Here is a 56391-nt window from a genome sequence, read left to right as displayed (position 1 = left end):
ATCACCGGGCTCATCGCGTAGCACCCGGCTTCTCAACCTCGACCCAGACGAACTTGCCCGGGTCCAGGCGGGTTTCCTGGTCCAGCCGGTAGGCCACCAACTTGCCGTACATCACCGCGCTGTAATCCAGGCAGGCGATGTTGGGGCTGATCGGCGCTGGCGTGCCGCGACGCCAGTAGTGGCCGACGAACAGCGGCGGCTGCTCGGCGCCATAGGTCAGCAGCTGCGCCTTGTCTTCTTCGCTGAGCGGCAGGCAGGCCACCTCTTCGGGCAGCGGGTCGGGCTGAAATTGCACATCGCCGTAGGTCAGCGGGTTGCCGGCCCAGAACTTGGTGCGAAAGAACGAACGGGTGAAGCCGTCGCTGCTGGTCATCGTCAATCCGCCCGGCAAACGCATATCGGTACCGCGCAGCAAGCGGTCGAGCACCGTGCAGGCGTAGCTGCCGGGCACGGCCGAGGCCTGCAGGAAATGTTCGTCGATGCAGCCATCTGGGAACTGACCGCGCAGCGAGGCGATCATGCCCTCGTCCCAGCAGGCGTGCACCACACGGAAATGACCGGCATCGAGAAACAACGGCAGCTCATAGAACCAGGCCAGCATGTCGCGCCATTCGTCCGGGTAGGCCTCGAACTGCTTCAGGGTCTCGCCGATCAGCCGCTCGTGCCGCGCGGTGTGCTCGCGCACGAAAGCGCGCCCGCTACCCGGCGGCGCCGGCGTCATCCAGCCGAGGGCGTTGAACTCGTGATTGCCCATGATGCACAGCGCCTCGCCGGCGCGAACCATGTCGTGCACCAGGTGCACGGACTCGCGAATGCGCGGGCCGCGGTCGATCAGGTCGCCCAGGAAGATCGCCATGCGCTGAGGGTGGCGCCAGACTCCGCTCTGGCGGCGATAACCCATGCGTTCGAGCAGGCGCACCAGGGTATTGGCGCAGCCGTGCACATCACCGATCAGGTCATAACCGCGGGACGGATCGAGCTGCATCAGTCGCCTCCGCCGAGTCGGCTACCCCAACCCAGCTTGGTACGGCAGACCTCGTAGTAGTTGTGATCCAGCGGATGGATCAGGCACAGCTTCTGGGATTTCTTGCGCACGGTAATGGTGTCGCCCGGTGCGCAGGTGAAATGGTTCTGACCGTCGCACGACACCTGCGGATAGAGCTGCAGGTCCTTGGAGACGACGATCTTCAACTCGCTGTTGCCATCGACCACAATCGGCCGGCTGGACAGCGTGTGCGGGTACATCGGCACCACGACTATGGCATCGAGTTTGGGATGCATGATTGGCCCGCCCGCCGACAGCGCGTAGGCCGTCGAGCCGGTTGGCGTGGCGACGATCAGCCCGTCGGCCTTCTGGCTGCAGACGAACTGGCCATCGATATACAGCTCGAACTCAATCATTCGGTTGGACTTGCCCGGGTGCAGCACCACATCGTTGAGCGCGTCGCCCTGACCGATCGCTTCGGAATGACGACGTACCTCGGTCTCGAGCAGAAAGCGGTTTTCGGTGAGGTAGTTGCCTTCCAGCACCTCGGCGACCTTGGACTCCAGCTCGTCCGGGCGAATATCGGTGAGGAACCCGAGATTGCCGCGGTTGATGCCAAGTACCGGCACCTTGTGGCGGGCCAGGGCGCGACCGGCACCGAGCATACTGCCGTCGCCGCCGACCACGATCACCAGGTCACAGAACTCGCCCAGGTGCTTGCGCGCCGACGTCTGCAGGCCATGGCCCGGCAGCACTTCGGCAATGGTGTCGTCGAGAATCACGTGCAATTGGCGCTCGAGCAAAAACTTCTTCAGGCGGCGGATGGTGTCGAGCACCTGGGTACTGCCCAGACGGCCGATGATGCCGATATTACGAAACTGCTCCATGGGGCTCCCGCGAGGCTTTGGCTCTGATGGCCTGGATTATGACGCCAGCAAACCCTGACGTCGACGGCCCTGGCAGGCCGTTGAAAAACGTAGGCGAGGCAGCCAGTGCAAGGCCGATGGCGGCCCCGCAAAAACAGCCGAAACGTAGCGCAGCGGAGTAACAACCGAAGGCTGGCCCGCAGGGCGAACGAAGTGAGTCAAAAGCGGAGTGTACGAGTTGTACATGAGCATGACTCGCTTCGCTCGCCCTTCGGGCCGCACTGAAGTGCGTTAGCTGCGAGCAGCTTGTTGAGGCTGCTTTTAACGCAGCAATGGCAACGTAGGTAGTTTTTCAATGGCTTGCCAAACGCCTATGCTGCAACGATGAACCCCTTCACCGCACTTGCCGACCTGCCCCGCCATCTCAGCGAACCTGCCGTGCGCGATCTGGCCTGGACGCTGTTGTCACCGCCGCTGCTCGCCCACACGCCCTGGCCGCAGCGCCACCCGCTGGCCGACTCAGGCTGGGTCGCAGAACCGGGCCTGCTGGCCGACTGGTTGCAACGGCAGGATGAAAACCCACAAGCCCTGCACGAATGGCTGTCGCGCAGTTCGGTACGCCGCCTAGGCCTCTACTACGAGCGTTTGTGGCAGTTCGCCCTGCAGGCTGCGCCGGACATCGAAGTGCTGGCCACCAACCTGCCGATTCGTCAGGGCGGCCACACCCTCGGCGAACTGGACCTGCTGCTGCGTGATGCTAGCGGTGTGCATCATGTGGAGCTGGCGATCAAACTCTATCTGGGCCAGCCGCCTCTGGCGCCGAACCACTGGATCGGCCCGGGCGGTCGCGACCGGCTGGATCTGAAACTCGAACATCTCGCAGGCCATCAGTTGCCGCTGTCGGCCTCGGCAGAGGCGCAACAGACACTGCAGGCGTTGACCCGTGCGCCGATTCAGGCATCGATGTGGCTGGCCGGTTACCTGTTCTATCCCTATGAGCTGCCTTGCGCGCCGCCGGCAGAGGTTGAACCGGCGCACCTGCGCGGCGCCTGGCTGCACCGCCACCAATGGCCGGCGCTACAAGCCGAGTACCCGGATGCACACTGGCAACCACTGCCCCGCGGCGCCTGGCTGGCACCAGCGAAAATGCCGGTAGCGCAAGGGTGGTCTAGCACGCAACTGCTGGAATGGCTGGGTGGATTGGCTGCAGATGCCGGCGCACAGCTATTGGTCGATCTGCAGCCCGATGGCAACGACTCGCTTGCCGAGCGCCAGCGGATCTTTCTGGTAGCCGACGCCTGGCCTACGGGCGGCACAGAGCCAGGTGCAGCGCCGCCCTCAGGGCCTGTTCATGATCTTCCTGGCGGGTTTTACCTATGTTGACTACGACGGGGAAGCAGCCGTTCGCGTTCTCGTGGGAGGGGCTTCAGCCGCGAGCTCTTTACGCCTAGCCAGGAAAAATCGAGCCTAACGCCTCTCCCACAAAGCTATGCTCACCGGCTACTTTTACCTTGAAGTTGCCCATACGCACCCCCAGAAAGATCGTAAACAAGTGCTCAGAACTCTGAAGCGGCAACGGACGCTGCACGGCGACCCTGCAAGCCGCCGGTGTGCATAAAGATCAGCCGTGTACCGGCGCAGATCTCGCCTCGCTCGATAGCTTCACGCAGCGCCAGCAACGCCTTGGCGGTGTACAGCGGCTCGAGTGGCAAGCCACTTTGCGCTTCGCTCTGCGTCATAAAGGCCAACAGCTCGGCATCCTGACGCGCAAAACCGCCGCGGCAAGCATCGACCAATCGATAGCCAGCGTCTCGCACAGCTGCCTCGCTCAACAGCCCACGCACCTGCTCAGCCACACCGTGATCGGGCGGCACGGCTAAGGCGCCGTGCACGGTGCGCTGCCCACCCTCGCCAATCACCAGCCCGGCCAGCGTGGTGCCAGTTCCGGCAGCCAGCCACCAACCGTGGTAATCGCCCCAGCCGAGTGCCGGCAGTTGTGCGGCGACCATCGCCGGCAAGCCGGCACAGCCCAGAGCGCCCGGCAGCCCGCCGCCGCCCTCGGGAACCGGCAGAAAATCCGGGTAATGCACCTGCCAGGGTGCCCAGAATTCGGCGCGATGCCGCTCGCGATAGCCGCCGTAACCCAGCCAGTGCAACTGCATGCCGAAACGCTGCAGATCGGCAACGGTGGGCGTTTCCTGCGGATGGCCGCGCAGCAGGCCGACGGTGGCGAAGGAAAAACGCTGACCGGCAGCGGCCAGCGCATGCAGGTGATTGGAATGGGCGCCGCCCAGGCTGATGATGCCGCGCGCGCCCTGTTCAGCGGCGCGATGCAGATGCGGGGCGAGCTTGAACCACTTGTTGCCGCTGATCAGCGGATCGATCAGGTCCAGACGCAGTACCGCCAGTTCGACACCTGCCAGCCAGTCGAAATGCAGACGCTGCAGCGGCGCCTGAGGACGCCAGGCGCTGATGGCGGAGAGTGGAATTGAGGTCATGAACAGGCGGCCCGGAAAAGGCCGTGAGTTTAACCCACGGTACGCAGCCGGGCGGCCTTGTGCAGCATGCAGCAGCTGGACTCACCAGCCACGAAACGGCCAGGTGTCTCGACCCGCTCGAGCGCAACATCGCAGCGCTGGCCATCAGCTTGCAAACCTTCGCAGCGGGGCCGCTGATAGTGCTCGAGCCACTGGCGATATTGGCTTTCCGGCACGAAACACTTGCTCGCGGCATAGGCCAGCGGGCTGGCCAGGTAACGGTCGACATCCTGCAGCGGCACGGTCAGGTGCCCGGCGCCCGGATGGAACACCACGAACACCACACCTTGCGCGGCGAGGCGCTCGAGCACCTGGCTGGCACCACGCTGGGCGGCTTCGCCTTCGCGTCGGCGGGTCTGCTCTTCGCCAGCGGCCTGGGTGGCAGCGATTCGCGCACGCAGCTCTTCATCGAACTGTTCACGCAAAATCTCCCGTTCGGTGCGTGCATGGCGCTCGGCAGCACGTACACGCACGGCCATTTCCTCGCGCTCGCTCTGCTGCACGACAAGTTGCTCGGCAAGCTGGGATTTCAGGCTCTGGTTGAGCCCTTCCTGTTGCCTGAGGGCCTGGCGGAGCACACGGATCTGCTCCTGCAGCTCGGCCAGCTGGCTATCGCTCTGCGCGGCAGCACGAGCCAGTTCGGCCTGATGCTCACGAGCCAGACCAGCCAGGCGCTCACGCTGTTGCCTGACCAACTGCGCGGCCTTTTGCCGGTAATCATGGGATAGCCGCTCGGCCAGCTTTTCGGCCAGATCGCGGGATGGATCGACGGCGTACCACTGATCTTCCGGCGCCACCTGCAGGCGATCAGGCGCCACCGCTGGAGCCTCTTCTTCCTGCATGAGAATACCCAGGGCATTGATGCGCACGCTGTCGCGCAAGGTCGCCAGGTCGTTATTGCCGGGCACCAGGCTGGGATCCCAGAGGTGCATCTGATGCCAGGAAACAGGGCACTGGCTGCGGCAGGCCAGACGGATCGGCCCGGCGCCCAGATCAGGGCCGCGGCCGGCACGTTCGGCCATCTGCTGCAGGGGAATGTTCCAGCCGGCGTCGGGCGCGCCGTCTTCGTCGAAATCCAGATAGAAGAACACAGCGGAGCGAATCTGCAGGCGGCCGCTGATTACCACATAAACCGCCCGCACCTGCTCGTCGGCAAAGACCGGCATCTTCACCAAGCCGTCGAGCAACGTCTCGAACTCGGCATAGAACATCTGCTTGCTGACGCTGCCGTCCGGCGCGAAGAACATCACGGCCTCGGTCAGTTGCGGCTTGCTCATCGATGTTCTCCAGGCAAATAGCGGATCTCGGTCCATTGAGCTGCCGCAGTAAAGCGGCAGCTCGGCAAGTCTAGGCGAGAACCCGTTACAGCCTGTGTGAACCGGTTGGCAGTCATTGGGCTGCGTGACGAATGGCGCTGCTGAACTGTGACCTGCTCGGTAGAGGCCTGGCGAAAGTGCAAAAATTAGAGCCTGTCCACGATCTTTCGGCTCGAATTCAGCGCTTTGACTGCAAAGTGGCGCAAGCGGCCTTTTGTGGGGTGGACGACGCTTCACCCGTCCACCGCTCTGCGATCGTAATGGTGGATGAAAAGAGCGTCATCCACCCTACGTAGCTGTCCACGATCTTTCGGCTCGAATTCAGCGCTTTGACTGCAGGGTGGCGGAAGCGGCCGTTCGCGTAACTCGTAGGAGGGGCTTTAGCCCCGAGCTCTTTGCAGCCTAATAAAGCTCGGGGCTAAAGCCCCTCCTACATGCTCACCAGTCGCTTTTGCCTTGCAGCAACCTCTCCAATATCGCCCCAAAAGATCGTGGACCGGTTCTTAAAGTCCTGCTGCCAACCGCGAGCCTTGATTGATCGCGCGCTTGGCATCTAGCTCGGCGGCCACATCAGCGCCGCCGATCAGGTGCACCGACGCGCCGCCGGCAACCAGTTCGTCCTGCAGTTCGCGCAGCGGGTCCTGGCCGGCGCAGAGAATCACCGTATCCACCGGCAATACCTGGGGCTCGCCCTCGGCCACCCTGATGTGCAGGCCCTCGTCGTCGATCTGCAGGTATTCAACGGCATTGATCATCTGCACCCTCTTGTTCTTCAGGCCCGCGCGATGAATCCAGCCGGTGGTCTTGCCCAGGCCGTCGCCGACCTTGCTCTTCTTGCGCTGAAGTAGGAACACCTGGCGCGCAGCCGGCTCGACCTGAGGCTGCACACCGGCGACGCCGCCACGGGCCTGCAGCTCAGGGTCGATGCCCCACTCTTTCCAGAACGCCTCGCGGTCCAGGCTGGTAGCCGGGCCGGCGTGGGTGATGAATTCGCTGACGTCGAAGCCGATGCCGCCGGCACCTATAACCGCAACGCGCTGGCCCACCGGCTTGCGCCCCAGGATGGCGTCCAGGTAGCTGATCACCTTGCCATGCTCGACGCCAGGGATGGCCGGCGTGCGCGGCACGATGCCAGTGGCCAGGATGATTTCGTCGAAGCCGCCAGCCAGCAGCTCGCTCGCGCTTACGCGGGTGCCCAGACGCAGCTCGACCCCGGTGGTTTCCAGCTTGCGCTTGAAGTAGCGCAGGGTCTCGAAGAACTCCTCCTTGCCCGGCACGCGCTTGGCCACGTTGAACTGGCCACCGATTTCCCCCGCTGCATCGAACAGGGCCACGCGGTGCCCGCGTTCGGCGGCCACGGTAGCGGCGGCGAGCCCGGCAGGCCCGGCGCCGACCACGGCAATCGATTTCACCGTGGTGGTGGGGATGTAGTTCAGCTCGGTTTCGTAGCAGGCACGCGGGTTGACCAGGCATGTGGTCAGCTTGCCGCCAAAAGTGTGGTCGAGGCACGCCTGGTTGCAGCCGATGCAGGTGTTGATCTCGTCCGCGCGGCCTGCCGCTGCCTTGTTGACGAACTGTGGGTCGGCCAGGAATGGGCGCGCCATCGACACCATGTCGGCATCGCCCTCGGCCAGCACCTGCTCAGCCACTTCCGGGGTGTTGATGCGGTTGGTGGTGACCAGCGGAATCTGCACCTCACCGCGCAGCTTGGCGGTGACCTTGGTGAACGCCGCACGCGGCACCTTGGTGGCGATGGTCGGGATACGCGCCTCGTGCCAGCCGATGCCGGTATTGATCAATGTGGCGCCCGCTGCCTCGATGGCCTTGGCCAGCAGCACGATTTCGTCCCAGCTGCTGCCACCCTCGACCAGATCGAGCATCGACAGGCGATAGATGATGATGAAGTCGCTGCCCACGGCCTCACGCACGCGGCGCACGATTTCCACCGGCAGGCGCATGCGATTGGCGTAACTGCCGCCCCAGCGATCGGTGCGCTGGTTGGTATGGGCGACCAGGAACTGGTTGATGAAGTAGCCTTCGGAACCCATGATTTCCACGCCGTCATAACCGGCCTGCTGAGCCAGCACCGAGCAATTGACGAAGTCGGCGATCTGCTTCTCGATGCCCGCCTCGTCCAGCTCCTGCGGTTTGAACGGATTGATCGGCGCCTGGATGGCGCTCGGCGCCACCTGTTTAGGGCTGTAGGCGTAGCGCCCGGCGTGCAGGATCTGCATGCAGATCAGCCCATCGGCGGCGTGCACCGCGTCGGTGACGATCCGATGCTTGTCCGCTTCTGCAGGCGTACTCAGCTTGGCCGCGCCGGCGTATACGCCACCCTCTTCGTTCGGCGCGATGCCGCCGGTGACCATCAGGCCTACGCCGCCGCGAGCGCGCTCGGCGAAGTACGCCGCCATGCGCTCGAAGCCGCCCGGCTTCTCTTCCAGGCCGGTGTGCATGGAGCCCATCAGGGTGCGGTTCTTCAGGGTCACGAAACCCAGATCCAGGGGAGCGAGCAGGTGCGGGTAGGCGGTCATGGTCAGATCCATCGGCGTCGATCACGGAATTGCCGCAGCCTGCGCGGGCAGCGGTCGTATGGCACAGACGATAGTGAAGCAGATGTCCTCGCTCAATGATCGTAAATGACAAATTACTGATCAAAAGTGACAGCGAAGTTGGCGTTGCCAACGTCACCGGGCTACGCTGGCAAACCTTCACTTATGCGACACCTCGCCATGAAACCTGCCGCCATCCGCCTGGGCGATCTTTCCGTCGGCTACCTGCACAGCCTGGCCGACGCCGTCGACCACCTGGGCCATGCTTCGCAGCCGTTGCTCGAGCACTATGGTTTCGATGCCGCGCGCCTCGCCGAACCCCGTGCTCGGTTGTCGATTCCGCGCTACATGCACCTGGGTCACGCGGCCATCGCGCTGACCGGCGAACCAGCGCTCGGCCTGCTGATGGGCCGTTTCGCCTACCTGCATCGCCTGGGTCTTGCCGGCATCGCTGCCACCCAGGCGCCCACGGTGCGGGAGGCCGCGCGCACGCTGATCCGCTTCGAGGCGCTGTACGCCTCGAACTACCGCGGCCGCTCCAGCCTGCAGGAAGACAGCGGCGGAGCCTGGCTGCGCTTTCACTCCATCGGCCCCTACAACGCCTATAACCGTTTTGTGGTCGATACCGTGCTGGCAACCTGGCTACGGCAATTGGGCGCCCTCGCCCAGACGCCGCTGACGGCCCAGGCGCTGCAGCTGGAGTTCATGGCCCCCGATTACGCCGAGCGCTACCGACTGGAATTGGGCTGCCCGCCCACCTTCGAAGCCGGCTTCAACGGCCTCAGGCTCGACCAGCACGCGCTGAACCTGCGCAATCCGCTGCACTGCCCCGGCACCTGGAATGAATTGTTACAACTCTGCGAGGGGGAACTGCAGCGCCTGACGCGCCCGCAAAACATGCGTGACCGGGTCATCCAGTTGCTCGGCCCGCGCCTGCATGGCCGCGAACCGGACATGGACGACATCGCGCGCCAGCTGCAGCTACCGGCCTGGACGCTGCGCCGGCGATTGACCGAAGAAGGCACCCGTTTCAGCGCCATCGTCAATGAAACCCGCCGTGATCTGGCGCTCGCCTATGTACGCGACACCGAGCTGTCCTTCGGTGAAATCGCCTACCTGCTCGGCTTCGCGTCCGCCGAAGCCTTCCAGCGCGCCTTCAAGCGCTGGCTCAAGCAGCCGCCGGGAGAAATGCGCCGCAGCTATCGGCAAACCGGCAACAGCATATCTGAATCTATAAAATAACTATTTTCATTTGCGGCTGCGGGTTTTAGGCTTCTCACTCGTCTTAGTAGATAGCGGATCCATTTGTGCGCGATTGCGGTCGCGTCTCACGGGTTCCTCACCTCGCTGCCCGCAAGGCTGGCGAGGTTTCGTTCGTACCTAAATCGCCCTTTTCACTCGCCGTGCGAGGGCTCAGACAAGACTGATATTCCATGTCCAAGAAGTCGCGCTCGAAAATCTGGTTTCTGGTTCACAGCTGGCTCGCCCTGCCGATCTGGTTTTTCGTATTGATCGTTTGCGTCACCGGCACCCTGGCGGTGGTCAGCCAGGAAATCGTCTGGTTGGCCAACCCGGATGTACGCGCCAGCAAGCCGTCCGACGACGCCGAGCTGCTGACCTTCGGCCAGGTGCTGGCCGAGATCAGGAAAGCCGAGCCGGAGCTGGTGGTGGAGTCCATCACCCGCCCGGACGAATCGCACTTCGCCCTCACCGCGGAGGTCAGCTACCCCGACGGCAGCAACCCGACCCTCTATGTCAACCCTTACACCGGCGCCATCCAGGGCGTGAGCCCACAATTCGATTTCCGTCAGTTCACCCGCGCCCTGCATGGCTGGTGGCTGGTGCCGTTCACCAATGGTTTCAGCTGGGGCTGGTACCTGGTGTCGATGATGGGCATCCCGATGCTGCTGTCGCTGATCACCGGTCTGGTGGTCTACAAGAAATTCTGGAAAGGTTTCTTCAAGCCGCGCCTGCGCTTCAACCAGGGTGCGCGAATCTTCTGGGGCGACTTCCACCGCCTGAGCGGCATCTGGTCGATCTGGTTCATTGCCGTGGTGTCGATCACCGGCATCTGGTTCCTGATCCAGGCGATCCTGTTCGACAACCAGATTTCCATCTCCACCGAAGGCGTACCTGCCGTGGTGCCCCGCGAAGACGTGCCGATCGTGCGGCCTGGCGAGCCGATCCCGACGCTCGACATCGACGAAGCCGCGCGTATCGCCATCAGCAAGGTGCCGAGCCTGGACGTCAGCTTCACGCGCCTGCCCAGCAACGCCTATGACCATATCGCCGTCGGCGGCCGCGGCTGGTACCCACTGATGATGCAGAGCGCCTCGATCAACCCTTACACCGGTGAAGTGGCCCAGCAGCGCCTGCTCGAGGATCGCTCCAAGCTGGAGTTCGTCACCGAGTCCATGCGCCCGCTGCACACCGGCGATTTCGGCGGCCTGTGGGTGAAGATGATCTGGTTCTTCTTCGGCCTGGTGCTGAGCATGATGGTGCTCAGCGGCCTGCTGATCTGGACCAAACGTACCGCCCAGGCTACCGCCAAGGTGATCAAGCGCCCGGCGCGTGCGCGAACCGCAGAAGCCCTAGGCGACAACTCGGAGGTCAAGGCATGAGCAAGGCCATGGCAGCGCAACCCACCTCGCCCCTGAGCCGCCTTTGGTACAAGTGGCGCTTCCACATCAATATCCTGCTGGTGATCATCCCGCTGGCGTTCATGCCCAAGTACTTTGCCGATATGGCGCTGTTTCGCGGCACCAGCGGCCTGGGCGAGCGCACGATCGGCGAAGTGCCGGTGGGCCCCTGGTCGATCACCCTGGCCGAATTTCGCGCCGCGCCGCCGGAGCTCGACGGGCCGGCCGGCTACATGAAGATCTTCACCGGCGCGCTGTGCAAGGAATGCATCGGCCAGGTCAAGGCCACCTACCTGCGCATCGGCAAGCCGCGCAGCCTGCGCGCCGCCGGCGGCATTTTCTTCGGCAGCGCCTACCGCATGGGCGCCACCGTGCCGCTGCCGACCCGCACCAAAGCGGACGCCGAACTGTGGATCACCATGGAGGGCTGGGACGGCTCCGTCCATCAGGCCGCCGTGCCGCTCGACCAGGCATCCCCATCCACCGTCGCGTGGCTGCAGAAACAACAAGGAGGCAAACCATGATCAAGCCCAACGTCCTGCGCATGGCCGCAGGCATCGCGCTGCTGTCACTCAGTGGCCTGGCCCTGGCCCACAATCCGATGTGCCAGTGCGAAGAAGTCGATGCCGAGAACATTCGCTGCACCGGCGGTTTTTCCGATGGCAGCGGCGCCGCCGGCGTGACCCTGGATGTGATCGGCTATGACGAAAGCATTCTGGTACCCGGCAAGCTCGCGGAGGACTCGACCCTGACCTTCAAGAAGCCCGAAGGCGAGTTCTACGTGCTGTTCGACGCCGGCCCCGGCCATATCGTCGAAATCGACCACACGGAAATCGAGGCCCCATGACGGTTCAGGTCGTACGCCCCGCCGGTGCCGGACATGAAACCCTCTACGTGCTCCTGCTGTGCCTGGTCATCGTGCTGGCGGCCGCTTGCGTGGTCGCCTGGCATGGCGAGACGGAGAGCGAAACCCGCATCGAAAGCCACCAGATCGACGCCCGCCGTGACCTGACGGCCGCTGAACAAGGCCTCTATGCCGATCTGCGTGTGGCCGCCGACGAGATCCGTATCCGCTTCGCCGAAGAGCAAGCGCTGCTGACGCCTGCAGAACTCGCCGAAGAAGGCTTCCCGCCCTTCACCGCCGATGCCAGCACGACCAGCCGTGGCAGCCACCAGTGGCAATTGCTGCCCGGCGACGGGCCGGCCTACTTCGGCGCCAGCCAGGCGCTGGAGGTTGCCGGCTCGCTGCTGATGCTGCTCGACACCGCGCATGAGCAGGCCGACGTATGGCTCAACCGCAAAGGCGCCAGCGCGCCCGACAAGCTGGACGCGCAAAGCCTGATCACTGCCGGCTGGCAGCAGATCGCCTCGCAGTACGACGCAGGCGTCACCCGGCAACATCGCCACTGACCGCCTCCGACTCATCTGACAGAAGACCACCCGCCCATGCCCATTTCCCGCCCTTCCCGCGCACGTCACTTGCTGCTACGCCTGAGCATCGGCCTGGCCGCCCTGCTCCTGCTCGGCGCCGCCAGCGCCGCCGATGCCAAGCTGCGTATCGGCATCACCCTGCACCCCTACTACAGCTATGTGGCCAATATCGTCGGCGACAAGGCCGAGGTGGTGCCGCTGATTCCGGCCGGGTTCAACCCGCACGCCTACGAGCCGCGGGCCGAAGACATCAAGCGCATCGGCTCGCTGGACGTGGTGGTGCTCAACGGCGTGGGCCATGACGACTTCGCCGACCGCATGATCGCTGCCAGCGAAAAGCCGGATATCGAAGTGATCGAAGCCAACGCCAATGTGCCCCTGCTGGCGGCCACCGGCATCGCTGCCCGCGGCGCTGGCAAGGTGGTCAACCCGCATACCTTCCTGTCGATCAGCGCCTCCATCGCCCAGGTCAACAACATCGCCCGCGAGCTCGGCAAGCTCGACCCGGACAACGCCAAGACCTACACCCAGAACGCCCGCGCCTATGGCAAACGCCTGCGCAAACTGCGCGCCGACGCCCTCGCCCAACTGACCGAAGCGCCCAACGCCGACCTGCGCGTGGCCACCGTGCACGCCGCTTACGATTACCTGCTGCGCGAGTTCGGCCTGGAGGTTACTGCGGTGGTGGAACCAGCCCACGGTATCGAGCCGAGCCCGAGCCAGCTGAAAAAGACCATCGATCAGCTGCGCGAGCTGGACGTGAAAGTGATCTTCTCCGAACTGGACTTCCCGTCCACCTACGTTGAAACCATCCAGCGCGAGTCCGGCGTCAAGCTCTACCCGCTGTCGCACATTTCCTACGGCGAATACAGCGCCGAGAAGTACGAGAAGGAAATGACAAACAACATGAACACCGTGGTGCGCGCCATTCAGGAAGCCGGCAAATGACCGCGGCAGAAAACCTCAGCGTGGCGGCTGTCGGCCCGACCATCGACTTTCAGCAGGTCAGCCTGGTGCTGGGCCGCACGCAGATTCTCGACAACGTCAGCTTCAGGGTTCAGCCAGGCAGCGTGCATGCCTTGGTCGGCCCCAACGGCGGCGGCAAGAGCTCGCTGATCAAGACCCTGCTCGGCCAGATGCCCCATCAGGGCAAGCTCAGCCTGGAATGGCCCGGTGCTGCCGGCACCATCGGTTACGTGCCTCAGGCCCTGGAGTTTGATCGCGGCCTACCCATGACCGTGGACGACTTCATGGCCGCCATGTGCCAGCGCCGCCCGGCCTTTCTTGGTGTGTCGAAGCATTACGCCAAGGCTATCGACGATGCGCTGGCCCGCGTCGGCATGCTGGAGAAGCGCAAACGGCGCATGGGCGCGTTGTCTGGCGGTGAACGCCAGCGCGTGCTGCTCGCCCAGGGGCTGATCCCCGCACCACAATTGCTGGTACTCGACGAGCCGATGTCGGCCCTCGACGAAGCCGGCATCCAAGTGTTCGAGCGTCTGCTCGGCGACTGGCGTCGCGCCGGCATCACGGTGCTGTGGATCGAGCACGACCTGGAAGCGGTCAAGCGCCTGGCCGACCGCGTCACCGGCCTGAGCCGCCGCGTGCTGTTCGATGCACCGCCGGCCGAGGCCCTGACCCCGGAGCGCCTGCTCGGCCTGTTCTCCACCCATGTACGTGCGGTGGAGGCCGTTCAACCATGATCGACTATGAACAATTTCGCCTGCTGATCCAGGGCTGGGCCTCCTCCGGCTACCTGCCCGCCGCGCTGGCCTATGGCTTCGTGGTCAATGCGTTGCTCGCCGGCCTGCTGATCGGCCCGGTGCTCGGCGGCCTCGGCACCCTGGTGGTGGTCAAGCGCTTCGCGTTCTTCTCCGAGGCGGTCGGCCACGCCGCGCTGACCGGCGTGGCCATCGGCATCCTGCTCGGCGAGCCCTACACCGGCCCCTATGGCGCCCTGTTCGGCTATGCCCTGCTGTTCGGCATCCTGCTCAACTACCTGCGCAATCGCACGGGCCTGGCACCGGACACGCTGATCGGCGTGTTCCTGTCGGTGTCCCTGGCCGTGGGCGCCAGCCTGCTGCTGGTCCTGGCCGGGCGCATCAACGTACATATTCTCGAGAACGTGCTGTTCGGCTCGGTGCTCACCGTCAACGGCACCGACCTGCTGGTGCTGCTGGTGGTCGGTGGCCTGGTCATGGGCCTGGCGCTGCCGCTGTACAACCGCATCATGCTGGCCAGCTTCAACCCGCAACTGGCGGCGGTGCGCGGCGTTGCCGTGAAGACCCTGGATTACCTGTTCGTGATCCTGGTGACGTTGATCACCGTCGCTGCGGTCAAGGTCATCGGCGCCATTCTGGTCGGCGCCCTGCTGGTGATTCCGGCGGCCGCCGCGCGTCTGCTCAGCCAGTCGCTGAAAGGCTTCTTCTGGCTCTCGGTGCTGATCGCCACCGTCAGCACGTTGCTGGGTATCCTGCTGCCCATCGTGCTGGATCTGCCGATCCCCTCCGGCGCCGCGATCATCATGATCGCCGGTATCGCCTTCGCCCTCGCCGCCATCGCCCGCGGCGTCGTACCAAGCTTGAAAGGTAACCTGGGATGACCCATCGACTTCACCAACTGGGCCTCGCCCTGCTCCTCAGCCTGCCCGGCCTAGCCCTGGCAAAGGACGTGACCGTCCTCGTCTCGCAGCCGATCACCTTTGGCCTGGCGACTGATCTGCTCGACGGCACCAAAGTGCATATCGAACGCGCCGCCCCCGCCAACCTACCGGCCAGCCGCCAGGTGTCGTACTTCGCCGGGCGCGGCGCCGCGGCGCTGCAAAAGGTCGCCGTTGATGCCGACGCAGCCATCGCCCTACGCTCGCTATGGGCCGAAGACCCGCTTTACCCCATGGCTCGGCGCAGCAATATCCGTATCGTCGAGATCGACGCCGCGCGCCCGGTAGACGGCGCCCTGCCCGGCATCGCTACCCAGGCAGAGAGCAGTGGTGACAATGACCTGGCCAGTTATCCGTGGCTGGCGATCAACAACATGGGCCGCATGGCCGACGTGATGGCCGCCGACCTGGTGCGCCTGGCACCGGACGCCAAGGGCAAAGTCGAGCAGAATCTGGCGGCCCTCAAGCAGCGCCTGCTCAAGCTCAATGCCCACAGCGAGCGCGAACTGGCCAAGGCCGACAACCTGTCCGTCTACAGCCTCAGTGATCGCCTGGATTACCTGATCAGCGGCCTCAATCTGGATCTGGTCAGCAGCGACAGCCGTGATGACCGCGACTGGGATGCCGAAGCCCTGCAGTCTCTGACCGCAGCGCTGAAAGCGGACGACGTGGCCTTGGTGCTGCACCACCGCGCACCGCCAAAAGCGGTTGCCGATGCGATCAAGGCCGCCGGCGTACCCCTGCTGGTGCTGGAAACCGAGAAAGACGATCCGGTGACCGAACTGGAAGGCAATGTCGAAAGCCTGGTCAAGGCGCTCACCCAGTAAGCGTGGGACTTGCAAGACTGCAACGAAAAGGCCCGGTGCATATGCCCCGGGCCTTTTTTGATTCTGGGCTAAAGGCTGAAGCGGACTAACCGCTCACCTCTCGCCAGTTACCGAGCGCTCAGAGCTCGGTTGCATCTTCAGCGAACTCGGGTACGTCCTGCTCCACGGCGCGGGACTCGAGCAGCTCTTCCTGATAATCGTCCATTTCTTTCTCCTTTCTCTCTCTTTGGTCTCGAACCGAGTCTATGAAATCTGCGTGTCTGTTATATGACACAAATCAAACGCGCCTGGTTCAGCAGCCGCTTCGCTCGGCACTGGCCTGAGACACATTACTACCCGGCTCTACGCTGCGGGTAAGCCAGACGTTACCGCCGATTACTGAGCCTTTGCCAATGGTGATGCGCCCCAAAATCGTCGCACCGGCGTAGATCACCACATTGTCTTCGACGATCGGGTGGCGCGGCTGGCCCTTGTGCAACTGACCGCTTTCATCGCTGGTGAAGCGCTTGGCGCCCAGGGTCACCGCCTGGTAGATACGCACGTGGTTGCCGATGATCGCCGTCTCGCCGATCACCACGCCGGTGCCATGGTCGATAAAGAAGCTGTGGCCGATCTGCGCGCCCGGGTGGATATCGATACCGGTCGCGCCATGGGCGGTCTCCGCGGCAATGCGCGCCAGCAACGGCAGGCCAGCGCGATACAGATGATGGGCCAGGCGGTGGTAGATCACCGCCAGCACGCCCGGGTAGCAAAGCAGCACTTCGTCCACGCTACGCGCCGCCGGGTCGCCATTGAAGGCCGCCACCACATCCTGATCGAGCAACCGGCGCAGGGCCGGCAACGCTGCAGCGAACTCGCGGACGATGGCCACGGCCTGGCAATCCACATCACCGGCGCTGTCGCCTCGCTGACGTGCCGCATAACGCAGCTCCATACGCACCTGAGCTACCAACGCGTTCAGCGCACGATCCAGGGTATGGCCAACGTAATAATCTTCACTTTCTTCGCGCAGCTCGGCAGGCCCAAGGCGCATAGGGAACAACGCACCACACAGCCCGGTGAGAATTGCCGCCATAGCTTGACGCGACGGCAGCTCACGGCCGCCCAACTCGGGGTTGCGCCCGGAATGGTTGCGCCATTCGGCGCGCGCGGCACGCAGACCGGCGACGGTCTGCTCCAGCTCCCAGTTGATCGGGCGGGATGAATACTCAGCCTCGGCGCCATCCTCGGTGCGGATGGCAAACTCGCCGTTCATTGAAACCTCAACTCGACATGCGGCCAGCGCCATCGGCCAGCCTGAACAGAGACAATACGGCGCGCCCGCAGGCGCGCTCAACTACCCGACGGTTATAAGCTCAGCGCACAGAGGCATATCACCTAGCCGTCCATGGGCGCAATACCTGGCGCCATGCTGGCGATGCGTAGCGCGAGTCCCTCATAAGGTTCGAGCTGGATGCGCAGCTCGCCCTCGGCAGACAGGTCGCCCAACAGCCGCTCGTGGATGATGTCCACCACCGGGCCCGGCTCCACGTGCTCCAGAATGATCACTTCGCTGATCGGCTCGGCACCGAAATTCAGCGCGGTGACCTGAATGCCGCGGCCCGCCGGCAGCTCATGCACCATGATCAGCAGCGCCGGATGTTGCGTGACCGGCACGGCGATCTGCCGGCTGGATGCCACACCATGGGAGCGCCGCGCCGCGAACATCCGGCGCGCCTGGGAGGCGAAGGACTGCGGATCCTGCAGCTGCTCGGCGAGGCTGCCATACAACTGTCGAGAACGCGGCAGGCCTTCGGCAGACAACAGCGCTTCGGGGTCGAGGTCGACCAGGTCATAACCACCACGGTTGATCCAACGCGTGTCGCCCTCGGCGATCAAGTCGGCAACCTGCTCGACTTCCAATGGCAGCGCGCCAACCAGATCCCAGCCCGACAGCGCCACCACGCCAGGCTGCATGGCATTGAACATCAGCAGCAGCAGGTGCACGCGGCGGATCTGCTCGATATCGGCTTCGCTGATCGTGCTCAGGTCACGAATGCCCAGCGCCGCGGTGATGATACTCACCGTGGTACAGGCCACGCCGTTGGTGACGAACTTCAGGTTGTAAGGCGCGTGCTCGCCGGTCAGGCGCTCGTACATCTCGCCACGAATATGCTCGCGCAGGATGCTGCCAGGCAGGCTCTGGCCGCGGAACACGTAGGTGTCATTGGCGTGCAGGGTCCAGAAATGCACCAGCTCAAGGGTCAGCTCGTCGTGGTTCTGCAGCGCGTGGATCAGCGACGCCGGGTCGATGCCGAAGTCATGCATCTGCAGCATCATCAGGCGCAGGAACTCCACGTCACCGGTCAACAGCGCGTGTTGATAGGCCGGCCGAGTGATGAAGTCATAGGACAGATCAGCGCCACCCTGGGACATCGAGGCGATGTCATCGAGCGTCAGATTGAGCTCCTGAAAACTGAAGGCGCCGGCCTTGCGGATCATCCCGGCGAGCAGCTGGTTGCCGGTCAGCGACAGCGGATGGCTCTCCGACCAGGCATTGCCCTGGCTGCGCCGCTCGACGCCGAGAAAACCGTTGGCATCCAGGCGCAGCACCCGCGAGCCGATCACGTCGATGGCGTGCAACGACTCACCGGTGACCAGTTGCTGGGCGGCAAAGGTCGGATCCAGCCAGTTCAGTGACGGCTGGCCTTCCTTGAAATAATGCAGATACACCCAGCGCCGCACCTTGCCGTCGACGCCGGTGATTTCGCCAGTGGCGCTCCAGTCGGTTTCCTTGACGCCGGGTTCGAAGAAGATCACCCGCTGCAGCTGGCCGACGATGTAGTGCTTGTCGCGCAGTGCATCGACCGCAGCTGGCGACAGGTTCACAGAGTCGCGGCCTTCGGGCAGTGGCGGCAGCAGCTCCCAGTCGGCCTCGGCGATCTCCACCATGTGGTAAAGACCGGGATAGTCGCCGTAGGCCATTTCCGCCAGGCGGAAATCCGCGCCCTTGCCGGTGTGCGAGGGGATCGAGTCGTCGATGGTCACCGCATTGTGCGCGGCTGCTACACGGCTCAGGTGCACCAGTTCTTCCTCGCTGCCAAAGCGCGGGTCGATCTCCAGGCTGATGCGGTCGAAGTTGCCGTCGACAGTGGGCGTGTACTCGCGCCCCTGCAAACCGCCCGAGCGCCGCAGCGGCCCGGTGTGGATGCCCTGCACACCGAGTTCGGAGAGCGCCGACCATAAGCGTTCGTCGCCAAGCGCCTGCAGCACCGAGCCATCGGGCGAGGTAATGATCGAGGCCGGGTAGACGGCCAGCCACACCGAGGCTACCGCGGTAACGCTGCGCGGCCGGGCCAATGCGTAGGGTTGCTGCCACAAACGGGCCTGGCCCGAATACAGGCGCGTGCGCTGGCGGGCGGCGTGCAGCATGGACTGCTCGACCAACCAGTTGATCTGTTGTTCATCTGCCATAGCGATCCCGGGGTTCGAAGGGAAGGATCGCGAACGGCCAGGCCGTCCGCCGGTTCTAGTGTTTCAGAACCAGCGGCGAGTGCTTCGTTCAGATTGATTGCCGAGCGAGCAAGGGCTCGGTCAATGATCCTGCTGGGCTTTCAGGTAGAGCAGCAGGCTGTCGATCTTCTCCTGATCGCCAATGCCCCAGAAGCGCATCTTGTTGCCGGGCACCACGCTGTCGGAATCCTTGATGAAGGCGCTGAGCGTGTCGTGATCCCACACCAGATCCGCCTGCTGCATGGCCGGCGAATAGTTGTAGCCAGGGGTGGCGCCGGCATGCCGGCCGAAAATGCCGTTCAGCTGTGGCCCGAAGGCCGCGCGGGCACCCCGCCCGACGTTGTGGCAATTGCCGCAAACGCGCTTGAATAGCGCCTCACCAGCGGCGATATCCGCCTCGGCATAGGTCGCGCCAGCGAACAGTGCGGCGGCGATGAGCAGACCGTGGCGGATAAAGCGCCTGTACGGCAATTGGTTCGAAAGAAAAGCGGTCATTGGCACGCGAGCGGTTGCTACAAAGGGGTCGCCAGTATGCCCCAGCGCACTGGCCGATTCATTGATCTGCGCGGACCTTTCCGAAAAGTCTCCGAGCGAAGGTCAGGCGAGGCAAAAATCGATGAGGAACGGACTGGGCTCGCATTCGAGTTTACAAGCTGTAAATCGCTTCGCTCACCCTACAGGCCGCGCTAAAGCGCGTTAGCCGCAAGCGGCTTGCCGAATCGGTTTTTAACGAAGCATCATCGATGCGTAGGTAGTTTTCGATAGGGCCTAGCGAAAGATCAGAGATTGATGAGCCCCCGTCCCTGCCCGAGCGCCAGTGCCGACTGCGAGCGCCACCGAGCCGGTGGCCAGGGCGGCATCGCCGCAGGCGAATACGCCGGGCACGCTGGTTTCCTGGGTTTCCGAGGTTTGCAGATACAGCCCCATCGGCCCTTCGACCAGCGCGCAGCCGAGCTGCTCTACCAACGGGCTGTTCTGATGAGTACGCGGCATCACGAACAACCCGTCCAGCGCCACGCTACGGCTATCGGCCAGGTTGATATCGACGCGCTCACCGCTGATCGACAGCACGCGGTCCGGCTCCACCACCACACCGCGGCGCGCCAACTGGGCGAGCTGTTCGGCATCCGGCGCGAACACGCCATTGGTGAAGAAGGTGGTGCTGCCCCAATCCGGCAGCATCAGGGCGTGATGGATCGACATCGGCGACACGGCCAGCACGCCGATGCGCCCCTGATCCAGCTCGTAACCATGGCAATACGGGCAATGAAACACATGGCGCCCCCAGCGCTCGGCGAGCCCTTCGATGGCGGGCAGTTCATCGCGCACGCCACCGGCCAGGATCAGCCGACGGGCGGCCAGTACATTGCCATCGCGTAGCGTCACCAGGAAACCTTCGCCGTCACGCTGCACCGAAGTGGCCTCGCCTACCTGCCAGGTGACGTTCGGGTAGTCCATCAATTCGGCGCGGCCATCGGCGGCGATGTCATCGGGCGCCCGCCCGTCCTGGCCGAGAAAACCGTGAGAGTGGCTGGCAAAGCGGTTGCGTCGTATACCGGCGTCGATCACCAGCACGCGCCGTCGTGCACGGGCCAGCTGCAGGCCAGCGGAAAGACCGGCATAACTGCCGCCGACGATGATTGCGTCATGACTCATGGCGTTACTCCTCCATGGGGGCTTGGGCGAATACCAAGCCATCACGAAACACCATAAGTTACGTTAAGGAAACGCGTCAACCTCTCGTAACTTTATTCATTACGAATCATACTCGCGGCGACTGCCTCTGCCCTGAGACGCCAAAATGAGAAACGACACCCGCCTGTCGCGCATGCTGCACGTGCTGATTCATATGGATCGCCACGAACAGCGCACCACCTCGGAGACCATCGCCCGCATGCTGGAAACCAATCCGGTGGTGGTGCGACGCACCATGGGCCTGCTGCGTGACAAGGGCTATGTCACCTCGGACAAGGGCCACAATGGCGGCTGGGCGCTGGCCAAACCGCTTACCGAGATCACCCTGCTGGACATTCATCAAGCGCTGGGTTCGCAGTCGATCTTCAGCATAGGCCTGGCGACCGATCACCCCACCTGCCTGGTCGAGCAGGCCGTCAATCAGGCCCTCGAAAATGCATTCGATGAGGCTCAGCAATTGTTGCTGCAGCGACTGGGTTCGATCACCGTGGCGTCGCTCGCCGATGATTTCGATGCGCGCTATCAGGCGCTGGAGTCGCCCTGCAAGACGCTCTGAGTCTTGCGGCGTGATAATTACAGATCGCGGAACAGGTCGTTGGCATTGAGCAGTGCGTAGGCGATTTCCGGGCGCCGCTCCAGGCCACGACGAATGGCTGCGGGTATCGCCTGCCGGGTCTTGCGGCACAAGCCGGGGAAGGTTTTCACCTCGATGGCGATGCCGCGCATGCTGCGCACTTCGTTGAAACCCGGCGCCACCTCGACGCGAATGCCGAGCTGCTCGAACATGCGCTGCTGCATACGCTCAAGATCCTCGAGGCTGGCGAGGTTCTCCAACCGTTCGAGCAGGCGTTTTTCCTCTGCCTTGGTCAGCAGCAGGATGCGTTGATCGCCAGCTGCGGTTTCCAGCAACTGCTCACGCTCGCAGTCGCAAGCGCCCGGTGGGCAGGGATGACGGATCGGTACGGACGAATTCATGGCCTGCATCATAGACAGGCAAACGGCTCATTGACCATGGTCAACGAGCCGTCAGTCGCCCTCGCCTGTCAGGCACTGAGTTTGAAGCGCCCTACCAAGGTGTTCAGCCCTTGTGCCAGGTGCGCCAGCTCGCTGCAGGCTGCGGCGGTCTGATTGGCACCCGAGGCGCTCTGGATCGACAGGTCGCGAATGCTCACCAGGTTACGATCCACTTCGCGAGCCACATGGGCCTGCTCTTCCGAGGCAGTAGCGATTTGCAGGTTGCGTTCGTTGATCATGCCGATGGATTCGACGATTTGCTCCAGGGCAACACGCGCCTCATCGGCGACCTCCAAGGTATTGGTCGCTTCCTGGCTGCTGCCGCGCATCGCCTGCACGGCCTTTTCGGTACCGGCCTGGATCGCACCGATCATCTGCTCGATTTCTTGAGTCGACGCCGAGGTGCGGTGCGCCAGGGCACGCACCTCATCGGCCACCACCGCAAAACCACGGCCATGATCGCCTGCACGGGCCGCCTCGATGGCGGCGTTGAGCGCCAGCAGGTTGGTCTGCTCGGCCACGTTGCGAATCACGTCGAGCACTTTGCTGATATCGCGCGCCTGGTCTGCCAGCCCTTGCACCTGATCGGAGGCCTGCTCCACGTTGCTCGACAGGTTGCGGATCGCCGACACGGTACGTGCAACGTGCTGGTTGCCGGCATTGGCCGAAACGGTCGACTCACGGGACGCATCCGATGCACCGTTGGCATTGCGCGATACTTCCTCGACTGCCGAACTCATCTGCGTGACCGCCGTGGCTGCCTGGTCGATTTCGGCGTTCTGGCTTTGCAGGTTGCGAGTGCTCTCCTCGGTGACCGAGGCCATTTCCTCAGAGGCTGCTGCCAACTGGATAGACGATTCACTGATCTGGCGAAGGGCCCCGTTGAGGTTCTTCTGCATGGTCGCCTGGGCGGCCAACAGGCGCGAGGCTTCGTCATTGCCGGTAACCAGAACGGTACGAGTCAAGTCGCCGGAGGCAATGGTTTCGGCGCTCTGCAGCGCTTCTCGGATCGGCGTAGCGATGGAGCGGGTCAACAACATCGCCAACAGAATGGTCAGCAGCACCGCGACGCCAATGGTGATCAGCACACCGTTGCGCCCATGTTCGAAGATGCCGTGAGCGTTGACGCCGGCCTGCTTGGCACCCTGCATGTTGTAGTCGGTTAGCTCATCGAGTTGCTGCTGCAACGCATTGCCGGCATCGCGCACCTGGCCGTTGGCCAACTCCAGCGCCGGCGGCAGCTGCTTCTGATGGAGGAAGTCGACGATCTGCTGTTGCCCGGTGAGGTAGGTCTGGGCACTGGCGCTGACGCGGCTGAACATCGCGCGCTCGGCATCGGTGGACACCATGTGCCGATCATACTGCTCGAGCACCTGCTGCAGAGCGCCGCGATATTTCTGCGCGGCGCTTTCGTCGATGGTCTGCTGCGTGGTGTTCTCGACCACAGCCAGCATGCGCAGAGTTTCCAGGCGAACGTTGAGCAGATCCTTCTGCATTTCGCCAGTGGCCTGGATGCTGGCCATCCAGTTGGTCTCGATGTCCTGCTCGGCCTCATAGAGGTCACCGAGTTTGAATAATGAAAATACGCCCAGCACCATAACCAGCAAGGTAATGAGTGCGAAGCAGAAAGTGGCCCGAGGGGCGATATTGAAGCTACGAAGGTTCATGGTGGCACCATATGAAGGGCGTGTTACCAACCATTCCCTGTCGGCTCAGCAGACGCGCTACCGATGTTTTGGCAGGCACAGCCAAACAGTATCAAAGTGCCACCAAATAACACGTCAATTAAATCTATCGGCGCCCCACAAAAGTCCGCATAACTGCAATGGATCCTGACCAACCGGCCAGTAATCTACTACTGGCGCTTTATTCTGCAATCTTTATCATCCGCGACCATGAGTATGGGGAACTCCAGACCACTGCCGTGGTGTCGAACCCCGAGTCCGATGCCTCGTGCTGCGCCAGCCGCCAGGCCCCTCTACCCCATCAAAGGAACGATTGATGAGCATCCACAGCACCGCGGGACGTCTTCCCGACGAGCACAGCCTGACCAACCTGCCGCGCCTGGTATCGCGTTACTACAGCGAACGCCCAGACCCTAGCGATCCCGCGCAGCAAGTGGCATTCGGCACCTCGGGCCACCGTGGCTCGTCACTCAAGAGCAGCTTCAACGAATGGCACATCCTCGCCGTGACCCAGGCGATCTGCGATTACCGCCGCGGCCAGGGCATCGACGGGCCGCTGTTCATCGGCATGGACACCCACGCGCTGTCCGAACCGGCCTTCGTGTCCGCGCTGGAAGTGCTGGCCGCCAACCGCATCGAGACCCGTATCGATGCCGGCTGCAGCGAGACCCGCGGCGAGCCGGGCTACACGCCGACACCGGCAATCTCCAAGGCGATTCTCGATTACAACAAAGGCCGCAGCAGCGGCCTGGCCGACGGCATCGTCATCACCCCGTCGCACAACCCGCCTGCCGATGGCGGCTTCAAGTACAACGCCACCAATGGCGGCCCGGCAGACACTGGCGTCACCAAGTGGATTCAGGAGCGCGCCAACGAATTGCTGGTAGCGGGCCTGAACGGCGTGCAGCGCATCGACTACGCCAGCGCCCTGAAAGCACCGACGACTCAGCGTCACGATTTCATCGAACAGTACGTCGGCGATCTCGAGCAGGTACTCGACCTGCAGGCAATCCGCGGTTCGGGCCTGAAGTTCGCGGTCGACCCGCTCGGCGGCGCCGGTGTGCATTACTGGACGCGCATCACCGAGCTCTACGATCTGCCGCTGGAGGTCTTGTCGACCCGCATTGACCCGACCTTCCGTTTCATGCGCGTCGACTGGGACGGCAAGATCCGCATGGACTGCAGCTCGCCCCATGCCATGGCCGGTTTGATCGAAAACAAGGACCGCTTCGATGTGTCCTTCGCCTGTGACACTGACCACGACCGCCACGGTATCGTCGCCCGCTCGGTAGGCCTGCTCAATCCCAACCATTACCTGGCCGTGGCCATCGAGTATCTGTTCACCCATCGTCCGCAATGGGCTGCACAAGCTGCCATCGGCAAGACCCTGGTGTCCTCCTCGATGATCGACCGCGTGGCCAAGGGCATCGGCCGCGAGGTGGTCGAAGTGCCGGTGGGCTTCAAGTGGTTCGTCGACGGGCTGATCGAAGGCCGTTTCGGCTTTGGCGGTGAAGAGTCCGCCGGTGCCTCGTTCCTGCGCAAAGACGGCAGCGCCTGGTCCACCGACAAGGACGGCATCATCCTCGGCTTACTGGCCGCGGAAATTACCGCCGTGACCGGCAAGGATCCGGGCGAGCGCTACCAGGCACTCACCGAGCGCTTTGGCGCGCCGGTTTACCAGCGTATCGACGCCCCGGCAGACCGCGAGCAGAAAGCGCGCCTGAGCAAACTCTCGGCGTCCCAGGTAACCGCCAGCGAGCTCGCCGGCCAGCCGATCACCGCGATTCTCACCGAGGCGCCAGGCAACGGCGCGGCCATCGGCGGGCTCAAGGTGGTGACCGACAACGGCTGGTTCGCCGCCCGCCCATCGGGCACCGAGGATGTCTACAAGATCTACGCAGAAAGCTTCGAGGGCGACGCCCACCTCAAGCGCATTCAGGACGAAGCCAAGGCGCTGGTCGACAGCGTGCTGGCAGGCTGAGCACTAGACTAAAGAAAACGCCCGGCATCAGCCGGGCGTTTTTTTAGATCGGGTTGAAGAGCCTGAACTCAGGACGAATAAACCTCCGTCCCCCGCACAACTTTGGGCCGGCGTACCGCTTGCTGCCGACTCATCTGCCGTTGCACCTGCGCCACGGCGCCCAGCACCTGCTGCGCCCATTGCTGATCATCAGGGCGCACCACCACTACGCGAAAGCCATGATGCTGGCCTTCAATCTGCACGCCCTCGGAATCATCGACATGCAGGTCGATATCAAACGCCGACGGCAACTTCGAGGGCGCATGCGAGAGCCCGCGCGCGGTCAACGCATGCTTATGGCGCACGCTGTTCACCACACCATCGACATGAATGCCGTGGAGCATCAGCCAGCGGCGGATATAGGCAGGCGTGCGCCCGGACGAGGTGTAGACCCACACGCTGCAGTTTTGCCGACGCAGCTCGCGAATCAGCGAGCGGGTACCAATGCGCAGCGGCTCGCCGAGCCAGCGATGGATGAACGCCGGCAGCCTGCTAGGCTCGGCATCGCTATGCAGGGCCTGGCAAGCCAGGGTGTCGTCGATGTCGAAGGAGATACGCAGGCGCTGACGCTTGAGCGAAACCAGTGGCACCAGACCTTTGAAGGTCTGCAATGTCGGCAGGTCAGTGAGGCGAGAAAGACGAGCTGCAAAACGCTTGTTCATCACGCCTCCCACTGCTGTGCGGCTGCGAGCTTTTTCTCGCTGAGGAAGAATTTCTTGCGCTCAGGCGACTGGTCTTCCAGAAAGGCTGCGTATTTCTTCTTGATCTTGGGCAGTTCGTACAAGGCCTTGACACCGTGTTTGGCGGAATTGCGGATCACCGACGAAGGATTGAAGTAGCCCTCGGCATTTTTCAGGGTCAGCACGAAAGGCGGCTGGCCGTCGCGCATCAGCAGGTAGCTGACGATCAGCGAGCCAGTGCGGTTGTTGCCTTCGATAAACAGCTGCGGTTTGCTGAGAATCCGCACATAGACGCCAGCGGCACGCTTCCAGACCGATTCGCTGCGGTGTGCGCAATACCAGTTGAACACGTCTTTGATCCCGCCTTCGATATTGTTGAAGAAGTGCGCTTCCGTCGCCGCCAGGTGCTGGGCAAATTCCTGGCGACCCGCTGGGTTTTGACCACACAAGACGGTGGCATTGAGCTCCAGCATCAGGTTCAGATTCTGCAACTCGAACAGATCGATACCGCGGGCGACATAATCGTCAATCAGCGCATAGCCCTCAAGCACATTTTCCAGCACTTCATCGGTCAACGGATCACGCGGCTCGGTGAAGCGCCGGCTGAGCTCGGCAAAGCGGCTCTGCACCTCACGCAGTGCGTGCTCCACCGCAGGTAAATCAAGGCGACGCTTGGCAGGCATTGGCACTCCTGAAAAGTTTTGAAACGGCAAAACGGCCGGATAGCCGCTGGAGCCTTTTGGGCTCGTGACGGTATTCGGCCTGCAACGAGCCTCGGCAGTTAGCTGAACTTGCCGCTGATGTAGTCCTCGGTCATTTTTTCGCGGGGGTTGCCGAAGATCTGCTCCGTCGCGCCCATCTCGACCAGGTAACCGGTTCGGGTGCCCTGGGAGATATCTACCGAGAAGAACGCCGTGGTATCGGCCACACGAATAGCCTGCTGCATGTTGTGGGTCACCAGGGCGATGGTGTAATCCTTTTTCAGCTCGACCATCAGCTCTTCGACGCGACGCGTGGCGATCGGGTCGAGCGCCGAGCAGGGTTCGTCGAGCAGCAACACTTCCGGCTCGGTAGCGATGGCACGGGCGATACACAGGCGTTGCTGCTGGCCGCCGGACAGCGACAGGCCGCTGACCTTGAGCTTGTCCTTGACCTCATCCCACAGCGCAGCGCCTTGCAGGGCGTGCTTGACGCGATCACCGAGGTCGCCCTTGTAGCGATTGAGGCGCAGGCCGAACGCGACATTGTCGAAGATGCTCATCGAAAACGGGTTGGGCTGCTGGAACACCATGCCGATGTAACGGCGCACCACCACCGGATCGACGCCCTTACCATAAACGTCTTGGCCGAGGAAGTGCACGTGGCCCTCGAAGCGGAAGCCTTTGACCAGGTCGTTCATGCGGTTGAGGCTGCGCAGCACGGTACTCTTGCCGCAACCGGACGGGCCGATGAAACCGGTGATCTTGTTCTTCTCGATCGGCACATGGCTGTCGCGCACAGCAAGGAAGTTGCCATAGAAGATTTTGTCCAGCTTGCAGTCCATGACCACGGGTGCGTGGGTCTCGAACGGGGCGGCTATTTGTGCAGATAACTGGTTCACTATCAGAGTGCTCCCATTCTCAATACTTGGGCTTGCCGAAAATACGGCTGATGACATTCACCATGAGCACGATCAACACCAGCACCAGCGAGGCGGCCCAGGCGAGTTCAAGCTGGTTGTCGAATGGCATGCCGGAGAAGTTGTAAATGAGTACGGCAAGCGATGCCGTGGGATTCATCACGGCCAGTTCGCCGTCGTGATAGATCCAGTAATTGCTGAACAGCGCGGTGAACAGCAGCGGCGCGGTTTCGCCAGCAGCGCGAGCTACAGCCAGCATCACGCCGGTCAGAATCGCCGGCAGGCCGGTCGGCAGAATGATCTTCCAGATCACCTGAGAACGGGTGCAGCCCATACCGTAGGCGGCGTCCTTCATGACCTTGGGCACCATCTTCATCGCCTCTTCGGCGGTCAGCACGACGATGGGCAGCATCAGTACCGCCAGCGCCACACCACCGGCCGGGGCCGAGTAAGTACCCGTGGTAACAACCACCAGCGCGTAGGCGAACACACCGGCGAGAATCGATGGCAAGCCGGTGAGCATCTTGGCAGCGAAGCGTGCGGCGTTGGCGAGCTTGCTGTGCGGCCCCAGCTCGGCCAGGAAAATCGCCGCCAGGATGCCGACCGGTACGGCGATGGCAGCGGCGATGCCGACCATTACGAAGGTACCGGCCATGGCGTTACCAAAGCCGCCGCCAGTCTCGAAACCGGTAGGTGGCAGTTCGGTGAACACTTCCAGGCTGAGGCGCGCGCCGCCGCGGGTGATCAGCATGTAGAGCACGGAGAGCAGCGGCACGCTGGCCAGCAAGGCAACGAGCCAGACCACGCTGGTCAACATCAGGCTGCGCAGCGCGCGGCCTTCGAAGCGGCGCTGTAGGCTCGGCATTTCGACGGCAGGAGCATTCAGGTTAGTCATTGTTTGTTCCCCCGCTGGGCGTAGACCATCAACATCGAACCGATGATGTTGACGATCAGGGTGATTAGCATCAGCACCAGCGCGGCGTACATCAGCACCTCGACCTCGCGCGGCCCCGCTTCCGGGAAGTTCAGGGCCAGCAGCGCTGCCAGGGTATTAGCCGGGGCGAACAGCGACAGGGAAATGCTGTTGGCGTTACCGACCAGCATGGCCAGTGCCATGGTTTCACCCAGTGCGCGGCCAAGGCCCAGCACCAGAGAGCCAAAGATGCCGGTCGCAGCGGACGGCACCATCACCTTGAGAATCGCTTCCCAGTGAGTGGTGCCCATGCCGTAGGCGGCCTGCTTGGTCTTCATCGGCACACTGGAAAGTGCGTCCTGAGATACAGCCGCGATGGTCGGCAGAATCATGATCGCCAGCACCAGTGCGGCAGGCAGCAGGCCCGGGCCGCTCAGCGAGGTGCCGAAAAAAGGGATCCAGCTAAGTTCGGTGTGCAGCCAGGTGGTCAGCGGCCGGATGGCCGGGATCACCACATAGATACCCCACAGGCCGTAAACGACGCTGGGGATGGCCGCCAGCAGCTCGACGATGGTGCGAAACACCGCAGCGAGCTTGGCAGGCAAAAAATCCTGGGTCAGGAAGATGGCCATGCTGATGCCGAAGAACCCGGCGATCAACAAGGCGATAAAGGCGCTGTAAAGCGTGCCCCAAATGGCCGGCAAGATGCCGTACTTGTTCTGATTGACATCCCAGACGGTACCGAACAGTACGTCGAAACCATACGCCTGCATGCCGGGCAATGCCTTGCGCCCGACCTCGAAAATCAGGGCGAAGACCACCGCCAGAATCAGAACCACGCCCACTCGGGAGAGTGCGCGGAAGGTGCGGTCAACCAGAAAATCCTTCGTGGAAGGAGGCTGACACGCAGAATCAGGATTGTCTGGAACAACGAAAGGGCTGGTCATTGGCTAATTCCGACGCAATTGCAGGCCCCTTGCGGCGTGCACCGCAAGGGGCCTGGCGAGCATTACTGGATGTTGGCAGACGCTTTGCGAACCTGATCGACGACCGATTGCGGCAGCGGGATGTAGCCCATCGAGTCGGCGATTTTCTGACCTTCGGTCAGGCTGTACTCGACCATCTCACGCAGGGCTTTGGCCTTGGCCGGGTTGCCGTTGTCCTTGCGGAAGATCATCCAGGTGTAGGTGGTGATCGGGTAGGACTTGGCACCGTCCGGGTCCGGCAGCCAGGCCACCAGGTTTTCCGGCATATTCACTGCGGCGAGCGCTTCGGCACCGCTTTCAGCGTTCGGCACTACATATTGACCGGCCTTGTTCTGCAGCGCGGCGAAGTCGACCTTGGCCAGTTTGGCGAAGCCATATTCGATGTAGCCGATGGAGCCCGGGGTCTGGCGAACGGTAGCGGTCACGCCATCGTTTTTCGGCGACTTGATGAACTTGTCGCTGCCAGGCCAGTTGACCGTGTTGCCCTCACCCAGCTCTTTCTTGAACTCGGCGTTGATGGCCGACAGGTGCTTGGTGAATACCGCAGTGGTGCCGCTGGAGTCAGCGCGCACGACGACGGTGATCGGCAGATCAGGCAGTTTCAGCTCAGGGTTGGCAGCCACGATTTGCGGGTCGTTCCACTTGGTGATCTTGCCCAGGAAGATATTCGAGTAAACGTCGCGCGGCAGCTTAACGCCCTTCGGGTTGCCTGGCAGGTTGTAGGCCAGAACGATTTCGCCCGCCGTCATCGGCAGCAGCTGTACGCCTTCGGCGACCTTGGCGATATCTGCGTCCGACATTGCCGAGTCGCTAGCTGCGAAGTCGACGGTCTTGTTCAGAAAATCCTGTACACCGGCACCGCTACCCTTGGATTGGTAGTCAACGGTGACGCCGGGGGTGTTCTTGCTGAAATCCTTGAACCAAGTCAGGTAAATCGGTGCTGGGAAGCTGGCACCAGAACCGGTCAAGCGCACATTTTCCGCGGCGAAGGAGACCGAACTGGCACAAAGAGAAACCGTGACGGCGATGGCGGCAGACTTGATTAGCTTTTTCATTAGGGACTCCTTGTGAGCGGGAGCCAGCACTTTGCATCAATCCTATGAAGCTTTTGTGACAAGTACTGGCTGATCGCCCACGCGTTGCTTTTTAGAGCGTTAAAAAGCCGCCAGAGAGGGAGCTCGCCGCTATTCGGCCGGCCCGCGCGGTGACGCCAGCGCTTGTAATGGCCGCGTAACAAATTGCGGCTATCACTTGCCACGCATTCATCACGTGAGCCGCCGCCATGTCCTTCACCGCAGACAGCCTGATACAGCGCATCCACCGCGAGTTGCTCGACCACAGTGACGAAGAGCTGGAACTGGCGCTGGCCGAAGATGGCGATAACTTCAATGCGCTGTTCGATGAGCAGAGCCATGGAGGCAGTGAACAGGACGCCAGGCGCCAGTACTTCACAGAGCTTTTTCGCCTGCAGGGTGAGCTGGTGAAGCTGCAAAGCTGGGTGGTCAAAACCGGGCACAAGGTGGTGATCCTTTTTGAAGGCCGCGACGCCGCCGGTAAAGGTGGCGTGATCAAGCGCATTACCCAGCGCCTCAACCCGCGAGTTTGCCGAGTCGCCGCCCTGCCCGCGCCCAACGACCGCGAACGCACTCAATGGTACTTCCAGCGTTACGTGTCACACCTGCCGGCAGCCGGTGAAATCGTTCTGTTCGACCGCAGCTGGTACAACCGCGCCGGTGTCGAGCAGGTCATGGGGTTCTGCAACGCCGATCAGTACGAAGAGTTTTTCCGCACCGTGCCCGAGTTCGAAAGAATGCTCGCGCGCTCCGGCATTCAGTTGATCAAGTACTGGTTCTCGATTTCCGATCAGGAACAGCACCTGCGCTTTCTCAGCCGCATTCACGACCCGCTCAAGCAATGGAAGCTCAGCCCCATGGACCTCGAGTCGCGGCGGCGCTGGGAGGCCTACACCAAGGCCAAGGAAGTGATGCTCGAGCGCACCCATATCGCCGAGGCACCCTGGTGGGTGGTGCAGGCGGACGACAAGAAGAAGGCGCGCCTGAACTGCATTCACCACCTGCTGGGCCAGATGCCCTACGAGGATGTCGAACACCCGACCATCGAGCTGCCGCAACGGGTGCGCCGCGAAGACTATTCGCGCATCCCGACGCCGCCAGAGCTGATCGTGCCGCAGGTGTATTGAGCGCAGAACCTGTCACACCAGCACGAAAAAGCCCCGCCTAGGCGGGGCTTCTTTTTGAGCCGTTGAATCAGATCAGGCAGTGGCGCGGTAGCTACCGTCACGATTGCGGCGCGACCACATTAGCTTGGCAGCTGTCGGATTGATCGGTGCACCAGTAAAGGTTGGCAGTGTGCGATCGATCCACTGAGCACCCTGGCCTTTCCAGTTGATCTCGCCGCTGATCAGCTTACTGTCACGCATGATCTCGTGCAGCAGCGCTTCAACGCGGGTTTCACAAAATACGGTCTGACGATCAATGGCCTTCACGAAGACCACTTCATCGTCTTTGCGCAACGTCATCAGCAACATCCCGTCCGGGCGTTTTTTGAAATCGACTACGTGATCCGGGAGATTCTCGATCAGATGCTGGATGGCGTATTGCATGGCTCGTACCCTCTGAGTGGTGTTCCTTATGAGAGGGATATTGCAGAGTGCATGCCAGCTATTGAGAAAAACTAAATCCTTGATTTAAAAGGACTATTTATATAAAAAAAAGAATTGAACTATGCATCCTGCACGGTAGCCAGATTCTGGTCGTGCAAGATGCAATACTGAGGAGAGATGGGGATTAACCCTATAGATAGAGAACCACTCCAGAAGTGCCCTTCCACCCGATATAAGGCATTGCCATGACCCAGCCCACCCTGATCATCATCGACATGCAGCGCGGCATGCTCGAGCCAGCAGCCGGTGATCGCAACAATCCCGATGCCCCGGCACGCATCGGCGAACTCCTGAAGGAATGGCGGGTGGCTGGCGCCCCAGTGGTGCATGTACGCCATATCTCCCGGTCAACGGGCTCGCTGTTCGCACCGGGCCAGCCCAGCGCGGAATTTCAGCCGGCTCTGCTGCCTCTGCCAAATGAGCATGTGGTCGAGAAAAACGTGCCGGATGCCTTTATCAATTCCGGGCTGGAGCGCTGGCTGCATGTGCGGGATATCCAGTCGCTGGTGATCGTCGGCGTCAGCACCAACAACTCCGTGGAGGCAACCGCACGCACGGCGGGCAATCTGGGCTTCAGCACCTACGTGGTCGCCGATGGCTGCTTTACCTTTGCCAAGAGCGACTATAACGGCGTGCTGCGCAGCGCCGATGACGTACACGCCATGGCACTGGCCAACTTGCACGAGGAATACGCACAGGTGATTAACAGCCGTGAAGCCCACGACTTGCTCATGAAGCACTGACACCTGCACGCGCCCTACAACACTTACCGACCAACCGCAGAGCACCTACAAGGATCGATCATGCTCAAGACAACATTGCTATTCACTTCACTGTTTGTCGCCACCACCCTGCAGGCCCAGGAGCTGCCGCGCCCGTCACCAGAGCAAGCGACCCAAGCCATTCTGGAGATGATGCAGATGGCTGATGAGCTCGCCGGGCAGGCCAGCGTCAAGCTGGGAACCTGTATCCCCGCGCTCGAGGCTGAGCACGAAGGGCAGATCGCCTGCACCGTAGCAGTGATGATGGGCGCCGGCAGCAGTGAGACACAGGCGGACTTTTACCGCCAGGGCGAAAAATGGGTCGCCCAACCCAGCGTTTCGCAGGATCAATTGCCGTTCCCGGACCCTGCCCTGTGAAACAGGCAGCCATCTCATTGCTAGCGGGGTTCAGCATGTCAGTATCTGCAGCGGGGAACTTTCAAGAAGGCCAGGTCTGGAATTACCAGACCCGTGCGGGCGAAGAGTCTTCACGGCTCTATATCGTGCAGATAGACCCGCACGAAAAACTCGGGCCGATTTATCACATTGCCTTGGACGGCCTGAAACTCAGGAACCCACATATTGAAGGCGGCTTGCAGATCGACCTGCCCCACCTACCCATCAGCGAGGCGGCGCTGCAGAGCAGCGTGACGCAGCTGATCGATTCAGGCGCGCCAATGCCGGATATTTCCGAAGGCTACGGCCACTGGAAAGCCGCGTTCGACGCGGACGAAGGTGGCATTTTCACCATCCCCGTCGCGCAAGCGGTGGAGTACATCGAAAAAGCCGTGAACCAGTAGCAGACGCGCATGGCTTCAAGGCAGAAGCCATGCGCCCGTCAAATCAGAAGCGCGGCTTGAGCGCTTTCCAGCTCGGGTCGTACTTCTGCATCTGAGTCACGTCGTTGCGCGAGCGGATGCCGCAGGTCAGATACTGATCATTGAGTTTGGCGAGTTGGTCGTAATCCAGCTCTACGCCCAGGCCAGGAGTACGAGAGACCTTCACGCAGCCATCGACGATGGGCAGCTTGCCGCCCTTGATCACTTCCTCATCCGGTTCCTGCCACGGGTAGTGGGTATCGCAGGCGTAAGACAGATTCGGCACCGCGGCTGCCACATGGGTCATGGCCATCAGGCTGATGCCCAGGTGCGAGTTGGAGTGCATCGACACGCCAAGGCCGAAAGTGTCGCACATACGCGCCAGAATCTGCGTGTCACGCAGGCCGCCCCAGTAATGGTGGTCGGCCAGCACGATCTGCACACTGTTTAGCGCCACGCTGCGGCGGAACTCGTCGAAATCGGTGACCACCATGTTGGTCGCCAGCGGAATACCGGTGCGCTTGTGCACCTCGGCCATGCCTTCCAGACCAGGGCACGGGTCTTCGTAATACTGCAGGTCATCCCCCATCAGCTCGGCCATGCGCAGGGAGGTTTCCACCGACCAGTTGCCGTTCGGGTCGATGCGCAGTGGCGTGCCCGGGAAAGCCTGGCGCAGCGCCTTGATGCAGGCCACTTCGTGTTCCGGGCCAAGCAAGGTGCCGGCCTTGAGCTTGATGCTCTTAAAGCCGTTCTCCTCGATCATGGTGCGCGCCTGGGCGACGATCTGCTCGGGGCTGATGCCCTCCCCCCAGCGATCCGGCTTGTAGGGCGAACCCACGTGCTCGGCGTATTTGAGGAACAGGTAGGCGCTGAACGGCACTTCGTCACGCACTGCACCACCGAGCAGATCCACCAGCGGCATACCCAGCGAACGCGCCTGCAAATCGAGAAATGCTACCTCGAACGCCGAGTAGGCATTGGCCACTTGCTTGCTCGGGTGCGAGCCCGGCGCCAGTTCGGCGCCAGCGGTGCCTGGTTTCAGCGCAGCGACGGTTTTCACCACGCGGGCACGCAGACCGTTGAGGTCGAACGGGTCGAGGTCGACCAGTGAATCCTGCATGGCCTGCAGCACGCTGAGCACCGGCGCATCGCCATAGCTCTCGCCCAGGCCGATGTAGCCGTTGTCGCTTTCCACTTCGATGATCGAACGCAGGGCATAGGGCTCGTGGATGCCGCTGGCGTTGAGCAAGGGTGCATCGCGAAAGGCAATCGGTGTCACCCGTACCTGTTTGATCTTCACGTTCATTCTCCTCGAAGTGGCGCAACGGATGCTTTCAAGCGCGCCTGATTAGCAGTCGCTGCTGATCATGTACGCGGGCATTGATCCCGTCTAATCTAGATTGGCATTCGATTGATACCGGAATTAGATCAATGTTCGAGCTCGCCCAGCTGCGCTGTTTCACCACTGTCGCCACCGAACTCAACTTTCGCCGCGCCGCCGAACGGCTGAACATGACCCAGCCGCCGCTAAGCCGGCAGATCCAGCTGCTCGAACACAGCCTCGGTGTCGAGCTGTTCACCCGCAGTACGCGCAGCGTGGCGCTGACTGCGGCAGGCCGCGCGTTTTTCATCGAAGCCCAGCACCTGCTGGAGCGCGCCCACCAGGCAGCGGCCTCGGCGCGACGCTTCGCGGCCGGCGATATCGGTTCGGTGAGCATCAGTTTCGTGGGCAGCGCGGTGTATGAATTCCTGCCCAGGGTGATCGCCGAGGCCCGGCTCAAGCAGCCCCAGGTGAAGATTTCCCTGAGCGAGATGAACACCCATCAGCAGCACGAAGCGTTACGCACCCGGCGTATCGACCTGGGCATCGTGCGCCAGCCGCTATTGCAGGCTGGTTACGAAAACGAGTGTCTGGTGCGCGAGCCGTTCGTGCTGGCCATTCCCAGCGGACACCCGCTGGCCACGGTCGAGCAGATTGACGTCAGGAGCCTGGATTGCGCGCCCTTTCTGATGTACTCGCACGCCGCCTACCCACCGTTCAACGAACTATTGACCGGCATGTTCCGCTCGGCCGGCGTGGCGCCGGAATACGTGCAATGGCTGGGTTCCTCGCTGACCATTCTGGCGCTGGTCAACGCCGGCATGGGCCTGGCCCTGGTACCGCGCTGCGCCACCAACGTGGTGTTCAAGGAGGTGACCTTTCGCGAGATCGATCTGGGTGAAGGGATTCAGAGCGAGCTGCACCTGACCTGGCGCAGCAACAACGACAACCCGGCCTGCATGATGCTGCTCGAAGCGATCCGGGCGGCGGTGGCGGCAGAGGTGCACTGAGGTGCTGCACTGAGGTGCTGCACTGCTCGCTGCACTGCTCAATGCAGGCAAGCGCGCCATTTTGTGGGACCTAGGAAATGTGGGAGCGCGCCATGCGCGCGAACTCCCATCTATAAGCTGGCCCAGTTGGGTGAACATGCAGCAGTACCGAGTCGATACAACTGCCTTTCGCGGGCATGGCCCGCTCCCACAAACATGGATAACCCGAGCCTCGACTGCAGCGCTCGCCCCTGCAAACAAACGCGATGAGAAGCGCTAAAAGCCTACCGACTCAGACCCACTGATCGTTACGCTTGCGGCGCAGGCGGAACATGGTCGGTAGGATCAACCCCGCCAGCAAGCCGACACCGGCGATGCTGCCGCCGTAGACCATGTAGCGCATCAGCACCTGCTTCTGCTCGTCGCCCAGCTGGGCCTGGGCCTCACGCAGCTCCGAGCGGGCCTGGTTGAGTTCGATATCCAGGGCGCTGCGGTTGGCTTCGAGTTCGTCGATCAGTTTTTTGCGAGTCTCCAGCGTCTCCTGCATGCCCTGCACGCGGGTTTCCCAGGTTTCGTTGATGTTCTTGAGCTCGGTGCTCAGCTCGGTCACTTTCTGCTCGAGCGCTGGCAGCCGCTCGGCCTGGCCGGGCACCTCCTGCAGGTCACTGTTGGGGATCCACACCGCATCGCCGTTCTCGCCACGCACCTGGCTGTAGTCGCCCTGGGTGCGCAGCAGTTGCACGCGGGTGCCGGAACTCAGGGTGCCGACGATGCGATAGCCCTCGGTCGGGCCGCTGCGCACGTAGGTATTGAGGCTGTCACTGACCCAGCGCACGTTGTCGCTGGCCTGTTGGGCGTGGGCCGGCGCGCCGATCAGCAGCAGGCCGGATAGAACGGAGGCCCCCAGCACACGAAGCTGCGGCAGGGAAAAGGATGCAGAAAAAGGGCGGGCTAGGGACATAAAAACCATCTTCACTCGGCGGTGGAACACAACGCGACGCAGCGCGCGAATGTCGACCAGGCGAATTGTTGTACCGGTGTGCAAGGGGCGCGGAAGTGGCGCAACGCCATGTCTGCCACCGGTTTGGCCGACTGCTGAAAGACCGCAGCGAAGCAGTCGGGTTCCTCAGCAGCCGGCACATTGGCCGATCGAAGCGGCGCCCCGGCGCGCCGCTCAAGTGACTTACTTACCGGCAGCCAGGCGCTGTTCGCCGGTCGCCCTGCGCCCGAACCACAAGGCCAGAAGCAGCGCCAGAGCGGGAAACGCCCCGCCAGCCAGTGCCGCGCCCTGCCAGCCGAAGTTCTCGTAGATCGGGCTGGCGATGGCCGACCCGCTGGCGCCGCCGATGAAGATGCTGGTCATGTACAGCGCATTGAGCCGCGCCTTGCTGTTCTGCTCCAGGGCATAGACCTCGCGCTGGCCGAGCACCATGTTCAGTTGCACCGCGAAGTCCAGCAACACCGCGCACAGCACCAGGCCGATCACACCTGCCAGCGGGCTGGCCAGGGTCAGCGCGAAGGCCAGCGGTGCCAGCACCAGCGCTACCAGCGTGGCGCGCCGGGTATGGCCGGCATCGGCCAGGCGCCCGGCAATCGGCGCGGCGATGGCACCAATGGCGCCGACCAGGGCGAACAACGCGACGTGGGTCTGGGTGAAGCCGTAATGACGCACCAGCTCCATCGGCGCCACCGTCCAGAACAGGCTGAACGAGGCGAACATCAGGCCCTGATACAGCGCCCGCTGACGCAGCGTCGAGTAGCGGCGCAGCAGGCTGAACAACGACAGCAGCAGCTGCCCGTAATGGCCGCGGTTATCCGGTGCATGGCGGGGAATGGTGGTGGCGATCACCACCACGATGCCCAGCATCATCGCTGCTGCCGAGAAGTACACCGCCCGCCAGCCGAAATACTCGGCGATCAGGCTGGCCACCGGCCGCGCCAGCAAGATGCCCAGCAGCAGGCCAGCCATGATGTTGCCAACCACACGGCCACGGGTCGCTTCCGGCGCCAGGTGAGCAGCCAGGGGAATCAGCATCTGCACTGACACCGAACTCAAGCCGACCAGCAGCGACAGGCCAAGAAACAGCCCCGGCGACGTGGAAAATCCCGCTGCCAGCAGGCAGACCATCGCCGCCAGGGTGGTCAGCAGCATCAGCCGGCGACTCTCCAGCAGGTCGGCCAGCGGCACCAGAAACAGCAGGCCGACGGCATAGCCGATCTGGGTCAGCGAGACGATCAGGCTGGCCTGATGCATCGACAGCCCGACAGCGGGCGCGATCAGCTCGACGATTGGCTGGGCGTAGTAGAGGTTGGCGACGATGGCGCCGCAGCAGAAGGCGAACAGCAGCACCAGCGCTGGCGAGAGGCTGTGCGACCGGTTGGACGTGGATGTACTCATGATTACCTCGCGATAAGCCGACCTGCACGGCGGCTCGTCGGAACAGGAAACGGGTGGGATGCCCGCCGATGCCATGGCGTCACCAGCACGAGGCTGGCTGCCTGGGTGAAACAAGGTTACGAGCCCTGGCGCGAGCGGAGAATCCACCGGCCACGCAACGCAGCGTTGCGCCAGGTCGAACGCAGCCGGGTTTCAGCCCGCGAGCAGCTCACGTAAAAACTCGACGAACGCGGCCACCCGCCGCGAGCCACGCTGATTGGGCAGGTAGAGCACGCTGATGGCGCCGCTCGCCGAGCCCGGGCTGATGTCGTAAGGCTTGAGCAGCCGCAGCAGTCGGCCACCGGCGACATCGTCACGCACCAGCCAGTCGGCCAGCAGCGCCACACCCTGCCCGGCCAGCGCCGCTTCACGCAGCACGTCGGCGTTGTTGCTGTGCAAACGGCCGCGCACCGCCACCTGCTGAACCTCGCCCGCGGCAGTGAACTGCCAGCGTTGGCTGGCCGTCCCGTAATCGAAGCGCAGGCACTCGTGCGCCAGCAACGCCTGCGGCGCATCGACCGGCTCGTTGCGCGCCAGGTAAACCGGGCTGGCCACCAGCCAACGCTGGAATTCGCCAACCCCGAGGCTGACCACGTCGTCGCTGACCAGCGTGCTACCGAGGCGTACGGCGACATCGACGCGCTCACCGAGCAGGTCCACCACGTCATCGCTCAGGCGCAGGTTCACCTCGAGTTGCGGGTGCCGCTCGAGCAAACGCCCCAGGTGCGGGGCGATGAGCCGCCGCCCGAACTCCACCGGTACGCTGACATTCAGCCGACCGCGCGCCTGGCTGCCGCGATCGGCGATGGCCGCATCGGCTTCTTCAAGCGCTTCAAGAATCGCCACCGCCCTGGTGAAATACGCCTGCCCGGCCTCGGTCACGCTGACCTGCCGCGGGCTACGGTTGACCAACACACTCTGCAGCTCGTTCTCCAGGCTGCTGACCAGCCGGGTAACCGACGAGGTCGCCACGCCAAGAGACCGCCCAGCCGCGGAAAACCCGCCACAGCGCACGGTTTCCACAAAGGCTTTCAAGGCCATCAGTTTATCCATACCTGCCTCCCCTCCTCGCCCGGCGACAGTTTGCCCGGGCATCGTCCGCCGCGGTCACAACGACTCGACGAGAAAATCGGTCAGCGCCTGCAGCCGCGCGGTACGCCGCTGACGGGCCGGCACCAGCAGATTGATCGGCGCGCCGTCGAACGTCCAGTCCGCCAATACGCGCAACAAGCGCTGATTGGCGATGGCCTCGCTGACATCCCATTGCGAGCGCAACAGCAGCCCCTGATCCTGCTCGGCCCAGTGGCGGGCGACGCCGCCATCGTTGCTGAGCATCGCCGGCTCGATCCGCAGGGTGCGCAACGAGCTGCCCTTGCGCAGGTGCCAAAGCGTTACGTCATCGTCGTTCTCACGAATGCAGATGCAGCGATGCTGCGCCAACGCCTCGGGCTCCAGCGGAACGCCGTGCCGCTGGAGGTAGCCCGGGCTCGCACACAGCCAGCGCTGATTGTCGGCAAGCAGGCGAGCGGTCCAGGCCGAATCGTCGACATGACCGATATGGATGACCGCATCGCTATCGTGCCGGTCCGGCCACGGTGCCTCACGCAGATCCAGTTGCACCTGTACCTGCGGATGCAGCCGGGCGAAACGAGCCAGCACCGGCGCCACGCGCTTGCGGCCGTAACCAAAGGGCGCGGCCAGACGCAGGGGGCCAGCCAGTTGCCCACCTGGCTGGCGGAAGGAATCGGGCAGCGCGTCGAGGCGTTCAAGCAGCGCCGCGCTTTCCCGGGCAAAGCGCTCGCCTTCCAGCGTCAGGCTCAGGCGCCGCGCGTCGCGATTGGCAAGGGCCACGCCCAGCCGAGCCTCCAGTTTGCAAACGCATCGACAGCGCCGGCGCCGAGACGTTGAGCGCACGAGCCGCGGCACTGAGCGAGCCGGCATTGGCCAGGGTGGCCGCCAGGCGTAGATCCTCGATGGCGATCATTAATCAGCACTTAATGAAAGATGACGGCTGATTTAACCACAGGCTTTGCTCGCAGCCCTAAAGTGCCGCCACCACCCGCCCTGGAGTTCATCATGATCACGCCCCCCGCAAGGTTGCAGACGCCCGCTGCCGTTCTCGACGTGCCGCGCCTGGAACGCAATATCCAACGTATGCAGGGCCGCATGAACGCCCTCGGCGTGCGTCTGCGCCCCCATGTCAAAACCAGCAAGTGCCTGCCGGTGATCGCCGCACAGATCGCTGCCGGTGCCACGGGCGTGACCGTTTCGACGCTCGGGGAAGCGCAGCGGTGCTTCGAGCACGGCATCGACGACATTCTCTATGCGGTCGCCATGGCCCCGGACAAGCTGCCTCAGGCCCTTGATCTGGTGCGCCGTGGCTGCCAGCTCGGGCTGCTCACCGACAGCCTGCAGGGCGCCCAGGCCATCTCCCGCTTCGCCAGCGAACAGGGGCAAGCCTTCGACGTCTGGATCGAGATCGATTGCGACGGCCACCGCGCCGGCCTGCGCGCCGAAGACCCGGCCCTGCTGGCGGTCGCCAGGGTGATTGCCCAGGGCCGGCTGTCACTCGCCGGCGTCCTGACCCATGCCGGCTCCAGCTATGCACTAAGCGATCCCCAAGCACTGGCGCAACTGGCCGAACAGGAGCGCCTGGCCTGCGTCACCGCCGCCGAGCGCCTGCGCGCCGCCGGGCTGCCCTGCCCCGACGTCAGCGTCGGCTCCACCCCAACCGCCCTGTCGGCCCGCGAACTGGACGGCGTCACGGAAGTGCGCGCGGGCGTCTATGCCTTCTTCGACCTGGTGATGCACAACGTCGGTGTCTGCCAGGCCGAGGAGCTGGCGCTGAGCGTCCTGACCCAGGTCATTGGTCACCAGCCGGACAAGGGCTGGATCATCGTCGACGCCGGTTGGATGGCCATGAGCCGCGACCGAGGCACCCAGCATCAGCAACGCGACTTCGGCTATGGCCAGGTCTGCACGCAGGCGGGTCACTGGATCGAAGGCATGCAGCTCAGCGCGGCCAATCAGGAACACGGTATCGTCACGCTGCCCGGGGTGAGTGGCGCCGAGCTGGCCAGCCGATTTCCACTGGGCACTCGCCTGCGCATCCTGCCCAACCACGCCTGTGCAACGGGCGCGCAGTTTCCCCATTACCAGGCGATCAGCGCCTGCGGCGAAGCTCGTCCGTGGAGTCGCTGGCATGGCTGGTAGGCCCATAACCCAGGTGCACAGCAACCAGGCGGCGCCTCCCGGTGGCCACTATGCTCAGGCCATCGGCCATGCCGGCCTGCTGTACGTATCAGGACAACTCCCGGTTCAAGCCGACGGCAGGCACCAGCCCGAGCAGCCGTTCGTGGAACAGGCCCGGAGTGCCCTTGGCAACCTGCTGGCGATCCTCGATGAGGCAGGCTCCAGCCCCGAAGACCTGCTGAAAGTCACCGTGTATCTGGTAGGGGTGGAGCACTGGCCGGTCTTCGACCAGCTGTACCGGCAACTGATTGGAAGCCATCGCCCGGCTCGCGCCGTGGTACCGGTAGCCGGTCTGCACCATGGTTACCTGGTGGAAATAGATGCCATCGCCCGCTGCGATACCGCCTGAGCTAGCGCAGGGCCAGCTGCATGTGGGTGGTTTGCCAGATGGGGTCAGCTTCGACATCCACCACCTCGAAACCCTGCCGTTCCCAGAAACGGACGGCGCCCGGCAAAAAGGGATGGGTGTGCAGGTAGAGCATTTCTACGCCCTGGCTGATGGCGTGCTCGCGCAACTCGCTGCACAGCCTGGCGGCCAGGCCGGAGCGCCTGAAGGCCGGTGCCACGAATAGCCGCACGATTTCCACGGTGGATACGCCCTGGTAGTCGAGCTGGGCGAAGCGGTGGTCGTAGGGCAGGTAGCCGACGGCGGCGACGACCTGCCCCGCACAGCGCGCCAGCCAGAATGCGCCCGCCTCGCCCTGCACATACACCTGGGCAAAGCGCTGCAGGTCGGCCGGCAGCACCGTGCTGTCGAGCATCGGGAAAATTTCCGCGCGTGCGGCCATCACGAAGCGAATCGCCTCGTCGATATTTTCGCTCGTGGCCTGGGTTACCTGTATGCAAGCGCTATTCATCATGGGGCCGAAAAAGGTACTCGATCATTCGCCTGAAAAGGGTCGGCAACATAGCGCGCACGCTTGGCGCTGCACAACCGATGCGAGTCGTGCGGGCAGCCAGGGCACCAATGGCTCGCCAGCGTGTCACTGCAAGCCTGGCGACGGCAGCCGCTGCGACATTTATCCTTGAGCCCCGCCGCCGTTCTCGTTATAAGTCCCGCTAATTTTTCAAGGGCCATCAGGCAGACCATGAGCCAAGCTGATCTCCTCGACCAAGACCCCGTGTTCCAGCTCAAAGGCAGCATGCTGGCCATCACCGTGATGGAGCTGGCGCACAACGACCTCTCCCGCCTCGACCTGCAACTCGCGGAGAAGGTCGCCCAGGCGCCCAACTTCTTCAGCAACACGCCGCTGGTGCTGGCCCTGGACAAGTTGCCCCATGGAGAAGGCGACCTCGACCTCGGCGAGCTGATGGCCCTGTGTCGCAAGCACGGCTTGCGCACCCTGGCGGTGCGCGCCAGCCGCGAGGAAGACATCGCTGCCGCCAACGCCCTGGACCTGCCGGTGCTGCCGCCTTCCGGTGCCCGCGAGCGGGTCATCGATCCCGCCCCCAAACCGGTGGAACCGGAAGTCAAACCGACCCGCGTGATCACGGCTCCGGTGCGCGGCGGCCAACAGATCTACGCCCAGGGCTGCGACCTGGTGGTACTGGCGCCGGTGAGTGCCGGCGCGGAACTTCTCGCCGATGGCAACATCCATGTCTACGCCCCAATGCGTGGCCGGGCCTTGGCCGGCGTCAAGGGCAACCGGCAAGCGCGGATTTTCTGCCAGCAGATGGGCGCCGAATTGCTCTCCATCGCCGGCCAGTACAAGGTTGCCGAGGACCTGCGCCGCGACCCCAACTGGGGCCGCGCGGTGCAAGTCAGCCTGACGGGCGACGTGTTGAACATCACCCGTCTTTAACGGATACTGCCCGGCACTTTTAACTGTCACACAGGGCCCTTGAACGCCTCTGGGCGGGCTGTCAAAACAATCACCGGCAAGCATCTACCAGCGGATATACCGCCCGTTCGTAGCAATGCCCCGCCGTAGCGATTCTTTCGACAGACCGCCAACCGCGGCAGGCTCCTGCTTTTATTCATTTTTAGGGTGAATCACCTTGGCCAAGATCCTCGTAGTCACTTCCGGCAAAGGTGGCGTCGGTAAAACCACCACCAGCGCTGCCATCGGTACCGGCCTCGCCTTGCGCGGCCACAAGACCGTCATCGTCGACTTCGACGTCGGCCTGCGTAACCTCGACCTGATCATGGGCTGCGAACGCCGCGTGGTGTACGACTTCGTCAACGTCGTCAACGGCGAAGCCAGCCTCACCCAGGCACTGATCAAGGACAAACGTCTCGAGAACCTCTTCGTGCTGGCTGCCAGCCAGACCCGTGACAAGGACGCGCTGACTCAGGAAGGCGTCGAGAAGGTCATCAACGAACTGCGCGAGAACTTCGAATACGTGGTCTGCGACTCGCCGGCCGGTATCGAGAAAGGCGCCCACCTGGCCATGTACTTCGCTGACGAAGCCATCGTGGTCACCAACCCGGAAGTGTCCTCGGTACGTGACTCCGACCGTATGCTCGGCCTGCTGGCCAGCAAATCGCGGCGTGCCGAACAGGGCGGCGACCCGATCAAGGAACACCTGCTGCTGACCCGCTACAACCCGGAGCGCGTCACCAAGGGCGAAATGCTCGGCGTGGAAGACGTCGAGGAAATCCTCGCCATCCGCCTGCTCGGTGTGATCCCCGAATCCCAGGCAGTGCTCAAGGCCTCCAACCAGGGCGTACCGGTAATCCTCGACGACCAGAGCGACGCCGGCCAGGCTTACAGCGATGCCGTGGATCGCCTGCTCGGCAAGGAAGTGGCCCACCGTTTCCTTGATGTGAAAAAGCAGGGCTTCCTGCAACGCCTATTCGGAGGTCGCGAATGAATATTTTCGACTTCTTGCGTTCGCGCAAGAAGGAAACCACAGCCTCCATCGCCAAAGAGCGCCTGCAGATCATCGTTGCCCACGAACGTGGCCAGCGCACTCAGCCCGACTACCTGCCTGCCCTGCAGCAGGAGCTGGTTGAAGTGATCCGCAAGTACGTCGCCATCGACTCGGATCAGGTGCAGGTCGCACTGGAAAACCAGGGCAGCTGCTCGATTCTGGAGTTGAACATCACCCTGCCAGATCGTTAAAAATCTATTTGGGCTAGCTGCGCGTCGGCCCTTCGGCCTTAAAACCAGGCTCGGAATGCTCATGTACAACAGTACACTCCGCTTCCTCACCTGTTTTTGCCTTGCAGTGCTCTAGCTCGCAGAGCCCAAAATAGATTTTTCCTAACTAGATCTAAGAATGGCGGCCCTGGTGGCCGCCATTTTGCTGTCACGAGCCTGCCTGTGGGAGCGGATTTATCCGCGAGCTCTTACAGGCCAAGCCCATCGCGGATGAATCCGCTCCTACAGAATCTGTACACGCCCATGCCGCTCAGCCAAATCGAAATCGTCCATCAGGATGCCGCCCTACTGGTGATCAACAAGCCCACCCTGCTGCTCTCGGTGCCTGGCCGCGCCGACGACAACAAGGATTGCCTGGTCACCCGCCTGCAGGAAAACGGCTACCCCGAAGCGCGCATCGTGCATCGCCTGGACTGGGAAACCTCGGGGCTGATCGTGCTCGCCCGCGATGCCGAAAGCCACCGCGAGCTGTCCCGCCAGTTCCATGACCGCGAGACGGAAAAGGCCTACACCGCCCTGTGCTGGGGCTCGCCGGAGGGTGACAGCGGTAGCATCGACCTGCCCCTGCGCTACGACCCACCGACCAAGCCGCGCCACGTGGTCGACCATGAACAGGGCAAGCACGCCCTGACCTTCTGGCGTGTACTCGAACGCCATGCCGAGCATGCCCGCGTCGAACTGACGCCGATCACCGGCCGCTCGCATCAGCTGCGCGTGCATATGCTGTCCATCGGCCACCCGCTGCTCGGCGACGGCCTGTACGCCCACGCACAAGCCCTGGCCGCCTATCCACGCCTGTGCCTGCACGCCAGCATGCTCAGCCTCACCCACCCGCAAAGCGGCGAGCGCCTGCGCTTCGAGTGCCCGGCGCCGTTCTGACTGATACCCGCTACTACGGCTCTGGTAGCCCGGCGTAGAGTGCAGCGAACCCCGGGGACAACTCCTGGGTATCGCTTCGTTCAACCACAGGCTACGGACGCCGAGAACCGGCATGGCAACGGCAGCTTTTATGAGGGAGAATGCCGCCCCGCCAAACGATGGCTGCCACGCAGCCGATAAATCGTACGCACGCCGGATAGCCAACCGCCCACCGCTGCAACCAAGGAGTTTGCATGGCCCTGCCCTGCCCGCGCTTTGCCCCGAGCCTGCTCGCCCTGGCGCTGAGCCCGACCTTCTGCTGGGCCGCCGAGTCGGCGGTAGTGCTCGATGCCACCACCATTGAGGAACAGGCCGGCGACGGTTACCGGGCACGCAGCGCCGCGGTGGGCGGCTTCAATGAGGCCGAGCGGCTCGACACGCCGGCCTCGGTGTCGGTGGTCAGCCGGCAATTGATCGACGACCAGCAGGCACGCCTGCTCAGTGACGTGCTGAAGAACGACGCCTCGGTGGGCGAGGCTTACGCGCCCATCGGTTACTACGAGAACTTCGTGGTGCGCGGTTTCTCGCTCAATGCCGCCAACAGCTACCGGGTCAACGGCCGCAGCGTGGTGGGCGAGCAGAACGTGGCGCTGGAGAACAAGCAGCAGGTCGAACTGCTCAAGGGGCTGTCCGGCCTGCAAAGCGGCGTCACCGAGCCGGGCGGGCTGGTCAACTACGTGACCAAGCGCGCCGAGAACGTGCGCTCGCTGAGCGTAGCCAGCAACCAGGACGGCGAGCGCTACCTGGCCGCCGACCTTGGCCACTGGTTCGGCGCCGAGCAGCAGGTGGGCGTGCGCCTGAACCTGGCCCACGAGGATATCCGTTCGTTCGTCGAACATACCGACGGCAAGCGCGACCTTATTTCCCTGGCGCTGGACTGGAACATCTCGCCGGATGCCACCCTGCAGCTGGACGCCGAATACCAGACCCGCGAGCAGCGCTCGGTGCCCGGCTATCAACTGCTCGGCGGCACCCAGGTGCCAAGCGGCGTCGACCCGGACAAGCGCCTGGGCCATCAGAGCTGGTCGAAGCCCGTGGGCATCGATTCGCTAAACCTCGGCGGGCGTTTCGAATATCGCTTCGATGACAACTGGAAAGCCGCCCTCGATGCCTCGCGCAGCGAAGTGGTGATCGACGATTACAGCAGCTTCCCCTACGGCTGCAGCCCGGCCTCCGGTTGTAGCGACTGGCTCACCCAGTTCAGCCCTGAGGGTGACTACGACATCTACGACTACCGTAGCCCGGACGACACCCGTCGGCATGACGAGCTGCAAGCCACTCTATCCGGCGCCTTCACCACCGGCATCATCAGGCACGAGCTGACCATTGGCAGCAGCGCGCTGCGCCGCACCATTGACCGACGCGCTTCGGTCAACGTGCCAATCGGTACCGGGAATATCCATGAAGACCCAGCCGACTTCGCCCCGACCGACCTGCCGCTCAACCCCAAACAACGTCGCCTCGACAGCCGCCAGTACGGCCTGTTCTTCAGCGACCGCATCAACTTCGACGAACACTGGCAGGTGCTGCTGGGCGGGCGGCAGGTACGCTTGGATGAAGAGTCGTACGATGAAGATGGCATCAGTCAGCGCCATACCCGGCGCAGCGAATTCCTGCCCAACGCCGCCCTGCTCTACAAGCCGCAGGCCGACACCACCTTGTATGTGAGCTACAGCAAGGGCCTGTCTTTGGGCGGCGAAGCGCCGTGGTTCACCACTAACGCTGGCGAAATTCTCGCTCCGACCATTTCCCGCCAGCTGGAAGCCGGCTTCAAACGTGACTGGCAGGGCCTGAGCCTAGGCGCAGCGCTATTCCGTATCGACCAGGCGCTGCAATACAGCCGCCCGGACGACAACGGTGACCTGACCTACGTGCAGCAGGGCAAGCAACGCAATATCGGCCTGGAGCTCTCCGCCAGCGGCCATGCCAGCCGTAATTTGCAGCTGTCAGCCAGCACCGCGGTGATCCGCGCCCGGGCCATCGACAGCGGCACCGAAGCCTACGAAGGACACCAAGCGGTCAACGTGCCCAAGGTACGCGCCAGCCTGGCCGCGGATTACCAGATTCCCGGCATCCAAGGCCTGTCGCTGCTCGGCGGCATGCAATACAGCGCCAGCAAGTACGCCAACCCGGGCGGCACGGTGAAAGTCGCCGACTACACGGTATTCAACCTCGGCAGCCGTTACACCACCCGCATCGAAGGCTTTGATACGGTATTGCGCCTGACCGTCGACAACTTGTTCGACAAACGCTACTGGCGCGATGCTGGCGCCTACCAAGGTGACGGTTATCTGTTTCCAGGCGATCCGCGTACCGCGCGGCTGTCGGCGACGGTCAGTTTTTAAGCGGCGATTCGTGACCGCAGATCTTGATGGATACGAAAGGAAATCCGTATCTGCGATGGGCAGAGAAAAGGCAACAGCTGCCGGTTCCTACGTAGGGTGGACAACGCTCTTTTTGTCCACCATTGCAATCGCAGAGCGGTGGACGGATGAAGCGTCGTCCACCCTACGAAAGGCTACTTCCGCCACTTTGCTGCCGTTCCATATGAACTATCGGAGCATCCAAAATGCGTAGCAAAGCACCGTTATTGACCTTCTACTTGCTGGGAAGCCTGCTTACGGGCTGCCAGCAAGCGCCGAAAAGCCATGACCAGCTCGACGCGGTGCTGTGGACACAAACCTCCATCGAGCATGAGCTGCTCTATCGCCAGGTCTACGCCGCGGCGACCCGCCAGTTGCAGCCCGCACTGGCCGACCCGCAGTGGGATGCCCTCGCCCAGCCGCCGCGCGACCTCAGCGGCCTGCCGCCAGCGCTGATCGTCGACATCGACGAGACCCTGCTCGACAACACCCCGGTGAACGCCAAGGCGGTGGTCGATGGCGGCGCCTACGACTATGCCGAGTGGTACCGCTGGGTCGAGAAGGCCGAAGCTCGCGCCCTGCCCGGCTCGGTAGCCTTCATGCAGGCAGCGGCCCAGCTCGGCATCACGCCCTATTACCTGACCAACCGCGAGCCCGGCCAGGAAGCCGATACCCTGCGCAACCTGCAGCGGGCCGGCTTTCCCATCGATGACGCCGGGCAGATCCTCACTGCTGGCACGGCCATTGGCGGTTGCCAACAAGCGGGCTCGGACAAGACCTGCCGCCGCCAGTGGGTCGGCGAGCGCGCCCGGGTTCTGCTACTGGTCGGCGACAGCTATGGCGATTTCATCGCCGCCCCCAATCGCATGAGCGCACAACGCCAGGCTGCGGCGCCCTACCTGGGTTGGTTCGGCCAGCGCTGGTTCCTGCTGCCCAACCCCACCTATGGTGGCTGGTACACGGCGCCCTATGGTGATCGTGACGAGTTGCCCGACGCGCAGAAACGCGCCCTGAAACACAAGGCGCTGATTCAGCCATGACACGATAAAATCCTTGCGCCATCGGCTAGTGGCGGCTGCCCGCAGAGAGCAGCCGCGCATCTGCATATTGCAGGCCAAAGTTCCCGAATAAACCCTACATATTGTGTTTATGTGACGAAGTGAATTTCCCTCGTCAAACCCGCAAAAAAAACTGCCTGCGGCAATCAGGCCGCCGCCCCTGGCATCACCAGTAACCATGGGCATTTGCGCCACTTACCCCGCATTAACCCACAGATTTATCCACAGGCCGAAGGGCTTGCCTTAGCTCCGCCATCGCACTATCTTGTATCCCCAGCTCGCCAAACACCTACATGTTGGGTTTTTGGCAAAAATGGACACAAGCATAAATGCCCTGAAAAAGTCCATGCCTAGAGTCGTTTCGGTGCACAGAAAAGCCACCGAGTACCACGCTCCGGCAACCAGAACACAGCGGTATCGAACGACCCGGGTCATTCGACGCAAATAGAACACCGCTTGCCACGCTTGCACCGGCAACACTACATCTAGTGACCGCGTGCAGCAGGAAGCACCAGTTAAGCCAGGGATAGCGTTCCGGCCTCGAAGCAGTACCGACTGCAACTGCGCAAAAACGCCAGCAGTCCATCACCGCCTTTTTGCAACACCCTGCTGCCAGCCTTGTGCAGGCCTCAGGCTTTGTCGATTGGAATGAAAGCTAGGTACAGGTAACGATTCGCTGCCGAACGCTCACCCCGAAAATTTCATTGATCACGGAGACATACATGCACACCGACACCACTCGCGAGAATCCTCAGGCGCAAGCGCCTCAGGGTGATGACGCCACCCAGGCACTGGCTGCAACCGCACCAGGCCAACTGCGTGTGATCAAGCGTAACGGCACCGTGGTGCCGTACACCGGTGACAAGATCACCGTCGCGATCACCAAGGCGTTTCTCGCGGTGGAAGGCGGCAATGCCGCCGCCTCGTCGCGTATCCATGACACCGTGGCGCGCCTGACCGAGCAGGTCACCGCGACCTTCAAGCGTCGCATGCCATCGGGCGGCACCATCCATATCGAAGAGATCCAGGACCAGGTCGAACTGGCCCTGATGCGCTCCGGCGAGCAGAAAGTCGCCCGCGACTACGTGATCTACCGCGAAGCCCAGGCCAACAAGCGCAAGACCAGCGACGCTGCCGACGGCATCGCCGAGCCGCACCCGAGCATCCGCGTGACCCTGGCTGACGGCAGCCTGGCGCCGCTGGACATGGGCCGCCTCAACACCATCGTCACCGAAGCCTGCGAAGGCCTGCTGGAAGTCGACGGCGCGCTGATCCAGAAAGAAACCCTGAAGAACCTCTACGACGGCGTGGCTCAGAAAGACGTCAACACCGCCCTGGTGATGACCTCCCGCACCCTGGTAGAGCGTGAGCCGAACTACAGCTACGTCACCGCCCGCCTGCTGATGGACAACATCCGCGCCGAAGGCCTGAGCTTCCTCAACGTCGCCGCCAGCGCCACTCACCACGAGATGGCCGAGCTGTACGCCAAGGCCCTGCCCGCCTATGTCGAAGCCGGCGTCGAGTTCGAACTGCTCGATCCGAAACTGAAAACCTATGACCTGGAAAAACTGGGCAAGGCGATCAACCACGAGCGCGACCAGCAGTTCACCTACCTGGGCCTGCAGACCCTGTACGACCGTTACTTCATCCACAAGGATGGCGTGCGCTTCGAACTGCCCCAGGTGTTCTTCATGCGCGTGGCCATGGGCCTGGCCATCGAAGAGCCGAAGAACCGCGAAGACCGCGCCATTGAGTTCTACAACCTGCTCTCCTCGTTCGACTACATGGCGTCCACCCCGACCCTGTTCAACGCCGGCACCCTGCGTCCGCAGCTGTCCAGCTGCTACCTGACCACCGTTCCGGACGACCTGGGCGGCATCTACGACGCCATCCGCGATAACGCCCTGCTGAGCAAGTTCGCTGGCGGCCTGGGCAACGACTGGACCCCGGTTCGCTCGCTGGGCGCCTACATCAAGGGCACCAACGGCAAATCCCAGGGCGTCGTGCCGTTCCTCAAGGTGGTCAACGACACCGCCGTAGCGGTCAACCAGGGCGGCAAGCGCAAAGGCGCCGTGTGTGCCTACCTGGAAACCTGGCACATGGACATCGAAGAGTTCATCGAGCTGCGCAAGAACACCGGTGATGACCGTCGCCGTACCCACGACATGAACACCGCCAACTGGATCCCGGACCTGTTCATGAAGCGCGTCTTCGATGACGGCAAGTGGACCCTGTTCTCGCCAAGCGAAGTGCCGGACCTGCACGACCTGACCGGCAAGGCCTTCGAAGAGCGCTACGAGTACTACGAAGCCCTGACCGAGTACCCGGGCAAGGTCAAACTGTTCAAGACCATCCAGGCCAAGGATCTGTGGCGCAAGATGCTCTCGATGCTGTTCGAGACCGGCCACCCATGGCTGACCTTCAAGGACCCATGCAACCTGCGCAGCCCGCAGCAGCACGTGGGCGTGGTACACAGCTCCAACCTGTGCACCGAGATCACCCTGAACACCAACAAGGACGAGATCGCCGTCTGCAACCTGGGCTCGGTCAACCTGCCGAACCACATCGTCGACGGCAAGCTGGACACCGCCAAGCTGGCACGCACCGTGAAGACCGCAGTACGCATGCTCGATAACGTCATCGACATCAACTACTACTCGGTACCCCAGGCGCGTAACTCCAACTTCAAGCACCGTCCGGTCGGTCTGGGCATCATGGGCTTCCAGGACGCGCTGTACCTGCAGCACATCCCGTACGGCTCCGATGCTGCCGTCGAGTTCGCCGACAAGTCCATGGAAGCGGTCAGCTACTACGCCATCCAGGCTTCCTGTGACCTGGCCGACGAGCGTGGCGCCTACGAAACCTTCCAGGGTTCGCTGTGGAGCAAGGGCATTCTGCCGCTGGACTCCCAGCAGATCCTCATCGAGCAGCGCGGCCAGAAGTACATCGACGTCGACCTGAACGAAACCCTGGACTGGGCACCGGTACGGGCTCGTGTACAGAAAGGCATTCGTAACTCGAACATCATGGCCATCGCGCCGACCGCGACCATCGCCAACATCACCGGCGTATCGCAGTCCATCGAGCCGACCTACCAGAACCTGTACGTGAAATCGAACCTGTCGGGCGAATTCACCGTGATCAACCCCTACCTGGTTCGCGACCTCAAGGCGCGCGGCCTGTGGGACTCGGTGATGATCAACGACCTCAAGTACTACGACGGCTCCGTGCAGCAGATCGAGCGCATCCCGCAAGAACTGAAAGACCTGTACGCCACCGCCTTCGAAGTCGACACCAAGTGGATCGTCGACGCCGCCAGCCGTCGCCAGAAGTGGATCGACCAGGCGCAATCGCTGAACCTGTACATCGCCGGTGCCTCGGGCAAGAAGCTCGACGTGACCTACCGCATGGCCTGGTACCGTGGCCTGAAAACCACCTACTACCTCCGTGCCCTGGCCGCGACCAGCACCGAGAAGTCCACCATCAACACCGGCAAGCTCAACGCCGTGTCCAGTGGTGGCGACCAGGGCCTCAGCGCAGCACCTGCTGCCGCGCCGGCCACCCAGGCCTCCCCTGGCCCGGCTCCGGTTCCGAAGGCATGCGCCATCGACGAGCCGGATTGCGAAGCCTGCCAGTAATGGCCCAGCCGGCTGTAGCTACTGCAGCCGGCCCACATAACCCAAGAGCCGGGCTACAGCCCGGCCTCTGATAATCAGCCGTAGCGCTCTGCGTGCACCGCGAGCCACCGACGATTAGCCACTATCCATACAGGCCGGCTCATGCCGGCCCTCTAGCAGGAGCCAACCCATGCTGAGCTGGGATGAATTCGACAAGGAAGACGGCGCTGAAGCTGCCGCTCCGAAACAGTCTGCCGCACAAGCCGCTGCCGACATGAGCCTGGACAAGCTCAACCAGGTCGGTGGCAACGCCGCCCTCGAAGCCCGCGCCATCGACGCCAATGACTCCGACGCCATCGCCCGTGCCAAGAAGGCCCTGAACGATCTCGACATCCAGGAAGGCCTGGACGAACTCGAAGGCACCTCCGCACGCGTGGAAGTCGGCGACAAGCAGATGATCAACGCCCGCGCCGACCTCAACCAGCTCGTACCCTTCAAGTACGACTGGGCCTGGCAGAAGTATCTGGATGGTTGTGCCAACCACTGGATGCCGCAGGAAGTGAACATGAACGCCGACATCGCCCTGTGGAAATCTACGGACGGTCTCAGCGAAGACGAGCGCCGCATCGTCATGCGCAACCTGGGTTTCTTCTCCACCGCCGACAGCCTGGTTGCCAACAACCTGGTCCTGGCCGTGTACCGCCTGATCACCAACCCCGAGTGCCGCCAGTACATCCTGCGCCAGGCCTTCGAGGAAGCGATCCACACCCACGCCTACCAGTACTGCATCGAATCGCTGGGCATGGATGAAGGCGAGATCTTCAACATGTACCACGAGATCCCGAGCGTCGCGAAGAAAGCTTCCTGGGGCCTCAAGTACACCCGCTCGATCTCCGATCCGAAGTTCGAAACCGGCACCCCGGAAACCGATCGCCAGTTCCTCAAGAACCTGATCGCCTACTATTGCGTACTCGAAGGCATCTTCTTCTACTGCGGCTTCACCCAGATCCTCTCCATGGGCCGCCGCAACAAGATGACCGGCACCGCCGAGCAGTTCCAGTACATCCTGCGCGACGAGTCCATGCACCTGAACTTCGGTATCGACGTGATCAACCAGATCAAGATCGAAAACCCGAGCCTGTGGGACGCGCAGATGAAAGACGAAGCGACCCAGATGATCCTGCAGGGCGCCCAGCTGGAAATCGAATACGCCCGCGACACCATGCCCCGCGGCGTACTCGGCATGAACGCAGCGATGATGGAGGACTACCTCAAATTCATCGCCAACCGCCGCCTGACCCAAATCGGCCTGAAAGAAGAATACCCGGGCGCCACCAACCCCTTCCCATGGATGAGTGAGATCATGGACCTGAAGAAAGAGAAAAACTTCTTCGAGACCCGTGTGATCGAGTATCAGACTGGTGGGGCGTTGAGCTGGGATTGATATCAGTTTGAAATCACGCTAGATTCTCCCAACACCTGCCATGGATGTTGGGGATGAAGCTAAATAAGAAGCCCCGCCTAGTGCGGGGTTTTTTATGGAGAGTTGCATGGCTACCCCTCGAATTTTTGTTAGTTCTACTTGCTACGACCTCCAAGAAGTTAGATTTCAGCTCAGGCATTTCATTTCAGAGTTTGGCTTTGAGCCAGTCATGAGCGAGTTTGGCGACATTTTTTTCGACCTAAAAGCCCATGTACAAGATGCCTGTAAAAATGAGATAGAAAAAACAGACTTATTTGTTCTTATAATAGGCAATAGCTACGGCAGCATATATTACGGGCACCACAGCCATTCAGAACCAGACTCCGTCACTCTTCAGGAATTCCGCAAGTGTCTTGAGGTAGGAGTACCAAAATACATATTCATAAACAAATTCTTGAAACACGACTTTGACAACTACAAAAGAAGCAAAGCAAAAGCATACGCCAGTAACTATACCGCATCAAAGAAAGACATATCAGAAATTGACTTCACCGAAGGTTACAACAAAAACTATCCATTCCCTCAAGAAAGCTACAGGCACATATTTAAATTTCTTGACCTAGTTGAAAGCCTAGACACAAATAACGCCTACTACACCTTCGAATCATTCGACGAAATAAAAACATCGCTAAAAAAACAGTGGGCAGCTCTTTTCTATGACGCTTTAAAAGGCAACAAAAACATCAGCCAACTCAGCATAAACAACATCGAAGTAAAGCTTGAGAAAATTGAAAGCTATATTGAACTAATAGCAAAAGACACAGGAAACAAAACCAATAGCAAGGAAAACAAAAAAATCTTATCGTCAGAAATAAATAAAGACCACACTCAGAGCACACAAGAAGAGCTCTCCAGAATTCTGGACCACATATTCCTTAGCGGCAAATCAAGTCGAATCAGGTGCATAGACAAACCTATAACAAACACGGAAGCTGCAGAGATACTATCAAATATCGAAGAGCTACTTAAAAAATACAAGCTCTCAAAAACGATACCCATCCAAGAAATTCTTTCACCAATAAAAGATTTTCACTGGTACACCGTACATGCAGAGGTTCCGTGTAACGCACTGCAATCGCTTCTATCGCTTAAGAAAAACCTGCCCAAGGAAGATCACCAAGCTCTATATTCAGAGTTTTCTAAACGAGTAAACATCCACCCTCTTATAGATGATGAAATCCCTTTTTGAGTGAGGAAATTCTCGAAAAATGGGGACAGGCCCTGAGGAATCCCCATTAAATATCCATTAATATCAATCGGATAGCTTGAGGATGCCCGCATGAGTCGGCAGTTTGGTAGCGAGTAGGGTGGACAACGCGAAGCTTGTCCACCGTGTAGTGGTCTACTGATCCCGGACACCCATTTAGGGCGAGAATACTCGCCATAGAGAGGTGTCTGATGACCAAGCAACGTCGTTCCTTTACGCCCGATTTCAAACGAGAGGCCGCTGGTCTGGTGCTCGATCAGGGCTACAGCCATATCGAAGCAGCTCGCTCGCTGGGGCTGGTTGAATCAGCGCTTCGTCGCTGGGTGAAACAGCTCCAAGATGAGCGCCAGGGCGTTACCCCGAAGAGCAAAGCATTGACTCCCGAACAGCAGAAAATCCAGGAGCTGGAAGCCAGGATCGACCGACTGGAACGGGAGAAAGCGATCCTAAAAAAGGCTACCGCTCTCT

Annotated in this window: 53 protein-coding genes and 1 pseudogene (1 of these 54 only partly in view); 29 read left to right on the top strand and 25 right to left on the bottom strand. The window is 62.3% G+C overall.

Annotation, left to right across the window (positions count from 1 at the left end; genetic code table 11):
• The 3 genes in view from BUC40_RS21855 to BUC40_RS21845 are tightly spaced (each overlapping or abutting the next) and all read right to left on the bottom strand, a layout consistent with a single transcriptional unit that may run on beyond the window.
• Positions 1-14, bottom strand: the 5' portion of a protein-coding gene (locus BUC40_RS21855; RefSeq protein WP_073268822.1) for a rhomboid family intramembrane serine protease. The gene continues 856 nt to the left of window position 1, outside the view; 14 of the gene's 870 nt are visible here — the first part of the coding sequence; it begins with the start codon at positions 12-14; its stop codon lies off the left edge, out of view.
• Complete coding sequence (locus tag BUC40_RS21850) at positions 11-985, bottom strand: metallophosphoesterase (protein ID WP_073268820.1); 975 nt, start codon at positions 983-985, stop codon at positions 11-13. The genes BUC40_RS21855 and BUC40_RS21850 overlap by 4 nt, the downstream gene beginning before the upstream one ends.
• Complete coding sequence (locus BUC40_RS21845; protein ID WP_073268818.1) at positions 985-1872, bottom strand: NAD(+) kinase; 888 nt, start codon at positions 1870-1872, stop codon at positions 985-987. Before BUC40_RS21845 ends, BUC40_RS21850 begins: the two co-directional genes overlap by 1 nt.
• A 363-nt stretch (positions 1873-2235) precedes the next feature.
• On the opposite strand from BUC40_RS21845, the gene BUC40_RS21840 reads away from it, so the two are divergent.
• Entirely contained in the window at positions 2236-3234 is a 999-nt protein-coding gene (locus tag BUC40_RS21840) for a DUF1853 family protein (protein ID WP_073268815.1), read from the top strand.
• Positions 3235-3407: 173 nt separating this feature from the next.
• Here the strand turns inward: BUC40_RS21840 and BUC40_RS21835 are convergent, their stop codons facing one another.
• From BUC40_RS21835 to BUC40_RS21825, 3 genes are all read right to left on the bottom strand, one after another.
• Positions 3408-4349 (bottom strand): 1-aminocyclopropane-1-carboxylate deaminase/D-cysteine desulfhydrase, encoded by a 942-nt coding sequence (locus tag BUC40_RS21835; RefSeq protein ID WP_073268813.1) that lies wholly within the window; start codon positions 4347-4349, stop codon positions 3408-3410.
• Positions 4350-4378: 29 nt separating this feature from the next.
• Positions 4379-5665, bottom strand: coding sequence for a chromosome partitioning protein ParA (locus tag BUC40_RS21830; RefSeq protein WP_073268811.1), 1287 nt, complete (start codon positions 5663-5665; stop codon positions 4379-4381).
• 542 nt (positions 5666-6207) lie between these two features.
• Positions 6208-8238 (bottom strand): NADPH-dependent 2,4-dienoyl-CoA reductase, encoded by a 2031-nt coding sequence (locus BUC40_RS21825; RefSeq protein ID WP_139272225.1) that lies wholly within the window; start codon positions 8236-8238, stop codon positions 6208-6210.
• A 198-nt stretch (positions 8239-8436) separates the two neighbouring features.
• Here BUC40_RS21825 and BUC40_RS21820 point away from each other — a divergent pair, with 198 nt between their 5' ends.
• The 9 genes from BUC40_RS21820 to BUC40_RS21780 all read left to right on the top strand — a co-directional run bounded on the left by BUC40_RS21820 (position 8437) and on the right by BUC40_RS21780 (position 15809).
• The gene (locus tag BUC40_RS21820) at positions 8437-9498 is read left to right on the top strand and encodes an AraC family transcriptional regulator (protein WP_073268809.1); all 1062 of its coding nucleotides are present in this window, start codon (positions 8437-8439) and stop codon (positions 9496-9498) included.
• 191 nt (positions 9499-9689) lie between these two features.
• A complete protein-coding gene (locus BUC40_RS21815; protein ID WP_073268807.1) occupies positions 9690-10877 on the top strand; it encodes a PepSY-associated TM helix domain-containing protein in 1188 nt (395 codons plus the stop codon).
• Positions 10874-11419, top strand: a complete 546-nt coding sequence (locus BUC40_RS21810; RefSeq protein WP_073268805.1) for a thiamine pyrophosphate-binding protein — start codon at positions 10874-10876, stop codon at positions 11417-11419. The genes BUC40_RS21815 and BUC40_RS21810 overlap by 4 nt, the downstream gene beginning before the upstream one ends.
• A complete protein-coding gene (locus tag BUC40_RS21805) occupies positions 11416-11742 on the top strand; it encodes a hypothetical protein (RefSeq protein ID WP_073268803.1) in 327 nt (108 codons plus the stop codon). The genes BUC40_RS21810 and BUC40_RS21805 overlap by 4 nt, the downstream gene beginning before the upstream one ends.
• The gene (locus tag BUC40_RS21800) at positions 11739-12305 is read left to right on the top strand and encodes a DUF6162 family protein (protein WP_073268801.1); all 567 of its coding nucleotides are present in this window, start codon (positions 11739-11741) and stop codon (positions 12303-12305) included. Before BUC40_RS21805 ends, BUC40_RS21800 begins: the two co-directional genes overlap by 4 nt.
• A 36-nt stretch (positions 12306-12341) precedes the next feature.
• Positions 12342-13274, top strand: a complete 933-nt coding sequence (locus BUC40_RS21795; RefSeq protein WP_073268799.1) for a metal ABC transporter substrate-binding protein — start codon at positions 12342-12344, stop codon at positions 13272-13274.
• Entirely contained in the window at positions 13271-14026 is a 756-nt protein-coding gene (locus BUC40_RS21790) for a metal ABC transporter ATP-binding protein (RefSeq protein WP_073268797.1), read from the top strand. Before BUC40_RS21795 ends, BUC40_RS21790 begins: the two co-directional genes overlap by 4 nt.
• Complete coding sequence (locus BUC40_RS21785) at positions 14026-14925, top strand: metal ABC transporter permease (protein ID WP_073268851.1); 900 nt, start codon at positions 14026-14028, stop codon at positions 14923-14925. Before BUC40_RS21790 ends, BUC40_RS21785 begins: the two co-directional genes overlap by 1 nt.
• Positions 14922-15809 carry a metal ABC transporter solute-binding protein, Zn/Mn family gene (locus tag BUC40_RS21780; protein WP_073268794.1) on the top strand — a complete coding sequence of 296 codons (888 nt, stop codon included), beginning with the start codon at positions 14922-14924 and terminating at the stop codon, positions 15807-15809. Before BUC40_RS21785 ends, BUC40_RS21780 begins: the two co-directional genes overlap by 4 nt.
• Positions 15810-16101: 292 nt before the next feature.
• Here the strand turns inward: BUC40_RS21780 and epsC are convergent, their stop codons facing one another.
• The 4 genes from epsC to BUC40_RS21760 form a co-directional block, all read right to left on the bottom strand.
• A complete protein-coding gene (gene epsC / locus BUC40_RS21775) occupies positions 16102-17064 on the bottom strand; it encodes a serine O-acetyltransferase EpsC (protein WP_073268792.1) in 963 nt (320 codons plus the stop codon).
• A 122-nt stretch (positions 17065-17186) separates the two neighbouring features.
• Entirely contained in the window at positions 17187-19262 is a 2076-nt protein-coding gene (gene treS / locus BUC40_RS21770) for a maltose alpha-D-glucosyltransferase (RefSeq protein WP_425272949.1), read from the bottom strand.
• 120 nt (positions 19263-19382) lie between these two features.
• Positions 19383-19796 (bottom strand): c-type cytochrome, encoded by a 414-nt coding sequence (locus BUC40_RS21765; protein WP_073268783.1) that lies wholly within the window; start codon positions 19794-19796, stop codon positions 19383-19385.
• Between the two features lie 273 nt (positions 19797-20069).
• Positions 20070-20957: an NAD(P)/FAD-dependent oxidoreductase gene (locus tag BUC40_RS21760; RefSeq protein WP_073268781.1), complete on the bottom strand. Its 888-nt coding sequence runs from the start codon at positions 20955-20957 to the stop codon at positions 20070-20072.
• A 145-nt stretch (positions 20958-21102) separates the two neighbouring features.
• Here BUC40_RS21760 and BUC40_RS21755 point away from each other — a divergent pair, with 145 nt between their 5' ends.
• Entirely contained in the window at positions 21103-21552 is a 450-nt protein-coding gene (locus tag BUC40_RS21755) for an Rrf2 family transcriptional regulator (RefSeq protein WP_073268779.1), read from the top strand.
• 17 nt (positions 21553-21569) lie between these two features.
• Here the strand turns inward: BUC40_RS21755 and BUC40_RS21750 are convergent, their stop codons facing one another.
• Entirely contained in the window at positions 21570-21971 is a 402-nt protein-coding gene (locus BUC40_RS21750; RefSeq protein ID WP_073268849.1) for a hypothetical protein, read from the bottom strand.
• 68 nt (positions 21972-22039) lie between these two features.
• Entirely contained in the window at positions 22040-23677 is a 1638-nt protein-coding gene (locus BUC40_RS21745; RefSeq protein WP_073268777.1) for a methyl-accepting chemotaxis protein, read from the bottom strand.
• 334 nt (positions 23678-24011) lie between these two features.
• Here BUC40_RS21745 and pgm point away from each other — a divergent pair, with 334 nt between their 5' ends.
• On the top strand, positions 24012-25676 hold the full coding sequence (pgm, locus tag BUC40_RS21740; RefSeq protein ID WP_073268775.1) for a phosphoglucomutase (alpha-D-glucose-1,6-bisphosphate-dependent): 1665 nt from the start codon (positions 24012-24014) through the stop codon (positions 25674-25676).
• A gap of 68 nt (positions 25677-25744) precedes the next feature.
• Here pgm and BUC40_RS21735 read toward each other — a convergent pair whose 3' ends face one another.
• The 6 genes from BUC40_RS21735 to pstS form a co-directional block, all read right to left on the bottom strand.
• The gene (locus tag BUC40_RS21735) at positions 25745-26377 is read right to left on the bottom strand and encodes a hypothetical protein (RefSeq protein WP_244160681.1); all 633 of its coding nucleotides are present in this window, start codon (positions 26375-26377) and stop codon (positions 25745-25747) included.
• Positions 26377-27078 carry a hypothetical protein gene (locus tag BUC40_RS21730; RefSeq protein ID WP_073268773.1) on the bottom strand — a complete coding sequence of 234 codons (702 nt, stop codon included), beginning with the start codon at positions 27076-27078 and terminating at the stop codon, positions 26377-26379. The genes BUC40_RS21735 and BUC40_RS21730 overlap by 1 nt, the downstream gene beginning before the upstream one ends.
• Before the next feature lie 98 nt (positions 27079-27176).
• Positions 27177-27938 (bottom strand): phosphate ABC transporter ATP-binding protein PstB, encoded by a 762-nt coding sequence (pstB, locus tag BUC40_RS21725; RefSeq protein WP_244160682.1) that lies wholly within the window; start codon positions 27936-27938, stop codon positions 27177-27179.
• Between the two features lie 76 nt (positions 27939-28014).
• Positions 28015-28908: a phosphate ABC transporter permease PstA gene (gene pstA / locus BUC40_RS21720; protein WP_073268769.1), complete on the bottom strand. Its 894-nt coding sequence runs from the start codon at positions 28906-28908 to the stop codon at positions 28015-28017.
• Positions 28905-29873, bottom strand: coding sequence for a phosphate ABC transporter permease subunit PstC (pstC, locus tag BUC40_RS21715; RefSeq protein ID WP_073268767.1), 969 nt, complete (start codon positions 29871-29873; stop codon positions 28905-28907). The genes pstA and pstC overlap by 4 nt, the downstream gene beginning before the upstream one ends.
• A gap of 62 nt (positions 29874-29935) precedes the next feature.
• On the bottom strand, positions 29936-30967 hold the full coding sequence (pstS, locus tag BUC40_RS21710) for a phosphate ABC transporter substrate-binding protein PstS (RefSeq protein ID WP_073268765.1): 1032 nt from the start codon (positions 30965-30967) through the stop codon (positions 29936-29938).
• Between the two features lie 227 nt (positions 30968-31194).
• Between pstS and ppk2 the strand changes: the two genes are divergently transcribed.
• On the top strand, positions 31195-32112 hold the full coding sequence (gene ppk2, locus BUC40_RS21705; protein WP_073268763.1) for a polyphosphate kinase 2: 918 nt from the start codon (positions 31195-31197) through the stop codon (positions 32110-32112).
• 72 nt (positions 32113-32184) lie between these two features.
• On the opposite strand, the gene BUC40_RS21700 is transcribed toward ppk2, so the two are convergent.
• Entirely contained in the window at positions 32185-32535 is a 351-nt protein-coding gene (locus tag BUC40_RS21700; RefSeq protein ID WP_073268761.1) for a hypothetical protein, read from the bottom strand.
• 245 nt (positions 32536-32780) lie between these two features.
• On the opposite strand from BUC40_RS21700, the gene BUC40_RS21695 reads away from it, so the two are divergent.
• Genes BUC40_RS21695 through BUC40_RS21685 form a run of 3 tightly spaced genes read left to right on the top strand, consistent with a single transcriptional unit; the run spans position 32781 to position 34156 of the window.
• Positions 32781-33338 carry a cysteine hydrolase family protein gene (locus BUC40_RS21695; RefSeq protein WP_073268759.1) on the top strand — a complete coding sequence of 186 codons (558 nt, stop codon included), beginning with the start codon at positions 32781-32783 and terminating at the stop codon, positions 33336-33338.
• Between the two features lie 60 nt (positions 33339-33398).
• Complete coding sequence (locus BUC40_RS21690; RefSeq protein WP_073268757.1) at positions 33399-33734, top strand: hypothetical protein; 336 nt, start codon at positions 33399-33401, stop codon at positions 33732-33734.
• Between the two features lie 35 nt (positions 33735-33769).
• Positions 33770-34156 (top strand): hypothetical protein, encoded by a 387-nt coding sequence (locus BUC40_RS21685; protein ID WP_073268755.1) that lies wholly within the window; start codon positions 33770-33772, stop codon positions 34154-34156.
• A gap of 43 nt (positions 34157-34199) precedes the next feature.
• Here BUC40_RS21685 and BUC40_RS21680 read toward each other — a convergent pair whose 3' ends face one another.
• Entirely contained in the window at positions 34200-35474 is a 1275-nt protein-coding gene (locus BUC40_RS21680; RefSeq protein ID WP_073268840.1) for a glucarate dehydratase family protein, read from the bottom strand.
• 131 nt (positions 35475-35605) lie between these two features.
• Between BUC40_RS21680 and BUC40_RS21675 the strand changes: the two genes are divergently transcribed.
• Positions 35606-36505, top strand: coding sequence for a LysR family transcriptional regulator (locus BUC40_RS21675; protein WP_073268753.1), 900 nt, complete (start codon positions 35606-35608; stop codon positions 36503-36505).
• Between the two features lie 271 nt (positions 36506-36776).
• Here BUC40_RS21675 and BUC40_RS21670 read toward each other — a convergent pair whose 3' ends face one another.
• The 4 genes and pseudogenes from BUC40_RS21670 to BUC40_RS21655 all read right to left on the bottom strand — a co-directional run bounded on the left by BUC40_RS21670 (position 36777) and on the right by BUC40_RS21655 (position 40905).
• Positions 36777-37445, bottom strand: coding sequence for a TIGR04211 family SH3 domain-containing protein (locus BUC40_RS21670; protein ID WP_073268751.1), 669 nt, complete (start codon positions 37443-37445; stop codon positions 36777-36779).
• A 222-nt stretch (positions 37446-37667) separates the two neighbouring features.
• Complete coding sequence (locus BUC40_RS21665; protein ID WP_073268749.1) at positions 37668-38882, bottom strand: MFS transporter; 1215 nt, start codon at positions 38880-38882, stop codon at positions 37668-37670.
• A gap of 192 nt (positions 38883-39074) precedes the next feature.
• The gene (locus tag BUC40_RS21660) at positions 39075-39974 is read right to left on the bottom strand and encodes a LysR family transcriptional regulator (RefSeq protein WP_073268747.1); all 900 of its coding nucleotides are present in this window, start codon (positions 39972-39974) and stop codon (positions 39075-39077) included.
• Positions 39975-40028: 54 nt separating this feature from the next.
• A pseudogene (locus BUC40_RS21655) lies at positions 40029-40905 on the bottom strand (LysR substrate-binding domain-containing protein).
• Positions 40906-40997: 92 nt separating this feature from the next.
• Between BUC40_RS21655 and BUC40_RS21650 the strand changes: the two are divergent.
• Together BUC40_RS21650 and BUC40_RS21645 are read left to right on the top strand one after the other, a co-directional pair.
• Entirely contained in the window at positions 40998-42134 is a 1137-nt protein-coding gene (locus BUC40_RS21650) for a DSD1 family PLP-dependent enzyme (protein WP_073268745.1), read from the top strand.
• A complete protein-coding gene (locus BUC40_RS21645) occupies positions 42124-42522 on the top strand; it encodes a RidA family protein (protein ID WP_073268744.1) in 399 nt (132 codons plus the stop codon). The genes BUC40_RS21650 and BUC40_RS21645 overlap by 11 nt, the downstream gene beginning before the upstream one ends.
• Before the next feature lies 1 nt (position 42523).
• Here the strand turns inward: BUC40_RS21645 and BUC40_RS21640 are convergent, their stop codons facing one another.
• Positions 42524-43030, bottom strand: coding sequence for a GNAT family N-acetyltransferase (locus BUC40_RS21640; RefSeq protein WP_073268839.1), 507 nt, complete (start codon positions 43028-43030; stop codon positions 42524-42526).
• A gap of 231 nt (positions 43031-43261) precedes the next feature.
• On the opposite strand from BUC40_RS21640, the gene minC reads away from it, so the two are divergent.
• From minC to BUC40_RS21590, 10 genes are all read left to right on the top strand, one after another.
• Positions 43262-43975, top strand: a complete 714-nt coding sequence (gene minC / locus BUC40_RS21635) for a septum site-determining protein MinC (RefSeq protein ID WP_073268742.1) — start codon at positions 43262-43264, stop codon at positions 43973-43975.
• A gap of 196 nt (positions 43976-44171) precedes the next feature.
• Positions 44172-44987, top strand: coding sequence for a septum site-determining protein MinD (gene minD, locus BUC40_RS21630; protein WP_073268740.1), 816 nt, complete (start codon positions 44172-44174; stop codon positions 44985-44987).
• Positions 44984-45238, top strand: coding sequence for a cell division topological specificity factor MinE (minE, locus tag BUC40_RS21625; RefSeq protein ID WP_013790888.1), 255 nt, complete (start codon positions 44984-44986; stop codon positions 45236-45238). Before minD ends, minE begins: the two co-directional genes overlap by 4 nt.
• Positions 45239-45520: 282 nt before the next feature.
• Positions 45521-46156 (top strand): RluA family pseudouridine synthase, encoded by a 636-nt coding sequence (locus tag BUC40_RS21620; RefSeq protein WP_073268738.1) that lies wholly within the window; start codon positions 45521-45523, stop codon positions 46154-46156.
• Positions 46157-46389: 233 nt separating this feature from the next.
• Positions 46390-48540: a TonB-dependent siderophore receptor gene (locus tag BUC40_RS21615; protein WP_073268736.1), complete on the top strand. Its 2151-nt coding sequence runs from the start codon at positions 46390-46392 to the stop codon at positions 48538-48540.
• A 224-nt stretch (positions 48541-48764) separates the two neighbouring features.
• Complete coding sequence (locus tag BUC40_RS21610; protein ID WP_073268734.1) at positions 48765-49598, top strand: 5'-nucleotidase, lipoprotein e(P4) family; 834 nt, start codon at positions 48765-48767, stop codon at positions 49596-49598.
• A gap of 740 nt (positions 49599-50338) precedes the next feature.
• Positions 50339-53254 carry a ribonucleoside-diphosphate reductase subunit alpha gene (locus tag BUC40_RS21605; RefSeq protein ID WP_073268732.1) on the top strand — a complete coding sequence of 972 codons (2916 nt, stop codon included), beginning with the start codon at positions 50339-50341 and terminating at the stop codon, positions 53252-53254.
• 169 nt (positions 53255-53423) lie between these two features.
• Positions 53424-54677 (top strand): ribonucleotide-diphosphate reductase subunit beta, encoded by a 1254-nt coding sequence (locus BUC40_RS21600; protein ID WP_073268730.1) that lies wholly within the window; start codon positions 53424-53426, stop codon positions 54675-54677.
• A gap of 106 nt (positions 54678-54783) precedes the next feature.
• A complete protein-coding gene (locus BUC40_RS21595; protein WP_073268728.1) occupies positions 54784-55905 on the top strand; it encodes a DUF4062 domain-containing protein in 1122 nt (373 codons plus the stop codon).
• 209 nt (positions 55906-56114) lie between these two features.
• The coding region (locus BUC40_RS21590) for a transposase (protein WP_139272223.1) at positions 56115-56391 on the top strand (277 nt) is incomplete at its 3' end.

The organism is Phytopseudomonas punonensis (assembly GCF_900142655.1).
Taxonomy (GTDB): domain Bacteria; phylum Pseudomonadota; class Gammaproteobacteria; order Pseudomonadales; family Pseudomonadaceae; genus Aquipseudomonas; species Aquipseudomonas punonensis.
The sequence above is the reverse complement of the archived record's forward strand: the minus strand, read 5'-3'. Positions and strand labels throughout refer to the sequence as shown.

Coding starts and splice junctions, on each gene's coding strand:
- BUC40_RS21850 (WP_073268820.1), bottom strand. CDS start 985: ATGCAGCTCGATCCGTCCCGCGGTTATGACCTGATCGGTGATGTGCAC.
- BUC40_RS21845 (WP_073268818.1), bottom strand. CDS start 1,872: ATGGAGCAGTTTCGTAATATCGGCATCATCGGCCGTCTGGGCAGTACC.
- BUC40_RS21840 (WP_073268815.1), top strand. CDS start 2,236: ATGAACCCCTTCACCGCACTTGCCGACCTGCCCCGCCATCTCAGCGAA.
- BUC40_RS21835 (WP_073268813.1), bottom strand. CDS start 4,349: ATGACCTCAATTCCACTCTCCGCCATCAGCGCCTGGCGTCCTCAGGCG.
- BUC40_RS21830 (WP_073268811.1), bottom strand. CDS start 5,665: ATGAGCAAGCCGCAACTGACCGAGGCCGTGATGTTCTTCGCGCCGGAC.
- BUC40_RS21825 (WP_139272225.1), bottom strand. CDS start 8,238: ATGACCGCCTACCCGCACCTGCTCGCTCCCCTGGATCTGGGTTTCGTG.
- BUC40_RS21820 (WP_073268809.1), top strand. CDS start 8,437: ATGAAACCTGCCGCCATCCGCCTGGGCGATCTTTCCGTCGGCTACCTG.
- BUC40_RS21815 (WP_073268807.1), top strand. CDS start 9,690: ATGTCCAAGAAGTCGCGCTCGAAAATCTGGTTTCTGGTTCACAGCTGG.
- BUC40_RS21810 (WP_073268805.1), top strand. CDS start 10,874: ATGAGCAAGGCCATGGCAGCGCAACCCACCTCGCCCCTGAGCCGCCTT.
- BUC40_RS21805 (WP_073268803.1), top strand. CDS start 11,416: ATGATCAAGCCCAACGTCCTGCGCATGGCCGCAGGCATCGCGCTGCTG.
- BUC40_RS21800 (WP_073268801.1), top strand. CDS start 11,739: ATGACGGTTCAGGTCGTACGCCCCGCCGGTGCCGGACATGAAACCCTC.
- BUC40_RS21795 (WP_073268799.1), top strand. CDS start 12,342: ATGCCCATTTCCCGCCCTTCCCGCGCACGTCACTTGCTGCTACGCCTG.
- BUC40_RS21790 (WP_073268797.1), top strand. CDS start 13,271: ATGACCGCGGCAGAAAACCTCAGCGTGGCGGCTGTCGGCCCGACCATC.
- BUC40_RS21780 (WP_073268794.1), top strand. CDS start 14,922: ATGACCCATCGACTTCACCAACTGGGCCTCGCCCTGCTCCTCAGCCTG.
- epsC (WP_073268792.1), bottom strand. CDS start 17,064: ATGAACGGCGAGTTTGCCATCCGCACCGAGGATGGCGCCGAGGCTGAG.
- treS (WP_425272949.1), bottom strand. CDS start 19,262: ATGGCAGATGAACAACAGATCAACTGGTTGGTCGAGCAGTCCATGCTG.
- BUC40_RS21765 (WP_073268783.1), bottom strand. CDS start 19,796: ATGACCGCTTTTCTTTCGAACCAATTGCCGTACAGGCGCTTTATCCGC.
- BUC40_RS21760 (WP_073268781.1), bottom strand. CDS start 20,957: ATGAGTCATGACGCAATCATCGTCGGCGGCAGTTATGCCGGTCTTTCC.
- BUC40_RS21755 (WP_073268779.1), top strand. CDS start 21,103: ATGAGAAACGACACCCGCCTGTCGCGCATGCTGCACGTGCTGATTCAT.
- BUC40_RS21750 (WP_073268849.1), bottom strand. CDS start 21,971: ATGAATTCGTCCGTACCGATCCGTCATCCCTGCCCACCGGGCGCTTGC.
- BUC40_RS21745 (WP_073268777.1), bottom strand. CDS start 23,677: ATGAACCTTCGTAGCTTCAATATCGCCCCTCGGGCCACTTTCTGCTTC.
- pgm (WP_073268775.1), top strand. CDS start 24,012: ATGAGCATCCACAGCACCGCGGGACGTCTTCCCGACGAGCACAGCCTG.
- BUC40_RS21735 (WP_244160681.1), bottom strand. CDS start 26,377: ATGAACAAGCGTTTTGCAGCTCGTCTTTCTCGCCTCACTGACCTGCCG.
- BUC40_RS21730 (WP_073268773.1), bottom strand. CDS start 27,078: ATGCCTGCCAAGCGTCGCCTTGATTTACCTGCGGTGGAGCACGCACTG.
- pstB (WP_244160682.1), bottom strand. CDS start 27,938: ATGGACTGCAAGCTGGACAAAATCTTCTATGGCAACTTCCTTGCTGTG.
- pstA (WP_073268769.1), bottom strand. CDS start 28,908: ATGACTAACCTGAATGCTCCTGCCGTCGAAATGCCGAGCCTACAGCGC.
- pstC (WP_073268767.1), bottom strand. CDS start 29,873: ATGACCAGCCCTTTCGTTGTTCCAGACAATCCTGATTCTGCGTGTCAG.
- pstS (WP_073268765.1), bottom strand. CDS start 30,967: ATGAAAAAGCTAATCAAGTCTGCCGCCATCGCCGTCACGGTTTCTCTT.
- ppk2 (WP_073268763.1), top strand. CDS start 31,195: ATGTCCTTCACCGCAGACAGCCTGATACAGCGCATCCACCGCGAGTTG.
- BUC40_RS21700 (WP_073268761.1), bottom strand. CDS start 32,535: ATGCAATACGCCATCCAGCATCTGATCGAGAATCTCCCGGATCACGTA.
- BUC40_RS21695 (WP_073268759.1), top strand. CDS start 32,781: ATGACCCAGCCCACCCTGATCATCATCGACATGCAGCGCGGCATGCTC.
- BUC40_RS21690 (WP_073268757.1), top strand. CDS start 33,399: ATGCTCAAGACAACATTGCTATTCACTTCACTGTTTGTCGCCACCACC.
- BUC40_RS21685 (WP_073268755.1), top strand. CDS start 33,770: ATGTCAGTATCTGCAGCGGGGAACTTTCAAGAAGGCCAGGTCTGGAAT.
- BUC40_RS21675 (WP_073268753.1), top strand. CDS start 35,606: ATGTTCGAGCTCGCCCAGCTGCGCTGTTTCACCACTGTCGCCACCGAA.
- BUC40_RS21670 (WP_073268751.1), bottom strand. CDS start 37,445: ATGTCCCTAGCCCGCCCTTTTTCTGCATCCTTTTCCCTGCCGCAGCTT.
- BUC40_RS21665 (WP_073268749.1), bottom strand. CDS start 38,882: ATGAGTACATCCACGTCCAACCGGTCGCACAGCCTCTCGCCAGCGCTG.
- BUC40_RS21660 (WP_073268747.1), bottom strand. CDS start 39,974: ATGGATAAACTGATGGCCTTGAAAGCCTTTGTGGAAACCGTGCGCTGT.
- BUC40_RS21650 (WP_073268745.1), top strand. CDS start 40,998: ATGATCACGCCCCCCGCAAGGTTGCAGACGCCCGCTGCCGTTCTCGAC.
- BUC40_RS21645 (WP_073268744.1), top strand. CDS start 42,124: ATGGCTGGTAGGCCCATAACCCAGGTGCACAGCAACCAGGCGGCGCCT.
- BUC40_RS21640 (WP_073268839.1), bottom strand. CDS start 43,030: ATGAATAGCGCTTGCATACAGGTAACCCAGGCCACGAGCGAAAATATC.
- minC (WP_073268742.1), top strand. CDS start 43,262: ATGAGCCAAGCTGATCTCCTCGACCAAGACCCCGTGTTCCAGCTCAAA.
- minE (WP_013790888.1), top strand. CDS start 44,984: ATGAATATTTTCGACTTCTTGCGTTCGCGCAAGAAGGAAACCACAGCC.
- BUC40_RS21620 (WP_073268738.1), top strand. CDS start 45,521: ATGCCGCTCAGCCAAATCGAAATCGTCCATCAGGATGCCGCCCTACTG.
- BUC40_RS21615 (WP_073268736.1), top strand. CDS start 46,390: ATGGCCCTGCCCTGCCCGCGCTTTGCCCCGAGCCTGCTCGCCCTGGCG.
- BUC40_RS21610 (WP_073268734.1), top strand. CDS start 48,765: ATGCGTAGCAAAGCACCGTTATTGACCTTCTACTTGCTGGGAAGCCTG.
- BUC40_RS21605 (WP_073268732.1), top strand. CDS start 50,339: ATGCACACCGACACCACTCGCGAGAATCCTCAGGCGCAAGCGCCTCAG.
- BUC40_RS21600 (WP_073268730.1), top strand. CDS start 53,424: ATGCTGAGCTGGGATGAATTCGACAAGGAAGACGGCGCTGAAGCTGCC.
- BUC40_RS21595 (WP_073268728.1), top strand. CDS start 54,784: ATGGCTACCCCTCGAATTTTTGTTAGTTCTACTTGCTACGACCTCCAA.